Raw genomic sequence first — 57,671 nt, 5'->3', positions numbered from 1 at the left:
GTCCAGAACCTTTCGCTAGATTTGCCAGTTTCGCTGCGGACCAATGGAAGAAGCCGAAGCTTTCTAATATAACTGCCATAACAATAGTTGCTAATATTGTTATGGAAGCACCGCCAATTTTACTTATAATATCCATGATGTCTGGTTTTGATACAAGTCCAGTAATTATGATGATACCAGCTCCGATTGCTGCTGGCCATGCCTCATTTAAGCCGCGAGGTCGCCAAAAGATAACGATCATCGTTAAGAAAAATACAATAATAGTAATCCATATTTCAATGCTCATATTTTGCCTACCTTTCTATTTTCCCTTGAACAGATGTAGCTTGTCTCAAGTTTATATTGATAGTATATTCAGCAAAAAATAAGAAGAACTAGACGTATAACGAGATGAACCGAATATGTGTTTTTCATGCTAAAGGACAAGTGTCACGAATAGTGAAATAACTATTATGAGAGGAGTCTATAAATTATTGGGCAGTAAGATAGTAAATGAAATTTATATGGGCGATTATTGAGATATATTGGCGCAAGTTAAAATATATCAGCGATTATTGAGATATATCGGCGCAAGTTAAAATATATCAGCGATTATTGAAATATATCGGCGCAACTCAAAATATATCAGCGATTTTTAAAATATATCGACTTATCGACAAAACACGACAAAAGGAGTCTATCCCAAAATGCCTTTTGGAACAGACTCCAATGCTATATTATTTTTCCTTCAAAAAAGTACGATCCTTCAAGAATAAGTTCCAGAAGAAAATAAATCCTGGTAATAAAATTGCAATCCCAATCGCGTATAGAATGAGCAGTGCATAGAACGTTTCTTTCGTTGTAAAGCTTGTAAATACAGTTACGTCAGGATAAATAATATACGGTAAATGCGCGACCCCGTAAGCATAGCTTGCAAATGCATATTGAGCGACGACAGCTAAAACGGCAATGCGAGGGTATCCTAGTGTATTGTACTTTTTGTTTGTCCACCAAAGGGACGAGTATCCGATAACGAATAAAACAATAGAAACTGTAAACCACGGGAATTGCTTTATTAATCCTTGCATAACCCAATGTGTTTCTGGATCCATTACAACGAGGGCAATAATTGCCGTAACGAGCGTTGCAGGACCAAGGATGATAGCATTTCTTCTATAAATTCTATACGTATCTTCTGAACTTTGTTCTCTCGAAAAATCAGCAAGAAAGAGAGAGGAGAGAAATAGTTCAGAAGTTAGTCCGAAGAGCATATAACAGTAGATAACTGGGCTAGAAAGAAGTTTTCCATATAGGAGTACTTCCTTTCCTTCAGACATTGTAATATAGGCTCCCTCTGTAACGGGTAAAACGGTAATTAATAGTGCTGGAATTAATAGACCAGTAATACCTGAAATAACCCGAAGAAGGTATTGGTATTTTGGCAAGGAGTAAGCAAATACCATAAATGTACTACGTACTGCAATGAGCACTAAAATTAACATAACTGGTACGAACATTACTGTCGCAAGAGTAAAGGCCGCTTTCGGAAAGAAGCCGAGAAATGCGACAACGACGAAAACGAGAAACGTATTTGTTACTTCCCAAGTTGGTGATAAGTACCGATTCGCAAGTTTAGCAGCGAGCGTCGGATGTTTTGCGTATACCATGCCCCAAAAACCAGCGCCAAAATCAATGGACCCTAGTATACTGTATACGAAAATAAGGGCCCATAAGATGATGATTGCAATACTTTCCTCATACATGAGAATCGCCTCCTTGGTGTTGTAAATCATTCTTTAATGGATGTCTTCTAAAGAATGTCCGTAGAACAATGACTGTTAAAATAGCGAGTCCAATATACAAAATGATGAACAAAACAAATAAAGGACCGACGAAATCGGCGCGTGTAGATGCATCGACGGTACGTTGCATACCATAAATTGTCCATGGTTGACGACCGCTACAACTGAAAATCCATCCGAATTCAATACCGAGCATCATAATTGGTCCGCATGCGGCAGCCCCCCAAAGTAGCCACTTCGGTAGTTCTGTTCCTTTTTTTCGGTACACGAAATACCAATATAAGAGTGCAATTGTTGCAACAGCAAAGGTAAACGCAGCAGTTCCTACCATTAAGTTGAATAGTGTATGTGTATAAAATGGTGGCCATGTTTCTTGTGGGAATTCGTTTAGTCCTTTTACGACAGTGCTAGGGTCTAGTCCTACTAATAAGCTAAGCATGTTTGGAATTTCAAGTGCATAGTTTAGTTCAAGTGTATTAGGATCCACAACTCCGCCAATGGATAGCGGTGCGTGTGATGTCGTTTCAAATAAAGCTTCAGCAGATGCAAGTTTTTCAGGTGAGTGTTTATGTAAGGCAATCGCTGATTCATGTCCTGAAAGCCACATCGTAGCGCCTGTAATAAATGTAACGACAAGCCCTAATAGCAGCCCTTTTTTATGATAAGCAATTTCACGTGTACTTAAATTTTTCTTCAATAATTTAAATCCAGCAATAGAAGCAATGACAGCCGCACCAGTTGCATAAGCCGTAATAACGACATGAAATGCACTTGTGCCAAAACTTGGATTAAAGAAAGCTTTCCACGGATCAACGTTAAAAACAGATCCATCTGGATTCATTGAAAAGCCTGCTGGTGTATTCATCCATGTATTTGCTGATGTAATAAGCACGGCGGATGCCGTGGCACCAAGCATGACGAAAAATAGCGAGATTAATCTCATAAATGGAGGAAGTTTATCAGCTGCATATACGTAAATCGACATGAATAAAGCCTCCAAAAAGAAGGCGAAAATCTCAATTTGGAAGGGAACAGAAATAACTTGCCCAACAATTTTGGCGAAACCAGGCCAAAGAAGTGAGATTTGCACACCAACAATTGTTCCAGTTGGAATTGCTACACCGAGAAGAATAGCAAACGCCTTTGTCCATCTTTTCGCCATAATGGCATAGTCGGAGTCTTTCTTCCAGTGATAGAGTATTTCGCTTATAAAAATCATCAATGAAAGTCCGACGCCAAGTGTTGCAAAAATAATGTGGAATGCTAATGAAGAACCAAAAAATGCTCTTGCTAATGTTACCGTATCCATATGTAAACTCCTCTTCTTTTTTGCCATTATTTTCTGATTGAATTGGAAGATTTATTCAAAAAAACTACCAAAAATATATATGTATTTAAAAAGTGAATATGATAATATAATGTTGTAATATTTTGAATAGAAAGAAATAAATAGTTTCTCATGTTTTGTTTGTTTTTTTTACAGGAATCTTTTATAATCTTTTATGCGAACATAAGTTCTATTTTTAGAAAAGAAGAAGTTTATGTGAAATGGAGAGGGTGTTTTATGTATCCTGAAGTCATTAAAAAGATGGCATTTTCAAAAGAGCATAGAGATTTATTATTGAAGCTATATAATAAAGAGATTACACGTCGTGAATATGATCGGCTTGTACAATCGCTATATAAACCTTCTAAAGAGGTTTACGAGGGATAGAAATGGGGGAGACAATCTAGTGGATTGTCTTTTTTAAATTTATGTATGTTCTGATAAAATTAAGGTTAGCCTTACTAGGGAGGTGAAAAGATTGCGTAAACGTTTATATATAGGGATTGGAGTTATCTTCTTAATCGCTTTAGGTGGAATTGTATTTTGGTCAGCTTTACAAGGAAACCGTACAGAAAATTTTATTTTAAGACATATGGTGAATGACAATGGAACTCTTGCCACGTATCGTTTAGTAGATACTAAGGCAGGTACGGGTGAAGCCAAGGGACGTGAAGCTTTATCAGAATCAGCGGGATTATGGTTACAATATACACTTGATAAAGATGATCAGGCGTTATTTGATGAGCAAGTAAAGGTTATTCAAGATAATTTCGTATATAAGAATCATATCGTTTTATGGAAACTCTCTGAAAAGGGAGAGAGGCAGTCAGCTACAAATGCACTTATAGATGATCTTCGTATTATAGAACAATTATATCGTGCTTATGAAATGTATAAGGAAGAGCGTTATAAAAACCTTGCCGATCAATTAAGTGATGCTGTACTTCGTTATAATAAAAAAGATAATTATTATGTTGATTATTATGATGCAGATGCAGGGAAACAAAATAATTTTGTAACAACATCATACATAAATCCACGTGCATTCTCCTATATGAAGAAGTACGACAAAGTTTCTGCTCAGCAATATCAGGAAGTCGTTCAATTTTTAGCGGACTATCCAAGGCATGGCTGGGCATTCCCGAAAGAGTATAAAGAAGATGGTACATTTACGTACGATAAAGAAGTGAATCTTATTGACCAATCATACGTTGCATATCATCGAAGTTTAGGTGGTCTTTCATCAACTGCTTATTTGGAATTTATAAAGAAGAAATTCCAGGAGGATGGAAAGCTATACGGTCGTTACAATTTAGAAACGGGAAAACAAACTGTGAATTATGAATCGCCAGCCGCATACGGATTAACGATTTTGTACGTACTACAAACAGGTGATAAAAAGTTTGCGAAAGAATTGTATGATCATATGGCCACATTCCGAAATGATAACGTATTTAGTAGATATTATGGTGGATATGTAACAGGTGAAAATAATAATACGCATATTTTTGATAATGTACTACCACTTTTAGCTGAAATGGAATTAAAAAAGAGTGAACAATAAAAGTTGCCACCATATGAGGGTGGCAACTTTTATTTGTTGATATAATTTTACGTCCTAATGTTGGAGAAGTAATCAATCACGAATTCACGGAATTGCTGAGCTGTTTTTGATAAGTAGCGTTTTTTTGACCAACTTAATCCGATGGTTCGCTGACAATTGGGTTCAATAATACGCAACTTGCTTGATGCTAAAGTAGAGTTTTTTAATAAAGTTAAACTTGGAACAAAAGCGACGCCGAGACCTTGCTTAATGAGGTCGCTAATCACGGTCGGTTCATCTACTTCAAAAGCAATATGCGGAGTGAAACCAGCTTCTTTGCAAAATTCATCCGTTAAGTGTCGAAATCCATAGCCAGTGTTCATACTAATAAAAGGTTCGTTTTTTACTTCATGCAGGTGGATATTTTTTCGGCCTGATAAACGATGGCCTGAAGGGATGACTAAGAAAATTTCTTCTGTAATAAGTGGTTCCCAAACAATCTCCTCACCTTCAATTGGCACAGAGGAGATACAAAAGTCAATTTCTATATTATCTAGTTGTCGTTTCATAGAAGGAGTGGATGCAAGAAATTGTTGGAATCGAACGTTAGGATGTTCTAGTAAAAAAGAGCCAAGTAGTTCTGGTAATATTCTTGGAATAGAAACGGCCAGTGTAATAGAGCTTTGTTGTAATTCGGCTAAATCTTTAATTTCTCGTTGCCCTTCACTTAATTCATGAAAAATACGTTCTACTCGTTTTAAAAATACTTTTCCGAAAGAATTTAAAGTAATCTGTCGGCCTTGGCGATCAAATAAAGGGACTCCTAAATCCTTTTCGAGTCTAGCAATTGTTTTGCTGAGTGAAGGTTGCGCGATATGCAATTCTTCAGCTGCCTTTGTCATGTGTTCTAGTCGTGCAACTGTCTGAAAGTATTTTAACTGGAGCAGTTCCATTTCGAGTCTCCTTTCTATAGACCAAAAGGAATGAATTAATAATTAAAGATGTATTATACAGTATGTAAAGTGACGTGTATAGTAAATCTGTTAAACCATTCGAAGGGTGTTAAATTAGAAGAGGAGTATGTTTCATGAAGGGAATTAAACTTATATTTAAAGATTGGAAAGCGATGTGGCACCATAAACATGGACGTATCGCTTTAATTTTTTTATTAATCGTTCCGTTAATTTATTCAGGATTCTTTTTAGCTGGATATTGGGATCCGTACGGAAAATTAGATAAATTACCTGTTGCGGTTGTGAATTTAGATAAGGGTGCTGCGATGGATGAAAAAACAATTCATGCAGGAGACGATTTTGTTAAAAATTTAAAAGAGAATAAGGAATTGGCTTTTCATTTCGTATCAGAAAAAAGTGCGGATGAAGGGTTAAAAGAAGATAAATATTATATGGTTGTTACGATTCCGGAAGATTTCTCTAAAAAGGTAAGTACACTTATGGATGAGAAACCAGAGCCAGCAAAGTTGCATTACAAAGTAAATCCAGGTAAAAACTTTGTAGCGGCTCAAATTGGAACGACAGCTGTTGAAAATATGAAAACAAAAATCTCAAACAGTATTACGAAATCATATACAGAAGGTGTTTTTTCAAAGTTTCAAGATTTGGCACAAGGGTTGAGTGATGCAAGTAATGGTGCTGAGAAGTTACATGAAGGAACGACCGATGCAAAAAATGGAGCGAATCAGCTTGCGAATGGTATTGATCGTTTAAGTGACGGGACATCGAAATTGAAAGAAGGAAGTGACAAGCTTGCGTCTAGCCAATCTGCCTTAACGGGGGGAGCAAATGAGCTGAGTCAAGGAGCGACATCACTTCATAGTGGTATGGAGTTATTAGCACAAGGTGAAAAAACGTTACAATCAGGAGTTAGTGAATTAAGTGCTGGTACAAATGAATGGGTGAGCGGAAGTGAGAAGCTTGCTGAAGGGCAAGTAAAAGCGGATGGGGCGGCTAATAGTGTGAAACAACAATTAGAAGAGTACGTGAAAAATCATCCAGAAGTGCAGCAAGATCCCGCTTTTCAAAAAATTGTTGCTACGTCTAATGGACTAGCTAAAGCAACAAGTACTTTAAATAATAGCCAACAACAATTGACACAAGGTGCGAAGAAGCTAACTGATGGTCAACATAAGATTGAAGAAGGCATGAATACATTCGGATTTAAGTTAAATGAAGCTACTGCTGGAACGAAAAAGATAGCAGATGGTGCATCGAATTTGGCTGATGGATTTATGAAGTGGGGAAATGGATTTACATCCCTGCAAGAAGGTGTAAATCAGCTTGCGAGTGGTGGAACGGAGCTGAATAACGGTGCTAGTAAATTAACAAATGGACTTGTTAAACTTGATGATGGTGCGAAAGAACTTTCTACGAAATTAGGAGAGGGCGCAGAGAAGATAGCGGATGTTCGTAATGATGATGCACGCAATACGATGTTCTCAGAGCCAGTTCAGTTAGTGAAGTCAACAGTTTCTGACGTTCCTAACTACGGTTCAGGCATTGCACCATATTTCTTATCACTTGCATTTTATGTTGGCGGAATTATGGCATCGAATATTTTACCTCTTGGCCGCAGACAAAACATGAAGGTAAGCGGAACGGTACATTTTATTAATAAACTAGGATTGGTATATTTAATTGGACTTATTCAAGCTCTACTCGTAGATGTAGTTGTGCTAGGTGTTATGAAATTAGAAGTCGCAAGTGTGCCACTCTTTGTTTTATCAAGTATTGTTATTTCCTTTACGTTTATGACATTTATTCTTATGCTAGTAACAGTATTTGGTCTTGTTGGAAAGTTCTTAGCGGTAACGCTTCTTGTCCTGCAATTAGCGACGAGCGGAGGTACTTTCCCAGGAGAATTAAACATAGCTGTTCTTAGCAAAATTGGACAGTTTCTCCCAATGTCTCATTCTCTTAGAGGATTACAAGATGTTATTTCTTTAGGAGATTGGTCGCAATTACAAATGCAAATTTTAATATTGTTATGTTATCTCGTTGTTGCCGGTGGAATTGCTTGGGTCACGAGCCATATACAGCATAGAGAAACGAATGCAGAACAAGTTTCTTAAAATGAAATAAGCTATCCGATTTTTTCGGATAGCTTATTTTTTATTTGCGTTCCATTACTGCAAAGTAATTATTTTCATTATCAGCAAAGTTGAATGCTCTACCAGTAGGTAAATCTACAACCTGTCCAACTGTGACATTTTTCTCAGAAAGATCTTTATATAGACGGTCTAAGTCATTTGAGAAGAACATAAGTGAAGGCGTATTTAGGTTTAGTTCAGGTTGCATCTTCGCGATTAACGCTTTATCGTGAAGGACGATGCTTGTTCCTGCTTCTTTCGCCGGTGCAATTTCAATCCAGCGGAATCCGTTTCCGTTATTTTCTTCCGCAATGATTTGGAACCCTACTTTTTCTGTCCAAAATTGTACTGTTTCGTCTTGGTTATTTACATATAGCATAATTTGTCCAACTTGATTAATCATAGGTGTCTCTCGCTTTCTTTTTATATGCGTATTATTATATCAAATATATGGCTTGAATAGTTTTTTATGATTTTTTCGTAATACAACCTTCGTCCATTTCATCTTTGTTGTAGGAGAAGGCCCTGTAATCCAAGTATGAAATGGTATTGTGCTACAAATGACCATTGTTGAAATAGAGATAATGGCCGTTAACACAAATAGTAATAGGCTATATAATATAGTATTTTCTTGCAGTGTGAATAAGGAAAGAAGTTTTGTGCATAGTTGCAAGAAGAATAAATGAGCTAAATAAGCACCATACGTGTAATTACCAATGAAACGTAACGTTTTATATAAGAAACCACGACGCTGTACTATCATAATAGATAACACATACAGTATGATAATTTCGCATACGATATATAAAAACATAGATGGTTTTAAATAGGTAGAAACAGTTAAATGAATAGAGTTTGCTCCGTAAAAACTAAACAACTCATAATTGATGAATAAAAATAAGATGAAAAATAATATTGTTATAAGCGGGATATGTTTCATGACGAATAGACGCCAAGTTTTTAGTGCTACAGCGGCAATGCCGCCCATAACGAAATAGAATGAGTAGAATAGAAATGATCGATCTGTATAATGTAAAATTGTTGAACTTGTTAATTTTTCTCCATTAAAAATATAGTGAGAAGAGAACCACATTAATAGAAAATATAGGCAAGCGAAAAAGGTCATATATTTATATATGTCTTTTTTATTTTCTGTTCGTTTTTGAAACCAATAAAAAAGTGTGCATAGTAAAGGGAACAATAAGTGAATTTGGAACATCATAATAACGTACCAAAGATGGGGAGCGGCTGTTCCGAGTAATAAACTTTTTATTCCACTTTGTAACGTAATAAGATCATTTGTTGTTAATAAGTAAAGAATAGACCAAAAGAAATAAGGAATGAGTAAGTGTATCGCTTTTTCGGAAATATATTCTTTATATACTAATTGCTTTGTATAGTGACGAATTAAGTGAAATCCAACGATAAATATGAATGCTGGTGCTGAGAATTTTGCAAGATTAAATAGCATGCCCATAATGAGGGATTGCTCAAGTAAGACATTTCCTTGATTCATTGTATATAATAAAGAACTTTGCAAAACGACAGCGAGAAATGCAATGCTTTGCAAAACTTTAAATTCTGGTGCGCTTTGAGTCATTAGATCCATCTCCTTTTCCATACATGATTATAGTACGGAGAATGGATAAGAGGTGTGGAATATTTGTGAAGGTTTTAACAAATTTGTGGCGGAATGGATTAACAACAAAGAAAGAGGATGCTCAAAACGAGCATCCTCTTTCTATTTATTAAGCAAATTTGTTTTTAATCCAGTTCTTACCTTCTACAAGGCGAGCTGTCATTACGGCACAAGCGTTATCTGCTGTTACGTTTAACATCGTTGCAGGAGGATCAATGATTGTACTGATTGCTGCGATAATTGGCAATGCTTCTGGCGGGAAGCCATATAAAGAAACGATTAACATTTCACCAATCATACCGCCGCCTGGAATAGCGCCCATTACTGTCCCTACTAATAGAGAAACAACAAGTGCGATTGCTAATGTTTTCGGTCCTTCGAATTCCATGTTGAAAATACCGAATAAGAAAGCAATTTTTAATACGCCGCCTAAAACAGAGCCATCTTTATGAAGAGTAGAACCAAGAAGGACAACTGTTTCACGAACGTCTGAAGAAATACCCATTTTCTTTGTTGCTTCTAAGTTTGCTGGAATACTTGCGGCACTACTACAAGTTGCAAGTGATGTAACTGTAGGAGAGACCATGTTCTTCCAAAATACTTGTACACCTTGTTTGCGACCTGCAAGGTATGCATAGAATGTGAAGAATACAAAGAAATAAATGAGAGAAGCAGGATAGTATACCATTGCTGCTCGGAAGTAAGTTCCAAGAAGTTGTGGTCCGAATTCGCCAACTAATGCTGCGAAGTAAGCAGCAAGTCCGATTGGAGCGTAGTACATAATGAAAGATACAACCTTCATTGAAATCTCTGCACCAGCTTGTAGGAATGTAGCAAATGGCTTTCCTTTTTCGCCAACTGCTGAAGTTGCAATCCCCATTAAGATAGAGAAGAAAATAAGAGCTAACATATTTTCACGAGATAGTAACTTCGAGAAGTCAGATACTGTTAAAATACCGACGATTTGATCTGCAACACTAACAGCTTTGCCGGCTTTGTCAGGTTGTGTTAGTTCTAGTACAACACCTTGTGCTGGCGGGAATACTTTCACGACAATAATCATAAAAATAGCAGCTAAAATACTTGTAAATAAGAAAGTCCCAGCCATACTAGACATAATTTTACCGAAACGTTTTAATCCATCCATATTAGCAATAGACGATGCGATGCTAAAGAACACTAGAGGTACAACAATCGTAAACATTAAGTTTAAGAAAATGTCACCAAGCGGCTTTAAAGCAACTGCATCGGCACCCATGAAATAACCAATGAAACCACCAATTAGGATAGAAGATAATAAAATAAGTGGAAAGCGATATGCCTTCATAAATATATCCTCCTATCAATTAAAAAAATCATACTGAATCATTATAGCGAGTTAGGGGCCCCTTTACTAGGAGAATACGGATAAATGGAATAGCGTGAAAATCAAGAAATTTTTGTTTTTAAGCTCGGCATACAGCAGGAAATCTAGACATATATATTTGTAACCTAGTGGTGGCAAGGAGTGCACCATAACTTAGGTAGAGAAAAAGGGGGAGGGAAGCGGGATGAATATTTTACTTTGCTGTGCAGCGGGAATGTCTTCCAGTTTGATTGTTACAAAGATGGAGAAAGCAGCAGAGGCAAGAGGGATAGAAGTAACAATCTGGGCAGTATCAGGTTCTGAAGTGAATAGTCATATTGATAAAGCTGATGTCCTTTTACTTGGACCGCAAGTACGTTATTTATTACCGAAAATGAAAGAATTATGTAAGGAGAAAGGGATACCTGTTGATGTCATTCAATCTGTTCATTACGGACTTTGTAATGGAGAAGCTATCTTGCAAGCAGCTTTGTTAATGAAACCATGAGGAGAGTGGGATAGATGATACGGTTTTTAGAGAAGTATGTGATGCCGGTAGCAGGGAAGGTTGCAGAGCAGAGGCATTTACAAGCAATTCGAGATGGAATTATTTTAACGATGCCTTTCTTAATTATTGGATCGTTTTTCCTCATTATTAGTGCACTGCCGATACCGGGATATAACGATTTTATGGCAGGTTTGTTTGGGGAGAATTGGCAGCGAGCTTTAGGGTATCCAGTTAGTGCAACTTTTAATATAATGGCTTTAATAGCTGTTTTTGGAATCGCTTACAGACTTGGAGAGTATTATAAAGTAGATGCTTTAGCATCCGGGGCATTGTCGCTTGTGACGTTTTTACTTGCGACTCCATTTCAAGTTGCATATATTATACCAAGTACAAAAGAAAGTGTACTTGTAGAAGGCGCTATCCCAGCTGCATTAATGGGAAGCCAAGGGTTATTTGTAGCAATGATTATTGCACTTATATCTACTGAACTTTATCGGTTTATTGTACAAAAAAAGATAATTATAAAGATGCCAGAGACAGTTCCACCAGCTGTCACGCGTTCATTTGCAGCACTTGTTCCAGGATTTATTGTTGTCACAGTTATTTGGATTTTGCGCTTAATTATAGAAAATACTTCTTTTGGCAGTATCCATAATATTGTAGGACAAATTTTACAGGAACCGCTTAGTGTACTTGGTGCTAGTCTTTGGGGCGCAATCATAGCAGTTATTCTCGTTCATGTTCTTTGGTCTTGTGGAATTCATGGTGCTACTATTGTTGGTGGTGTAATGAGCCCCGTTTGGTTGTCGTTAATGGATCAAAACCGAGTTGCTTTTCAAGCTGGGCAAGATGTACCAAATACGATTACGGCACAGTTTTTTGATTTATGGATTTATATGGGCGGTTCTGGTGCAACGCTTGCTCTAGTTGTCGGAATGTTACTATTTGCACGAAGTCAACAATTAAAAAGTTTAGGGAGATTGTCAATTGCACCTGGTATATTTAATATTAATGAGATGGTAACTTTTGGTATGCCGATTGTGATGAACCCACTTTTACTAATTCCATTTATATTAGTTCCAGTCGTCCTAACGATTGTTTCTTACTTTGCAATGGAATGGGGATGGGTCGCACGTCCGAGTGGGGCCGCTGTACCTTGGACGACACCTATTCTTTTTAGTGGATATTTAGGATCGGGCGGGAAAATTTCAGGTGTTATTTTGCAACTTGTTAACTTTGCGCTAGCATTCTTCATTTATTTACCGTTCTTAAAAATATGGGATAAACAAAAACTGGCAGAAGAAAAGGGGGAGTAAAGAACTAAAATGGATACGATAGAGACGAAAGCTTTTCATTTAATCTTGCATGGGGGAAACGCGAGAAGTTGTTCAATGGAAGCAATTGATTGTGCGAAGCGTGGGGAGTTTACAGAGGCTGAAGCTAAATTACAAGAAGCACTAGATGAATTAAAAGAGGCGCACCGTGTACAAACGGAGCTTATCCAGAAAGAAGCTGGTGGTGAAAAGACCGAAGTTACTCTTTTAATGGTACACGCGCAAGACCATTTAATGAATGCAATTACGGTGAAAGAATTAGCGAGTGAGTTTGTAGAGTTATATAGGAAGATGTCGGTGGATGAATGAACCTTGCTTATGCAAGGTTTTTTTATTTCACTAAATAGTGGGTTAAAATAATGAATTATTTTTCATTGAAAAAGTTTTTTTAGTGTTTTTTCATATTAAACACAACTAGACGACTAAACACTAATCTATTTTCATACAGTTATGTGTTAAAAGCGTGTTGTTTTATAACACACTGTGTGTTTTTTGGACGACACACTAATTGAAAGCGTTAACACACAAAGAAAATGCTCGAAAAAGCACTGATTTTAGTGGTTTTAAAAAGTTGGCACGCTAATTGCATTAATAAATAGCGTAAAGAAAAATAAATAAACATAAATTTTTTATACTACACAAGGGGGATTTTCAAATGAATATTTTATTATGTTGTTCAGCAGGGATGTCTACAAGTTTACTAGTTACAAAAATGGAAGCGGCTGCAAAAGCTCGCGGTCTAGAAGGAAAGATTTGGGCTGTATCTGGGGATGCAGTAAAAAACAATATCGACCAAGCAGATGTGTTATTACTAGGACCACAGGTTCGTTACATGCTCTCTTCAATGAAAACGCTTGCTGACGAGAAAAATGTTGGAATCGACGTTATCAATCCAATGCACTACGGCATGATGAATGGAGAAGCAGTTTTAGATCACGCATTAACACTTAAAAAATAATTAGGGGGGAAGCGAAATGCAAAAGTTTATTGCATTTATGGAGAAATATTTAGTTCCAGTCGCAGGTAGAATTGGATCGCAGCGCCACTTAGTTGCAATCCGTGACGGATTTATCGCAGTTATGCCTCTTATTTTAGTTGGATCATTTGCAGTACTTATAAATAACTTACCAATTGATGCTTTCCAAAACTTTATGAAGGGCACATTTGGTGACGCTTGGAAAGATGTCGGTGGCGGTATGTGGACTGGTTCCTTTGCTATACTCGCCCTCATAGTCGCAGTTGGGATAAGTTACAATTTAGCGAAATCTTACGGCGTCGATGCGTTGTCAGCAGCAATCATTACATTCGGTGCATTAATTATTATTTCTCCGACAACGCCAAAAGAAGGCGGTATTGATTTAGCGTGGACAGGGGCACAAGGTCTATTCGTTTCCATTATAGTGGCTCTTCTTGTAACAGAAGTGTTTAGATTCTTTGTTCAAAGGGATATTACAATTAAAATGCCAGATGGTGTTCCACCGGCAGTAATGAAATCATTCGCAGCGTTAGTTCCAGCATTCGTTATTTTGATTGTAACAGCAGGTATTCAATTAGCTGTGAAACTTGCGGGAACAAGCATTCATAAAATGGTATTTGAAACAATTCAATTACCATTACAAGGTTTAGCGGGTACATTACCAAGTGCAATTATTATTGCTCTACTTATTCACGTATTATGGTTCTTCGGATTACATGGTCCAAATATTATTGGGGGGATTATTGACCCAATCTATTTACCAGCATTAGAGAAAAATATGAAATTATTTAATGATGGTATGTCTGCATATGACGTACCGCATATCTTCACAAAACCATTCTTTGATGTATACGTATATATCGGGGGATCGGGTGCAACGTTAGCATTCTTAGTGGCAGTAATGCTTGTAGCGAAAAGTGCGCAGCTTCGCGGTGTAGGCCGTGTATCTATCGGTCCTGGTTTCTTTAATATTAACGAACCAGTTATTTTCGGTACGCCAATTGTATTAAACCCAACGTTAATTATCCCGTTCGTACTTACACCAGTTGTATTAGTTATTACTTCTTATACAGCAATCACTTTAGGATGGGTACCAAAAACAGTTGCGTTAGTTCCATGGACAATGCCACCAATCTTTAGTGGTTATCTTGTATCGGGCGGAAGCATCGCTGGTGCAGCACTACAAGTGGTGAACTTTGCTATTGCGGTAGTAATTTACTATCCATTCGTATTAATGTGTGACCGTACTTATGTACAGGCTGCAAAAGCTGAAACAAAAGGAAGCGACAATTCAGTATCACTTTAAAAAATATTATTCTGGCGAGTTCCTATAGCTCGTCAGAATAATTACCTTTATATCATGTTCAAAAAGATGATACTCATCTACAAGAACACCAAACTATCATTCATAAAATAATAATTTAATAGACATGTTCAAACTGAAGGGGTATTTAAATCGGTTGAACCTTATAGAGAGGGCGGTAATTATGATGACTACAGCAGAACAAATTCCATTCCAATTGATTTTAAATAGTGGTAACGCACGAAGCTTTGCGATGGAGGCACTTCAATTTGCCAAACAGGGGAAAATGGTAGAAGCAGATGAAGCGATGGTAAAGGCGAAAGAAGCGATTAATGAAGCGCATCATTTTCAAACAGAGCTCATACAATCAGAAGCAAGAGGAGAAAAAACAGAGGTTAGTGTTCTTTTAATTCACGCACAAGATCATTTAATGAATGCGATTACAGTGAAAGAATTAGCAGCAGAGTTTATCGATCTTTATAAAAAGCTTGATGCGAAAGGGGAATAAAGCATGACTGGAATTAAAATTGCTACAATCGGCGGTGGATCTAGTTATACACCAGAGTTAATTGAAGGATTTATTAAGCGTTATGATGAGCTTCCTGTTCGTGAAATTTGGTTAGTAGATATTGAGGCAGGAAAAGAAAAGTTAGAAATCGTTGGTAACTTAGCGAAACGTATGGTGAAAAAATCAGGTTTACCAATCGAGGTACATTTAACACTTGATCGCCGTGAGGCATTAAAAGATGCTGACTTCGTAACAACACAACTTCGCGTTGGTTTATTAGAAGCACGTGCAAAAGATGAAGCAATCCCGCTAAAATATGATGTAATCGGTCAGGAAACAAATGGTCCTGGTGGTCTATTCAAAGCGTTGAGAACGATTCCTGTTATTTTAGATATTTGTAAAGATATGGAGGAGCTCTGTCCGAATGCATGGTTAATTAACTTTGCAAATCCAGCTGGTATGGTAACAGAGGCTGTCCTTCGTTATACAAATATTCAAAGAGTAGTTGGTCTATGTAACGTTCCAATCGGAATCCGCATGGGTCTTGCAAGATTACTTGAAGTAGATGCAAGTCGTGTCCACGTTGATTTCGCAGGTTTAAATCATATGGTATACGGACTAGATGTATACTTAGATGGCGTAAGTGTAATGGATCGTGTGTTAGAGCTTGTGACAGATCCAGAAAAGCAAATTACGATGGAAAATATCGCAGCGCTTAACTGGGAACCAGACTTTATTCGCGGCCTTCGTGCAATTCCATGTCCATACCATCGTTACTACTACAAAACACGTGAAATGTTAGAAGAAGAGAAAGAGGCTTCTGTTGAAAAAGGTACACGTGCAGAAGTAGTAAAACAATTAGAAAATGATTTATTTGAGTTATATAAAGACCCGAACTTAGATATTAAACCACCACAATTAGAAAAACGTGGCGGAGCTTATTATAGTGATGCAGCATGTAGCTTAATTACGTCTATTTACAATAATAAAGGTGATATCCAGCCTGTTAATACACGAAACAACGGAACAATTGCAAGCTTACCACATGATTCAGCTGTTGAAGTGAACTGTATTATTACGAAAGAAGGCCCAAAACCAATTGCAGTTGGAGATCTTCCAGTACCAGTTCGCGGTTTAGTACAACAAATTAAATCATTCGAGCGCACAACAATTGAAGCTGCTGTTACAGGGGATTATCATAAGGCGCTGCTTGCTATGACAATCAATCCACTTGTACCATCAGATAAAGTTGCAAAACAAATTTTAGATGAAATGTTGGAAGCACATAAAGAGTATCTTCCACAGTTCTTTAAAAAGGTAGAGAAGTAAAAGCGGCGCTATTTAGCCCGCTTTTTTTATTCTATTAGGAGGTATTATGATGATTAAGTTAATTGTAAATGCAGATGATTTCGGTCTTACAGAAGGTACAAATTACGGCATTATTGATGGGCATATAAATGGACTTGTAAATTCAACGACGATGATGATGAATATGCCAGGAACAGAGCATGCGGTACGCTTAGCGAAAGAGTATAACCTACTCGGAGTAGGCGTACATCTCGTATTAACAGCAGGGGAACCACTTCTTGGAAACGTACCATCACTTGTAGGTAGCGACGGATCGTTTCATAAACAAAGTGTTGTAAGGGAAGGGAATATAAATCCAGAAGAAGTTGAGAGAGAGTGGACTGCTCAAATTGAGAAATTCCTATCTTACGGATTAACACCAACTCATTTAGATAGTCATCATCATGTACACGGATTACCGATCTTACACGAGGTTCTTGAGAGATTAGCAGCTAAATATAATGTTCCAATTCGTCGTTGTGGGGAAGATAGAGCGGTGCATCCATTTTCTGATGTATTTTACAGTGACTTTTATGCGGATGGTGTGACGGAAGATTACTTTGTGAAGTTAAAAGAAAGAGTACAAGGTGAACAAACGGTAGAAATTATGGTTCATCCAGCTTATATTGATCCAGAGCTTGTGAAGCGTTCTTCTTACGTAATGGATCGTGTGAAGGAATTGCGTATTTTAACAGAGAGTGAGTTGCCTGAAGGGATAGAACTTGTGAAGTTTTAATAGAAAAACGACGGCTACATCATGCCGTCGTTTTTTATTTACAAAATGGATAGAATATATCCGCCAAAAGCTCCAAGTATAACGATAACCCAAGGCGGTGCTTTCCAAAAAGCTAGTAAGCAAAAAAGAAGCGAAGCGAAAACGAAATCTGAAGCATTTATAATTGTACTCGTCCAAATGGAATCGTAAAAAGCGGCAATTAAAATACCAACAACTGCGGCGTTAACACCAAGTAGTGCGCCTTGTATGAATGATATTTTTCTCACATTGTTCCAAAATGGTAAAACACCAATAACGAGTAAGAAAGCAGGGAGGAAAATCGCAATTGTTGCGATTATTGCCCCAAGCGTCCCGTTTAACACTGCTCCTATATAAGAGGCGAATGTAAATAGTGGTCCTGGTACTGCTTGTGTTAATCCGTATCCAGCTAGGAACTGTTCTTTCGTCATCATTCCGTTTTGTACGAACTCACCTTCAAGAAGGGGCAGCACGACGTGTCCTCCTCCAAATACAAGTGCGCCAGAGCGATAGAAACTGTCAAATAAAGCGATGTAATAAGAGAACGGTCTTAATATTGGTAGCAGTAGTAATAGTCCAAAGAATAAGACGAGGCAAGAAACTGCTATCTTTTTTGAAATAGGTAATCTTATATTTTGAGATTGGCTAATTGGTTGGTTGCGATATAAAAACCAACCGATAAAGCCACATATTATAATAAGGATGACTTGTGTCCAACTACTTGGCCATAATAAGGCGATTGCGGCAGTTACAATCGCAATCGTTGCACGATTTCGATCTGGAGTTAACTTTCGCGCCATTCCCCATATGGCATGAGCGACAATAGCGACTGCTACAAGTTTTAGTCCATGAATCCAGCCAGCACTTCCAAGATCGAACTGATTAAGGAATGAGGCGAAGAAAACTAAAACAAGCACAGACGGTAAAGTGAATCCAATCCATGAAATAATAGCTCCTAAAAGCCCGCCCCTTAATAATCCAACCCCCATACCGACTTGACTGCTGGCAGGACCAGGAAGGAATTGACATAGCGCTACTAAATCTCCATAGCTTCGTTCATCCATCCATTTTCTTTTTTGCACGTATTCGTGGTGGAAATAGCCGAGATGAGCGACAGGACCGCCGAATGAAGTAAGTCCTAATTTAAATGAGACGAGAAAAATCTCTAATAATGTATGAAAAGTGTATTTGTTAGTTTTCAATGGAACCTCCTATAATGTTTTTCTATGTGCATTATACAAGAGACTTTCAATCTACAGGAACAATCACAATGTAAAGATTTTGTGAATCTTTTCTTTGTAATTAAAATTGAAAAAGTCATAAATGATTATGTTTAAACCATAAAGTAGTAGAAGTAGTGCTGGGAAATTTATATAAGGAGAATGCCTTATGACAACACATTTCTTTGCCAGGTTAACAGGTAAGAGGGAAGTGCCTCCTGTAAATACAGAAGCTTTTGGGGTAGCAGAGTTTATTTTTAGTGATGATTTAACGAAATTGCATTACAGAGTAATACTAAAAAATATAGAAAAGGTTACATCTTGTCAAATTCATTTAGGGAAGTCTACTCAAATTGGTCCTGTTGTTTTATATTTGTATGGTCCACTGGAGCAAGGGATTAGCTTGAACGAGGGAAGTATTACTGGTGTAGTGAATGTAGAGGATTTTGAGGGACCTTTACAAGGGAAATCATTCGTACATTTACTTCAAGAAATTATTCAAGCAAATGTATATGTTAATGTCCATACGAAATCACAAAAAAGAGGAGAAATAAGAGGGCGAGTTAGAAAAGTAAAGAAATAGAGGCAAAGGCTGTCCATATGTTGGAACAGCCTTTTCTCATTATATAAGGTGCTAGTTTTAGCAATTATTGTCGGTAAATCGATATATTTTGAAAATCGCTGATATAATCTGAGTTACGCCGATATATTTTGAAAATCGCTGATATAATCTGAGTTGCGCCGATATATTTCAATAATCGCTGATATAACTCACGTTACGGTCGATATTTTTAAAAACGGCCTCGATTAATTTTTCACAGGCTGATTTTTAATAAAGAAGTCCATAACATAAAATACTTCGTCATCAGGTATTTGTATTTCAAATGTATTTTCAATTGGTTGCAACGCTTTTTTTACTTTCATATACATCCAGTACTCATCTTGTCTTCTTTTCTCTTTATCAGGGTGAGGAAGAAGGCTTTCTCCTTTTTGAAGACGGTCAACCATACAGCTCATATGCAGAATAACACCCATTAAGCTATCAGGAGTTAGCTGTAAGGAAATTAATTCCTGAATTGTATTTAATGCGTAACGAATTGTTTTGATAAGTAATGCTCCATCGTTACGCTGCATTTGTTGTTCAAGAATATCCGCCATTTTCGCATATGTTTCTTCATACGTAATTAATTCTTGAATTGGCTGAATCGCTGTGTAGTTTACGATGTCTTGGAAATGATATGTTAAGCATGGTACTTGCACATCGAAATTCGTGACGATACAAATGATGTTACGCTCTTTTTTTATGTTCTCAATCATTTTCGTTAAATCTTTTTCATGGACGATACTAATCGGAATAATTTCAATTAAGTCTTTATCAAATCGTAAATAGTTCTCTAACATTTTTTGAATAGCTAAAGCACTTCCTTCACCAGTTAAGCAAGCTGTTAAAATAACAGATTTCATTGGAGAGAGAGGTTTTTTCTTTTCTTCTTGTACGTTTAAGTAAAATGGTGTTAAATTTTTTACTGTTTCATACAGCGCATCTAATGAATAACCGAGCTGAGCTTTTCGAGCTGCTTCTAGTGCGTGTGGTGTGCTCGTCATCGAGAGAACACGTACAGGGATTTTGAACTCCGTTTCTAATATGTCACCGATATAAGCAAGTGACCCCATATCGACAAGTAAGAGAAGCCCATTTACATTTTGTAGTGTTTTCATATACACTTTCACACGTTCCAAGAAATCTTTCGGTGATTCGTGTAACGGCATATCAATACCGGTTACTTCCTCAATGCCGAGAAGTTCGTTTGCGACGTTTGCCATTTCAGTTGCGATGCCATTACCGTGTGCTAATATTAATACTTTTACTTCTGTTTGTGAGGCAGGAATTGGATCAACAACGAAGAACATTGTTAAAAAGCCAGCTTCATCAATAGGCATTGTTATTTGTAATTCTTCCTCCAGTAGTTGAATGCATTGCATAGCTACGGAAAAAGCTTCTTTATATTTCGTACGAATCTGATTTAATTGTGGGTGATGTATTTGTTTTCCGCTTTGTAAACGTTGTAGAGTTGTCTGTACATGTAAACTTAAAGCGAGAAATACTTTTTCATCAAACGTCTTAGATAAATGCTTTTCAGCAAGTTCCGCTATTTTTTCACATACGGAAACGATATTACGATCCACAATTTTAAAAACATTTTCATGGCTTGTTTTTTTTGATATTTGGTTAAAATATTGTACGAAAAAGCTTTGAACATCATTTTCTATTAGTAATTCTAATTCTTCCTCTTCAATACCACGTGCTTGAAGTTCTTCGTATTTATAATCAATATAATCGTAAATAGAGGAGCGTTTTTCATCTTCTGTTTTATGATTACTCCAACCTTCCTCACCTGTAAATACAAATGTTTCATTTGGTATTTGGTATAAGTGACGGCTCTTCCTTTCAATGAACAACCCTTCTTTCATATACCAAGGTAAATCTGTACTTGAAACATAGACAGAATCACGTTTCTTTGTGACCAAATCAGAATAGGCTTTCGCACAGGCAATTTGAACATCTGTTTTTAATTGACCAATGTTATTGGGACAATTGTAAAAGACGAAAGCACGCATTGCATTTGGGCTAACGTGAATGTCTTTTCGTAGACGAATTGCTTCATTTGTGAAAAATAGCTGTAGTAAAGCAAAGCGCTCTTTATGTGTACGCTCACGAAGTGGTGGCAGCGTAACAGTCATTGGTATACGTCTTGTAAATGTTTTTAATAAAAATGAATTTGGTTCTTCTGTTGTTGCAGTAATGATTAATACTTGTGCTTTACGTTCGTTCTCTGTTTCTCCAAGGCGGCGGTATACTCCGCGGTCAATAAAGGTGAAAAGCATTTCTTGTCCCTCTGGAGGCAGGCGATGTACTTCATCTAAGAAAAGAATTCCTTCATGTGCTTTTTCAATTAACCCTTTTTGATCACTTGCTCCTGTATAAGCTCCTTTTTTAATCCCAAATAATTGCCCGAGTAGTAGCTGTGGATTATTTGCGTAATCAGCACAGTTAAAGACGATAAATGGTGCATCTTTGGGAAGCTGTTCAACTTCAATTGCATATTCGTGCATTAAAGAAGCAAACATAGACTTTCCGACCCCTGTTTCTCCCAGTAGTAAAGTATGCATACCGTTTGGAGGATAGAGAATAGAAGCTTTCGCTTTTTCAATTGCAATTTTAAGGCTCGTATTTTCAATTGCAAATGTATCTAATGAAGTTATGTCTTTTGAATGCGTTTCCAACGAAGTGTTCGTTTCTATGTAAAAACGAACAGGTCGCGTATTTGTTTTTAATAAACGTTTATCTTTTACAAGTTTGTTTAAATCGCTACTTACATTGGCGCGATCTAGTTGCAGAAATGTAGCGAGTTCTGATGCGGTTACACCTTCTGTATAATTGCCTTTTTGTATTGCGTTAAAAATGAGATCTATTCGTTTCATTTCTATTCACCTCGAAACTTCATCACTATTTAAAATTTTACACAAAAATGGGAAGGGTGGGAAGAGAAAAATAAAACAGCTTTAGCACATAGGCACTAAAGCTGTTACAATCTTGTGTCTTTCCAAAAATTCACCTTGAGATGAGAAGAAGGATTATAGGGAAGAAGTTTGTATCCTTGTGACTGTAAATAATCAATTACTTTTGGCAGTATTTGTACGGTTACACTCGAATCATGCATTAAAATGACTTCGACTTGTTCATCACTTTGGTTACGTACTCTTTCGAGTATGGCAGAAGGATTGTCATAGCTTTTCCAGTCGTATGTATCGATCGTCCAATCCCACATTTTATACTGGGCCGATACAAGTGCGTCACGGTAATTCTTTTTTAAGTAAGGCATACTACCATATGGAACGCGAACGAGATGTGTATTTAATTTCGTAACTTGCTGGACAATGCTTTGTGTTTGCTCCATTTCTGCAATTAAAGTGGAAGGGTCACCAGTGTAAAGGCGTTTTACATCATGTGACATGCTGTGGAGCCCGATATAATGTCCTTCTTTAATTAATCGTTGCATCGTTTTTGTGTAATGTGGCACTTTTCCGCCAATAACAAAGAAAGTTGCTTTTCCGTTCTTTTCTTTTAAGATGTTTAAAATTTGTGTAGTATATTTGTTTGGCCCGTCATCAAATGTTAAGTACGCAATTTTTTGTGTAGGAGAAGTTGTTTCAGTATTTGGATGATATTCAGCAGGAATAACAGTTGTTGCTTCAGTATTAGATGATACGTACATAGTAATCGTTAAAAATAAAATAATACATTGAAATACTCGCTTGATCATAACATTCACCCTCAGTTTGACAATCAAGATGTAAAAAAGAAAACTTGATACTTTTCTTATTATGTATATCTTTCTCCAATAGAGGAACTCTCAAACAATCTATATTTTGGAAATATAAAATGAGAATAAAAAATAGCATCCTCTTATAAGAAAGAGGATGCTATTTGAATATTTCATAATTGAAAAGGCTATACTACAATTAGTCTTCGCGTTTTTTCACTTTTTTATAAAAGGAAATGATTGGTTTGTAGCGTTCATGTACAAGCCCGATTATTTCAGCGATGATTTCTGTGAAGAAAATCAAAGCGAAAAGAAGAATAATGGATAACCATAACGTTGCACTAGTGAAAATAATGGCATTTACACTAAAGAAAATACCGAATGCGTATATAATTAGTACCGTTTTGCGATGAGAGAATCCCATTGCAAGTAAGCGGTGATGTAAATGCGATTTATCTGGTGCTGAAATAGGTTTTTTATTTACGATACGACGGATGATTGCAAATATCGTATCAAATATAGGTACACCTAAAATGATAATTGGAACGATAAAACTGAATAACGTTACACTTTTGTATAATCCAAGTAACGATATAACAGAAATACAGTATCCTAAAAATAGTGCTCCTGTATCTCCCATGAAAATTTTTGCTGGATGGAAGTTGTAGAATAAAAATCCAATTGTACTTGCTAATATAATTAATGCAAGTGGCAAGATAATAGCTGTTCCAGTACCCCATGGGCTAGTGAAGGCCATATATGCTAGCGTTGCAAGTACGATAGATGAAATCCCAGCAGATAATCCATCTAAGCCGTCAATTAAGTTGATTGCATTCGTAATACCTACAAGCCAAAATACTGTAATTGGATAAGCAAGCCATCCAAGTTCAGTATCCCCAAGGAATGGGATATATAATACTTGCACTAATAATCCACTTTTTACAATCATAATGGCAACTAACAGTTGTCCACCGAATTTTACTCTCGCAGATAACTCGTACATATCATCTAAAATTCCGATGATTACAATGATAATCGCACCTAGCGTTATCGATAACATTCTTTGTTCATATAAGCCGCCGACAACAAATCCTACAGCTACACCAATAAATATTGCCAACCCGCCAAGACGTGGCATAATCTTTTGGTGCACTTTACGTGCGTTTGGCTTATCTGTCGCTCCTATTTTAAAAGCTAATTTAATAACTAAAGGAGTAACGACGAGTACAGTGATGAAAGATGCCAAAATGGCATAAATCACTTGTGAGTCCATTAATACCCCACCCTTTATAGTCTAACGTAATTTTTTTTTGAAAATATATTTATCTGAAAATTATGATGTTTATTTACAGGCTCATAACATATGGTATCACAAAAAGATTAGAATTCAATCTTTTTTTCTTTTTACGGTTAATGGAAGCGGATAGAATATATGACAATTGTATATAGAATGTTGAATCATATAAGAAGGTTAATCGTACTGGGCTTTGGAATGTAACATTTCCTCTTTTTCTTCAATAGTGAATACTTTTATTTCAGTATTATAAGTGTTGCACGTAGAAATGAGTAAGTTTCGTGTTAAAATGTGGGAATTTATCACGCGTGACCTGGCAGCCTGATTCTCACTGATTAAGTTTTACTTTATAGTGCATTTAATTTTACAAAAACTTTAAAAAAAGTAAGGGAAGTAATTCATATAATGAAGAAGGAAAAGGGTTTTCTCATTTTTAATATGAGAGGGGGAAGCGCAGGGAGAGTTCTATATTTCATATCTTTTCTATTGTAAATTCCTGTGCGAAAAGGAAATGAAAATTACGATAGTAGGTACTGGATATGTTGGATTGATTACAGGAGTAGGATTGGCAAAATTAGGGCATTCAGTTACATGTTTTGATATAGATGATGAAAAAATTGAACGGATAAAACAAGGGGATTTACCTATTTATGAGGCCAGATTACATGAATTAATAAATTATGCATATGAGAATAATGCTTTAACTTTTACATCAAATAAAGAAGAGGCATTTGATGATGTAGAGTTTATATTTATTGCAGTTGGAACACCACCGTTATTAGATGGGACGGCAGATTTAACGTATATTCAGAGTGCTTGTAACGATATTGGATTATATGCGACGAACGATATTATTGTTGTTACGAAAAGTACAGTTCCAGTAGGCACAAATGATGTAATGAAGGGATGGATTGAGGAGAAGTTAAAAGGGAGGCATACAGTACATATCGTATCGAATCCAGAGTTTTTGCGTGAGGGTTCAGGTATTTATGATTTCTTTCATGGAGATCGTATTGTAATTGGAGCGGATAGTAAGGAAGTAGCAAGAAGAGTAGAGAGTTTGTATAGTCAATTATGCTTAGAAACGTATGTTACAGATATTAAAAGTGCGGAGATGATTAAATACGCGTCGAACGCCTTTTTAGCTACAAAGATTAGTTTCATTAATGAAATTTCAAATATATGTGAGAAGGTAGGCGCGAATGTATTGGATGTTGCCAAAGGGATGGGAATGGATAAGAGAATCGGTGCATCTTTTTTAAATGCGGGCATTGGCTACGGAGGGTCGTGTTTTCCGAAAGATACGAAAGCACTGGTACAAATTGCGGGAAATGTTGCTCATGATTTTCGTTTGTTAAAAGCAGTTATTGAAGTAAATAATAAGCAACAGCTGCTATTGATTGAAAAAGCGAAAAAAGTTATGAACATGAATAAAAAGCGGATTGCAGTTCTTGGCGCATCCTTTAAACCGAATACGGATGATATTAGAGAGGCATCATCTCTTATTATAATAGAAGCATTAATTAATATAGGTGCAGATATTGTTCTTTATGACCCAAAAGCAATTCAATATGTAAAGAATATATTTGGAGATGCTATACAATATAGTAGATGTATAGATGAATCGATTAGAGATGCGAGTGCGGTTTTTATCGTAACAGAATGGGGAGATATTCAAACTTATCCGTTAGAAAAGTACGTACAACTTATGAGGGAGCCTATTTTATTTGATGGGAGAAATTGTTATACTGATGAAGATGTTAAGAAACAAAAGATAGATTATTACTCGGTGGGAAGAAAAAGTATTTGTAATAGAAAAGTTTCTGTTATGCGTTAAAAAGGGATGTACTCATGCATATTTTTATATGTCATAATAGAAGCTGTAATTAGTGAAAGAAAAGAGGCAATCACATGACTGAACGTTTAAAAGTAATGACAATTTTCGGGACACGTCCAGAAGCAATTAAAATGGCACCTCTTGTATTAGAGTTGCAAAAACACCCAGAAAAAATTGAATCGATTGTGACTGTAACAGCACAACATCGCCAAATGTTAGATCAAGTATTAAGTATCTTTGGAATTACGCCAGATTTCGATTTAAATATTATGAAAGACCGCCAAACTTTAATTGATGTTACAACGCGTGGTTTAGAAGGTTTGGATAAAGTAATGAAAGAAGCGAAGCCGGATATTGTACTTGTACATGGTGATACAACAACAACATTTATTGCAAGTTTAGCTGCTTTTTATAATCAAATTCCAGTAGGTCATGTTGAGGCGGGCCTTCGTACGTGGGATAAGTATTCTCCATACCCAGAAGAGATGAATCGTCAATTAACAGGTGTAATGGCGGATCTTCATTTCTCACCGACAGCAAAATCAGCAACGAACTTACAGAAGGAAAATAAAGATGAGTCACGTATTTTCATCACAGGAAATACAGCGATTGACGCGCTACAAACGACTGTAAAAGAAACATATAGTCATCCTGTACTAGAGAAACTTGGAAATGATCGTCTTGTACTTATGACAGCTCACCGCCGTGAAAACTTAGGTGAACCGATGCGTAATATGTTCCGTGCAATTAAGCGTCTTGTTGACAAACATGAAGATGTACAAGTTGTGTACCCTGTTCATATGAACCCTGTTGTTCGTGAAATAGCAAATGAAATTTTAGGTGAACATAACCGTATTCATTTAATTGAGCCGCTAGATGTAATTGATTTCCACAATGTTGCAGCTCGTTCATACTTAATGTTAACGGATTCTGGTGGTGTACAAGAAGAAGCTCCATCACTTGGTGTACCAGTTCTTGTTCTTCGTGATACAACAGAGCGCCCTGAAGGTATTGAAGCAGGTACGCTGAAATTAGCAGGAACAGACGAAGAGACAATCTTTGGTCTTGCTGATGAGCTGCTATCAGATAAAGAAGCTCATGATAAGATGGCGAAAGCATCTAACCCTTACGGTGATGGTCGTGCATCAGAGCGTATTGTAGAAGCAATTTTACAGCACTTTAATAAGTAAATAAAAAAGGCCCAATCGCATAGATTGGGCCTTTTTGTTACGGCTGATTGCGCATAATCCACTCTGCATGAGCATTTGTAGAAGGTGGCGGATCAGTTGGTGTTTTATTTTGGTTTGTTGCTTTTTTTGTTTGTTCGTTAGAATTAGAATTTGAATCAGGACTTGAGTTGTTTTTTGTAGTTGGTTTTTTTGCTTTTTCTCCTAATTCTTTTTCAATTTCGTTACGCACCGTTTCTACACTGATTGGATCTGGAAGGAAGTAATAAATACCGCCTATCTTTTTGTCTTCGCCTTCAAGCTTTAACGTTTGCATTGTAGAAGGATCAAATCCAGAAAGTTTATTGTAAAGAGCAAGTCCGTCTGAAATAGGAATGTCGGTTTTTATATATTTTCCAACGACAGCTGTTAAATCTTTAATTTTAAATACAGTAGAGGTGGAGTTTAGCTTTTGGGCAACAGCGGCCAGTAATTGTCTTTGTCTAGCAGCTCGACCATAATCGCCATTTGGATCTTGCTTTCGCATACGGACATAAGCAAGTGCTTCTTCACCGTTTAAGTTTTGCTGTCCTTGCTTAAACTGAATTTTTTTGTAGTAATCCACGTCAGAGCGCTCCCAGAAATCGAAGGGTACGTCAACGGTAACACCGCCAACAGCATCAACGATACCTTTAAAGCCTTGGAAATCAATTTTAATATAATGGTCTACAGGAACTTTTAGAAAACCTTCTACAGTTTTGATTGCCATTTCCTCTCCACCGTAAGCATGGGCGGCATTAATTTTGTCTTCTTTTCCCTTTCCGACAATCGGAACGCGGCTATCACGAGGAATGCTCATAAGCGAAATCTTTTTAGTTTTCGGATTGACTGTTGCAAACATTAATGAGTCTGTACGACCATTTTGACCATCTGTCGCATAATCTTCTATACCCATAATGAGAATTGTAAAAGGTTCCTTTGTAATTTCTACATCTTCGTTTCTTAAATCCGATTTTTCACGAGTAAAACCACTATACATCCCCATAAGAGAAGAGTAAGAATTTAACACATAAACTCCTATGCTGCCAAATAAAAATGCGAAAATAAGGAAGAAGAAAAGTTTCCTTCTTCGCTTCTTTTTTATTCTGCTATTTTGGAGATGATAATAACGTTCTTCCATATATAATCTCCTTAGTTCGTTAGTTCATTTGTAGGGAAGTAATTCACTACATTAATCTTTGAAGGTGATAAATGGGTTATGCTTAGATAACATCTTGTTCTAAGTACAACATATCTCCTTCTGTAATTGTACATTTCCCGTTTGTTAATTCAATCATCCAATCTGTAAATGCTTGTTTGCCGTCTTCTTCTACATACGTATCAAATGTGACATTTTCTAGATAATGAATATCTTTAATGGCATATTTTGAATTGCGTAATTCATTTTCCACTTTGCCAAGTAATGTGTAATCAATCTCGGTTTGCATCACACGCATTAGTTTTCGCTGGACAACACCGACATGATTAATGCCTTCGCTTGTACACTTTCCATATGCACGAATTAATCCACCTGCGCCAAGTTTAATGCCACCAAAATAGCGTGTTACGACGACGACGGTATCTTTTAGTCCGCGTTTTTTTAGTACCTCTAACATTGGTACGCCAGCTGTACCGCTAGGCTCACCGTCATCATTTGCCTTTTGAATATGATCTTGTTCGCCAATTAAATAAGCGGAACAATTATGTGTTGCATTCCAATGTTGTTTTTTTATTTTTTGTATAAATTCTTGAGCCTCTTCCTCAGTTGTTGCTCGGCTAATATAACAAATAAATCTTGATTTTTGAATGACGATTTCGTGTTCGCCGTAGTCTTTGATTGTAAAATATTGTAATAGCACTTGTGTACGCCCCTATCTATCAAAATGACTAGTACTTTCCATTTTAAAAGCGAGCCTTTTTATATTCAAACATTTTTTCTAAATATGCTGAAGTTTTTGGTGAGTATTTTATCTTTTTGTTGTAATTTGTCGAGATGGTAGGTATAATTTCAACCGGCATTTTCATGTATGGATGCACCATTTGTAGTTTTCGTGTAAAATTAGGAAATAAAACTTTTTATAAGGCAGGTACGAAAATGAAAATAGCTATTGTTACTGATAGTACGGCATATATACCGAAGCAAATTCGTGATGAACTCAATATATATATGATTCCATTAAACGTTGTGTTTGGAACAGAATCTTATCAAGAAGAAGCTGAAATTTCAGCAGATGATTTTTATGTGAAAGTACGTGAACAAGAGGAACTTCCAAAAACTTCTCAACCAGCAATCGGAAAGTTTGTTGAGCTATATGAAGAACTAGCTAAAGATTATGATGCAGTTATTAGTATTCACCTATCAAGTGGAATTAGTGGTACATATCAAACATCAACAACAGCTGGACAGATGGTAGAAGGTATTGATGTATACACGTATGACTCTGAAATTAGTTGTGAAGTACAAGGATTTTATGTGCGTGAAGGTGCAAAGTTAGCAAGTGAAGGAAAGAACCCAAAAGAAATTATCGCTCGTTTTGATGAAATGAAGAAAACGATGGACGCCTATTTTGTAGTTGATGATTTACATCATTTACAACGTGGTGGTCGATTAAATAGCGCGCAAGCTTTCATCGGCAGTCTGTTACAAGTGAAGCCAGTTTTATATTTTAGAGATAAAATCATTATTCCGTTTGAAAAGATTCGTACACGTAAAAAAGCATTAAAACGTATCATTGAAATTTTTGATGAGCAAGCAAGTAAAGGTGTACCTATGGAAGCAGTTATCATTCATGCACAACGTGAAGAAGAAGCGAATGAATGGAAGAAAGAATTAGAAGCAAAATATCCTCACGTCACAATTCGTACAGGTTATTTTGGAGCTGTAATTGGTACGCACTTAGGTGAAGGTGCATTAGGTCTTGGATGGTATACGAAGTAATAAAGATATAAAAAGCTCTCTTTTTAAGAGGGTTTTTTTACGGGTATGTTACGTTTAGTTGACAAGTTAATATTTGGAAATGGTAAAATGTACGTAAAATAAAATAATGAGGAAAGTTTTATAACTTACTTTTTACAAGAAACTATATTATAATGGAAGAGAGGTGAAACATATGGAGCATAATTCTTGTTTATGTCCAAAGTTTGAGTCAGCTTTTACTCTGCTTAGTAAGAAGTGGACTGGCTTAATTATTAAATCTTTGCTTGAAGAGTCGAAACGTTTTAGAGAAATCGCAGATATTATCCCAAATATGAGCGATCGTATGTTGTCAGAGCGTTTGAAGGAATTGGAAAGCGAGGGCATTGTAGTTCGTAATGTCTATCCAGAAGTACCAGTTCGAATCGAGTATGGCTTAACTGACAAGGGAAAAGCGTTAGAAAGTGTTATGGATGAGGTCCAAAATTGGGCTGAGAAATGGATGAAGTAGCATTTCATCTGTATTCGTATATTTAATAAAACGTAAGGAATTCCTTACGTTTTTTCTTTGTTTATAGAAGTGAGAAAAGTATATAAATTTCTACACATACATACAAAAATATACGCATTTTGCGCTAGAGCTACATATAATATTACATTTGTTTTACAAAAACGTAACATTAGCAAAAAAAATCCCGAATTATGGTATAAATTTTATAGGTTATATACGGAAAAAGAAAAAAGAAAGCGGTGTAAAAAATAAAATGAAAAAGCTAAAAATGGCATCTTGTGCATTAGTTGCAGGATTAATGTTTTCTGGGCTAACACCAAATGTATTTGCAGAAGATAAAATTTCTGACGTGAAATCACAAATTAACACACAAAATGACACTTTACATAAACAACAACAAGAACGTGATGAATTACAAAAGCAAATGAATGACTTAAACAAAACAATTCAAGGTTTAGATAAATCTGTTCAAGAGAATGCTGCAAAGCTTGATGAAACAATGAAAAAAGTTGCTGATACTGAGCAATTAATTGAAAAGAAAAATAAAGATATTGCAGAATTACAAACAAAGATTGCAAAACGTGAAGAGCTATTAAGAAAGCGTTTAGTCGCACTTCAAGAACAACCAAATACAAACGTTGTAACAGAAGTTCTTGTAAACTCTAAAAACGTTGCAGATTTAGTTGATCGTTTAACTTCTGTTTCTAAAATTCTTGAGTCTGATGAAGATATCATGAAAACACAACAAGAAGACCAAGCTAGTGTGAAAAAAGATGTTGCAACGGTAAAAGAAAAACAAAAAGAATTAAAAGAAGCACAAGCTCAAATTGAAACTGCTAAGAAAGAACTTGACGCTGAAAAAGAGAAAAAAGCAACAGCGGTAAACGATTTAAGCGGTAAAATGGATACAGTTGTAACTTCAATGACAAGTACGGAAGGTCAATTGAAAGAGCTTGAGAAACAAGCATTACAATTACAACGCATTGCCGAAGAAGAAGCACAAGCAAAAGCTGCACAAGAAGCTGCTGCTCAAAAACAAGCAGAGCAAGCTGCTAAAGCTGCGCAAGCTCAACCAGCACAAGCACCTGCAGAGCAAGCTGCACCAGCAAACAATGGTGGACAAGCTCAAAAAGAAGAACCTAAAAAAGAGGAACCAAAAAAAGAAGAGCCTAAGAAAGAAGCACCTAAACAAGAAGAGAAAAAGCCAGCTCCAACACCAGATTCAAATCCGACTCCGGGCGTAATTGGTAAGGCAAAGCAATACTTAGGTATGCCATATGTTTGGGGAAGTGCATCTCCATCAAACGGTGGTTTTGATTGTAGTGGATTCATTTCTTACATCTTTGGTGTAGGTCGTCAAGACGTTAATGGTTACTGGAATTCTGTTTCAAAAGTAAGTAGCCCACAACCAGGAGATTTAGTATTCTTCCAAGGTACTTATAAAGCAGGTCCATCTCACATCGGTATTTACGTTGGTAATGGCCAAATGATTCATGCTAGTGATAAAGGAATTGCGTACGGTGATATTAACAGTTCGTATAACCAAAAACATTTCTTAGGATACGGTCGATTCTAGGATTTATAAAAGAATAAAAAACGTGTATAAAGTCGATAGCTTACTATTTTATAAGTAGGTTATCGGCTTTTTTGAGTTTTTACGAGATGATGAGAAAGGTTTATAGTAGTGCTGGAGGTGATTGTTGATGCTAGCGGGGAAACAGTTGCTATTAGAAGAACTTTCTTCAGATTTACAGAGGGAATTAAACGATTTGAAAAAGAAGGGAGAGATCGTATGTGTACAAGGTGTAAAAAAGAAGAATTCTAAATATATGTGCCAACGCTGCGGAAATGTAGATCGGCGGCTATTTGCGTCGTTTTTATGTAAAAGGTGCAGTAAAGTGTGCGCATATTGCCGGAAGTGTATAACGATGGGGAGAGTAAGTGAATGTGCTGTACTTGTTCGCGGGATTGCTGAAAGAAAGAGAGAAAAGAATTCAAATTTGTTACAGTGGAACGGGACGTTGTCTACTGGCCAGAATTTGGCGGCGCAAGGAGTTATAGAGGCTATTAAGCAAAAAGAATCATTTTTTATTTGGGCTGTATGCGGGGCTGGGAAAACAGAGATGTTGTTTTACGGAATTAACGAAGCGCTTCAAAAAGGAGAAAGAGTTTGTATCGCAACGCCGAGAACGGATGTTGTTCTGGAATTAGCGCCGAGATTGCAAGAAGTATTTCCATATATAAAGGTAGCGGCTTTATATGGAGGGAGTGTGGATAAAGAAAAAGATGCAGTACTAGTCGTTGCGACTACGCATCAATTATTACGTTATTATAGGGCGTTTCATGTCATGGTTGTAGATGAGATAGATGCGTTTCCATATTGTGCAGATCAAATGTTACAGTACGCGGTAAAACAAGCGATGAAAGAAAAAGCGGCGCGTATTTATTTAACTGCGACTCCAGATGAAACGTGGAAGCGAAAACTTAAACAAGGTAAACAAAAAGGTGTTATTGTTTCTGGACGATATCATCGTCATCCTTTGCCAGTTCCTTTATTTTGTTGGTGCGGGAATTGGAAAAAAAACCTCATTCATAAAAGAATTCCTCGAGTTTTACTACAGTGGTTACAAACATACTTAAATAAAAAATTCCCTATTTTTTTATTCGTCCCCCATGTGCGATATATAGAAGAAATAAGCTTGTTGTTAAAACCATTAAACAATCGAATTGAAGGTGTACATGCAGAAGATCCAGGGAGAAAAGAAAAAGTAGCGGCTTTCAGAAAGGGAGAAATCCCATTATTAGTTACAACGACAATTTTAGAGCGAGGCGTAACGGTGAAAAATTTGCAAGTTGCAGTTTTAGGGGCGGAAGAAGAAATATTTTCAGAAAGTGCGCTCGTACAAATTGCGGGCCGAGCAGGGCGGAGCTTTGAAGCACCGTATGGAGAGGTCATTTATTTTCACTATGGCAAGACAGAGGCGATGGTGCGCGCGAAAAAACATATTCAAGGTATGAATAAAAATGCGAAAGAACAAGGATTGATCGATTAATGCATTGTTTACTTTGTGATGAGTGTTTTGTAGAAAAGATTAGTTGGTACACTTTTTTTGTAAAGTGTCATAGAAAATATATATGTGATAGATGTGAGCAGAAACTTTCCTATATTATAGGAAAAATTTGCATGGAGTGCGGGCGACCTTTAGAATTTGTTCCTGCCTCATTTCAAGAAGACGGTATTTGTATAGATTGTATAAGGTGGACGAAAGAGGAGAACTATCGTTCTTTTAAAAACCGTTCGTTATATATGTATGATGATGAGATGAAAGAAATAGTAGCACAGTTTAAGTTTCGGGGGGATGCGGAGTTAGTGCACATTTTTTATCGTCCTTTTCGAAGTTTATTTCAAAAGTATTTTGCCAATGTTTCAACCGTTATCGCTGTTCCGCTTAGTAAGGAAAGGGAAATTGAACGTGGTTTTAATCAAGCTGAGTTATTAGCAACTTGTTTGCCTGTCAAAATTTCTTATCCATCATTAAGAAGAAGGGAAACAGAAAAGCAAAGTAAGAAGACACGTAAAGAAAGGGTGTCAGGAAGCAATCCTTTTTATTTTCAGGGAGAAGAGATGTTTTCTGAGAAACATATTTTACTCGTTGATGACGTGTATACGACAGGGATTACAGTTAGGCAAATCGGAAGTTTGTTATATGAAAGAGGGGCAAGAGAAGTATCTAGTTTGACACTTTGTAGAAGTTAATATGGCAGTGTCGAAAGGGATAATAAAAAGGCGATAAGTCTTCTTTGACTTCATATGTTGTCATTCGTTATAGTCAAAATATGGGGCGAATGCCCTGATTTTTAGAGTGAAGGGAATGGAATGAACATGCAAGGAAGAGTGAAATGGTTCAATGCAGAAAAGGGATTTGGGTTTATTGAGCGTGAAGATGGTGACGATGTATTTGTCCATTTTTCTGCTATTCAACAAGATGGATATAAGTCATTAGAAGAAGGGCAACAAGTAGAGTTTGACATTGTAGATGGAGCACGTGGACCACAAGCAGCTAATGTTGTGAAACTGTAGGGTATATTGTTTTTGGAAGAGAAAGCTGCGTTTGTGGCAACGTTATATATATGTAGTAGAACCTCTTGTTTTTCGCAAGGGGTTTTTGTTATAGTGTAAGTTGTCAAAAAGTTGTTTCTTTTCTGTAACGAATTGTCCACAGTTATATTCGTTATTCACGATGTTAATAGGATAAAATAAAGATAGAAACGATGCATCTTTTCATTTCAACAAAAAACGATAAAAAAATCGCAATTCCACTAATTTTTTTAAAAAAGTTAGAAGGAGTTTTTAAGCCAATGTCGAAATTATAATACATAGGCTTGAAAGGAGGAATTCATCTATGAAATTCAACATTCGTGGTGAAAATATTGAAGTAACTCCAGCATTAAAGGAATATGTAGAGAAAAAACTAAGTAAGTTAGAGCGTTATTTTGATACATTCCCAGAGATTAAAGTTAATTTAAAAGTATACTCTGACAAGCAACGTGTCGAGGTAACAATACCATTTACTGATTTATTACTTCGTGCAGAAGAAACTAATAGCGATATGTACGCTGCTATCGATTTAGTAGTTGATAAAATTGAGCGACAAATTCGTAAACATAAAACAAAAGTAAATCGTAAGTTACGTGAGAAAGGTTCTATGAAAACGAACTTTATCCTTCCAGAAGCAGTAGCTGTTTTGGATGAGGTAGAAGAAGATGAATTAGAACTTGTACGTACAAAACGATTCGATTTAAAACCGATGGACGTTGAAGAGGCAATCCTACAAATGGATATGCTAGGACATAATTTCTTCGTCTTCACAAATGCTGATACAAACGAAACTAATGTTGTATATGGCCGTAAAGATGGGAAATACGGTTTAATCGAAACTAAATAATAATTCGAAAGCGCAGCCGAAATGGCTGCGCTTTTTTTGTATTTTTCGCAGCAAGGTTAAAAAAGTTTTATAAGTAGCCGATTTCATTAAGAAGTGATTTTTAGGCGGTATTTCCTCAAAACAGCAGGAGAAAATTCGAAACTTAGAGAGGTGAGTTACTCTTTATTATTTGGAACAGGCATAGGAATGTAGCTACCTTTACAAGTAATTCTTTGCTAGGGATATAGTATTGTTTTTAAAAATTTAACGAAATGTTCGCAAGTGTAAAAGTAATATTAAATATTCTGAAATCCATTGAAGGTGTGTTGAGGTGTTGTTACCATAATATTGTATTATATTGATTTTGTTCCTTCAGTGGAAAAATACAATCAATATAATGCTACAAATTATCGGAGGTGCTTTTAGTGGGCATTAAGAAAAAAAGTCGTTTTATGTTTGGATCTGTTTTATCGTTAGGTATTTTAGCTAGTACTTTCGCTCTAACCGAACCGGCTAAGGCTAGTACAAGGGATGACCATGTGAATTTTACCTTTAGACTTTGGAGTCCATATGATTATACTAATGCACGTCCTAAAGAGACGCCTACCTCTATGTATATGCGTGTGAAGAGCAGTGAGAAGGGCGGAGGTTCTTTCAATGTTTGGACAGAAGCAGATAAAAATAAAAATGCAGAAGATAGAAAATGGGTAAATGTTTCAGGTAAGCATGAAGGAACAGTGATACCAGGTAGAACATATCTTTTTCAAAATTATGCATATGAAAACCATGGGAAAAATGTGCCTGTGAGATTTGGTGGTTATTCTAGAGAAAATAATGCTTATCCTACTGCTTGGAGTCCTGATAGTGTAAGACCTAGTGGACCTTACATTGAATATTGATTTAGAAATTATAAATTGAAATTATTTATTTTATAGTGCTAGAAAAAGTCGTATAGTTTCAAATCCGGATTATACGACTTTTCCTGCTATTTCATTTTTAAAATAGGAGGAGCTGTAATGAGGTTTATTTCAAAATATATTTTAGTTTGTTTTTTTATATTGAGTATTAGTTTCTTAGTTTCTTGTCAAAAGAAAGTAGATGAACCTATTGTACATATTGAAGATACTTTAACGGAAAAAGATAATTTGAAAAGTATTGAATTAAAAGGAATTAACAAAAATACTATTTTTGAACAAGTGTTTTTGGACAGTGAAAATGGTGATGATTTCTTTCAAGGACAAATAGAAAAAAATGATAGTTTAATAGAGGATAAGCTTTCAAATAAAAAATTGAAATTAGGAGTTATACCAGAAAATTATTATGTTTTTTTGACGGGTGTTACGAATAAGAAAAAACCAACGTATCTCTTGGGACGGATTGAACAAACTGATGGAGAAATAATTCAGTGGAAACAAGAAGTTAAGAGTGTAAAAAGAAAAGGCGCAAATGATGTTTATCAGTATGAAGTTGAGTTTCCTAAATTTGAAGGAGAGAGAGCAAATGTTTCTTTTCGTTACATTTGGTTAAATAAAGAAAAGAAATGTTATGGTGTTGCGGATCAATTGTTCATATTAAAAAAGATTTAAATTTAATGGTTTATGGAGGAGCTATAGATGAGTTACTTTTTAGGAAGGATTTTAAAAGGTAGGATGTTTTGGTTGTCTTTATTTATTATGTTAGTAATTGTTATTGCTCAATATATTGCTATGTTTGTGACAACTAAAGGATTTAACGATGCTGGGATTATAAAGGTATCCCCATATTTATCTAATATTTTATATTTTAATAGATTATCGTTTTATAGTGAGTTTTATTTACTTATATTTCCTATGCTTTCCGCAATGGCTGTAGCAGGGATTTATAGAATTGATAAAAATTATGGATTTATTTATCCTGTTATTTCTAAGATGGGAACATGTTATTATTTTAAGCTGCTTTATTTTATTAATTTTATTGTATCTTTTTTTATTATAAGTGTCCCTTTACTATTTAATTTTTATTTATATGTGATGACTTATCCAACAGTTGCTCCGCATCCAATATTAAATTATATGGCTTCTACTGTTTCGCCAACAGCTCAATTTCATATAGTTTATTATAAGTACCCTACTTTATATTTTCTAATGTATGTATTTTTAAATGGTTTATACGGTGCGGTTTTTTCGAGTTTAGCTTTATCAGTTTCGTTTTTTATAAAACGAGTTTATTTTATTTATTTAGTTCCATTTATTTTACATATTTTTTGGCTTGGTATTGGAAAAGGGATTCTCAATCCTAAAGATTATTTAATTAAAGATTTTGGCTTTTTTGAATTACAAATTTTTCTTAGTGTACTGTTATGTATTTGCTTTTGTTCTGTAGTTCTTTATTTACGGGGGAGTAGGAAGCATGTTCTTTTATAATGTTATGAAAGAAACTATAAGGATGAAATATGTTTGGTTAAGTATTCTTTTTGTACTTAATGTTAGTATCATTGGTTGCTTGTTCAATTATTTTGAACCCGGAATTGTAAAAGAGAAAATGAACGAATTGGAAGCTTTGTATAAGGTTATGTCGTTGTATAATTTGTCCACTATATTTATTCCTTTAACAATTGTTTTTTCTGTATATTCTATGTCGAACTTTTTTAGTATTTATGTTGTTTACAGAGTGAATAATGCATTGAAATTAGTTTCTATATATTATTTAAAATTATTCGTTTTTGTTTACTTTTTTGCTGGGAGTATGATTTTACAGTTGTTTTTGATGTCAACTATGATGGCTGTAACTAGTGTTGATGTAAATTATCCATTATTATTTTGCATTCAATTATTTGCGAGTGTTTTTATATGTATGATAAGTGCTTTATTGCAATTATTTTTACCTAGTTTACTTGTAATAATATGTATGATTACTGCTGTTTTATTAGATAGATTTATATTACATGGATTTTTATTTACAAATGCTTTTTATATAAATGTCTTTGAAGATGCTACTGGTTTATTTATACGCTTATTTGGCTGTTTTTTTATCTTTTTTATAAGTGTATGGATTTTATCTAAAAAAAGTTATATTTCTATGAATGATGAGACAGAGGTGGTCTAGTTTACATTATGATCTTATATTATTTGTTAAAAAGAGATTTATATGTAAGGTTTCGAGATTCCATCAAGATAATGGTTTTTTTATTCTTAATTTACGCTATTATTGCAATTGCCTTTTTATACAATCAGCCTCTTAGTAATGGTAAAGAATCTGTATTAGTAGATGTTACCTTTTATCGATTTTTTCATGGAGTAGATTTTGTGGATTTATCTTATTTTTATAAGGAGGGGCGATTTTCTATCCCTTTTTATTGGATATTCTTTCAAATCACTCCTTTGTTGCTTGTAGGGAATTTTGCTTTTTCAGATATTCAACAGAATGGTGTTTATTTATTTCCTCGTGTTAAGAAGAAGCATTTTCTGTGGTTAACGAAAATATTATCTTTGTTTTTTTATATAATTATTATTTGGATTGGTATGTATTTTATTTGGTTTAGCGCTTACTATTTGCTTTCTTTAGGCGAGTATAATTTTTTAAATTTATATAGTCAATTTCCTTATAAGATATTAGGTACTATGCTAATTCAAATAATTATAAGCTTTTTATTAGCTTTGATTTTTGAGTTTTTAACTTTTTATATACCGATAACTATTGTTTTTGTACTAATGTTGTTGTACCTATTTTTGTCTATTTTCTTTCATAGTATTTATTTTTTAGGCTCTTTTGTTATGCCAAATCGTTGGTATTTTGTTGATCACAGTTCAATTCAATTGACTTTAGGTAATAATCAATCTATTCAATATAATGATTTACTTTTAATAGGAGTAGTAATTGTTGTTGTAATGATTTTATTAGGTAGTTTTTGTTTTAAAAAACTAGATGTGATAGGTGAATAATTTATGGACAATTATATTAAATGTGAATGTATGACGAAAAGATTAAAAGGAAATATTGTGTTAGATAATATTAGTTTGTCAGTAAAAAAAGGCGAATTTTTAGTTTTGAAGGGGCATAATGGCTCTGGTAAAACGATGATTTTACGCGCTATATCAGGGTTAATGCGCTTGAATTCTGGAGTTGTTTATATAGATAATGAAATAATTGGAAAACAAAAGCAATTTCCTGATTCTATGGGAATATTGATTGAATATCCAAGTTTTATTCCAGGGTATACTGGTTTTCAGAATTTGAAATTTTTATCATCGATTAACAATAAAATCTCCGATGAGGAGATTTATAATATTATTCAAAGGGTTGGACTTGATAAAACAGATAAGAGAAAGTATAAAAGATACTCTTTAGGTATGAAACAACGTTTAGGGATAGCGCAAGCTTTAATGGAACAACCAAAATTACTGTTATTAGACGAGCCAACTAATGCTTTAGATAGTGATGGGATAAAAGATGTTTTAGATATTTTGAAAGTAGAAAAAGCCAAGGGAACGACTATTGTTGTAGCCAGTCATGATGTGCATGTTCTAGATAATGAAATGGTAGATCGTATTGTACATGTTAATAATGGAAAGTTGGTAGATTAAGAGTGACGAGAAAACATATCTTAATAAGTATTGGATTGTGTCTGTTGCTATGTATATTTGCTAGTTTATTAAGATTTAAAACATTAAATCTTAATAATGAATCTTATAAAGTGGTAAAAGATGAGTTTTTATCTAATAGAACTTTTGAAGATGGGCAAGGAGTTACGTTTCATGCACTCAATCCTCTTGATCCTACAAAAGTTTATGATCCCTATGAAGACCGTGAAGTAGTGACGTATGTTTTACCTTTAGATATTACAAATACAACAAATCGAGATATTAACTTGCTTAGTAATAAGTCTATTTCCGATACAATGTTTTATTCTAAAATAGGTGAGTTTTATAATTTAATCCCTTATTCAATGGAATTACCTAAAAAATATCAGTTTAATCCTGTAATACCTGCTGGTAAAACAGTACGAGGGTATATAGGGACAAATTATTTTATAGGAGATGACCCTTATAAAAATTATAAAAACTTTTCAAATGAATCAACTAAAGTGAAATTCATTTCTTGTATAAAGGATAAGAAAGGGAAATATCATGAATTAGAAATACCGATAAATTAATAAAATTTATGATTGATACAGCTATATTTTAATGGTGTTTGTAGATCTTGCAACATAACAATATCTTTTAAAGTCGGAGTTTTTTTTTAGGTGTAAGTATCTATGGATGCTGCACCTGCAAAGTTTCCGGCTTTTTGTAATTGTCGATTTAGATTTTATTAAGGAATTTCTAGTAGTCATATTCTTTAAAAGGAAACTTGAAAGAATATGACTTAGATTTAATACGAAATTTGTAACGTGAAATTGAAATAGCGAGATAGAGAAAAGGAACGTAACAAATGAAATAAAAACTTTTTCTGAATATAAGGCCCGACATCTTGCCGATTGTTGTCATAGTTATGAGACAAGTGTTACAATTATCATTAGGTATATACATTTTAGTTTTTTTAATTAGGAGAAAAATTGGCATAACATACATTTGATTTTTATAACGACTGATTGTAATAGAGAAAAAGAAAACAATCGGAAGTTTTATTTTAATAAAAAGAGGAGCGTATTTCCTATGATCGGTATTTTAAAAAAGGTGTTTGATGTAAATCAACGCCAAATTAAACGTATGCAAAAGACAGTTGAGCAAATTGATGCATTAGAGTCATCTATTAAGCCACTAACTGATGAACAATTAAAAGGAAAGACGCTTGAATTTAAAGAACGTCTAACAAAAGGTGAAACAGTAGATGATCTACTACCTGAAGCTTTCGCGGTTGTTCGCGAAGCGGCAACTCGTGTTCTTGGAATGCGTCCATATGGCGTACAGTTAATGGGTGGTATTGCCTTACATGAAGGGAATATTTCTGAGATGAAAACGGGTGAAGGTAAAACGTTAACATCTACATTACCTGTATATTTAAATGCTTTAACAGGAAAAGGTGTTCATGTTGTTACAGTCAATGAATATTTAGCACAACGTGATGCGAGCGAAATGGGACAACTTCATGAGTTCCTTGGCTTAACGGTAGGAATTAACTTAAATAGTATGTCACGCGAAGAGAAACAAGAGGCTTATGCTGCTGATATTACGTATAGCACAAATAATGAGCTTGGATTCGATTACTTACGTGATAACATGGTTTTATATAAAGAGCAGTGCGTTCAACGTCCACTTCACTTTGCTATTATCGATGAAGTCGATTCTATTTTAGTCGATGAAGCACGTACGCCGCTTATTATTTCAGGACAAGCTCAAAAATCAACAGAGCTATACATGTTTGCAAATGCATTTGTTCGTACGTTAGAAAATGAAAAAGATTATTCATTTGATGTGAAAACGAAAAATGTAATGCTAACAGAAGATGGTATTACGAAAGCGGAGAAAGCTTTCCATATTGAAAACTTATTCGATTTAAAACATGTAGCACTTCTTCACCATATTAATCAGGGACTTCGTGCACACGTTGTTATGCACCGTGATACAGATTATGTTGTACAAGAAGGCGAAATCGTAATTGTAGACCAATTCACTGGTCGTCTTATGAAAGGTCGTCGCTATAGCGAAGGATTACACCAAGCGATTGAAGCAAAAGAAGGTGTAGAAATTCAAAATGAAAGCATGACGCTTGCAACAATTACATTCCAGAACTACTTCCGTATGTATGAAAAATTATCTGGTATGACTGGTACAGCGAAAACAGAGGAAGAGGAATTCCGTAACATTTACAATATGAACGTTATTGTAATTCCGACAAACAAACCGATTATTCGTGATGATCGTGCCGATTTAATCTTTAAATCAATGGAAGGTAAGTTCAATGCTGTTGTTGAGGATATTGTAAATCGTCATAAACAAGGGCAACCTGTTCTTGTAGGTACAGTTGCAATTGAAACTTCAGAGCTTATTTCAAAAATGTTAACGCGTAAAGGTGTACGTCATAACATCTTAAATGCGAAAAACCATGCTCGTGAAGCAGATATCATTGCAGAGGCTGGTATGAAAGGTGCTGTAACAATCGCGACGAACATGGCAGGTCGTGGTACAGATATTAAGCTTGGAGACGATGTGAAAAACGTTGGTTTAGCAGTTATCGGTACAGAGCGTCACGAAAGTCGTCGTATTGATAATCAGTTACGTGGTCGTGCTGGTCGTCAAGGGGACCCTGGTGTTACGCAGTTCTACTTATCGATGGAAGATGAATTAATGCGCCGATTTGGTTCAGATAATATGAAAGCAATGATGGACCGCCTTGGTATGGATGATTCTCAGCCGATTGAAAGTAAAATGGTTTCTCGTGCGGTAGAATCTGCACAAAAACGTGTTGAAGGAAATAACTATGATGCACGTAAGCAGTTACTGCAATATGATGATGTACTTCGTCAACAACGTGAAGTTATTTACAAACAGCGTCAAGAGGTAATGGAGTCTGACAACTTACGCGGCATTATTGAAGGTATGATGAAATCTACAGTAGAACGTGCTGTTGCCCTTCATACGCAAGAGGAAATTGAAGAAGATTGGAACATTAAAGGTCTTGTTGACTACTTAAATACAAACCTTCTTCAAGACGGAGATGTAAAAGAAGAAGAATTACGTCGCCTTGCTCCTGAGGAAATGAGCGAACCGATTATCGCGAAATTAATAGAGCGATACAATGAAAAAGAAAAGCTTATGCCAGAAGAGCAAATGCGTGAGTTTGAGAAGGTTGTTGTATTCCGCGTTGTAGATACGAAATGGACAGAGCATATTGATGCAATGGATCACCTTCGTGAAGGTATTCATTTACGTGCTTACGGTCAAATCGATCCACTTCGTGAGTACCAAATGGAAGGGTTCGCGATGTTCGAGTCAATGGTTGCTTCTATTGAAGAGGAAATTTCTCGTTACATTATGAAAGCTGAAATTGAACAAAACTTAGAACGTCAAGAAGTTGTTCAAGGTGAAGCTGTTCATCCTTCTAGCGATGGCGAAGAAGCAAAGAAAAAGCCAGTTGTAAAAGGTGACCAAGTGGGCCGCAACGATTTATGTAAATGTGGTAGCGGTAAAAAATATAAAAACTGCTGTGGTATCGTTCAGTAATATAGGACGGTAGCTTTGGCTGTTTTGCAAACTTTTATATCAAAAATGTATAATTAAGAAGGATTAAACTCTCTCCGTAATAAGTGGAGAGAGTTTCCCTTGTTTTCATACGAAAGTAACAGCAATTACATAGAGGTGAAGGAAATGGAATTAGTAGAAATTAGACAGGAATTAGAGAAAATGGCTAAGCGATTAGCGGCTTTTAGGGGGTCTCTTTGACCTCCCTACTAAGGAGAAACAAATTGCAGAATTAGAAGAAAAAATGATGGGCGCAGGATTTTGGGATGACCAACAAGGCGCACAAGCTGTAATTAATGAAGCGAATGCGTTAAAAGATATGGTTGGAAAGTTCCGTCAGTTAGATGAGACGTTTGAAAATTTAGAAATCACGCATGAGCTTTTAAAAGAAGAGTATGATGAAGATTTACATGAGGAATTAGAATCAGAAGTAAAAGGCTTAATTCAAGAAATGAATGAGTATGAGCTTCAGTTACTATTAAGTGATCCTTATGATAAAAATAATGCGATTTTAGAATTACATCCAGGTGCAGGTGGAACTGAGTCACAAGACTGGGGTTCTATGTTATTACGTATGTACACACGCTGGGCTGAAAAACGCGGATTCAAAGTAGAAACGGTTGATTATTTACCAGGTGATGAAGCTGGTATTAAGAGTGTAACTTTATTAATTAAAGGTCATAACGCTTACGGTTACTTAAAAGCAGAGAAAGGTGTACATCGTCTTGTACGTATTTCACCATTCGATTCTTCAGGGCGCCGTCATACATCGTTCGTATCTTGTGAAGTTGTACCAGAGTTCAATGATGAAGTTGAAATCGAAGTACGTACAGAAGATTTAAAAATTGATACGTACCGAGCAAGTGGAGCTGGTGGGCAGCACGTAAATACGACAGATTCAGCAGTTCGTATTACACATACACCGACAAATACGGTTGTAACATGTCAGTCGGAGCGTTCTCAAATTAAAAACCGTGAGCATGCGATGAAAATGTTAAAAGCGAAATTATATCAAAAGAAACTAGAAGAGCAACAAGCAGAATTAGATGAAATTCGCGGAGAGCAAAAAGAAATCGGATGGGGTAGCCAAATCCGTTCTTACGTATTCCACCCGTATTCTCTTGTAAAAGACCATCGTACAAATACGGAGGTTGGTAACGTACAAGCTGTTATGGATGGAGAGATTGATCCATTTATTGATGCTTACTTACGTTCTCGTATCTAATAAGCGAAAAAAAGCCAACGAAATTGTTGGCGCATGCTGAGGACAATAGAGGATATAAAGAATTTGATTCTATTTTTATAGATGAAGTAAAGAGGAAGAGAAGTTGGAAACGACAACTTCTCTTTTTGATGGGATTATATGTAGATTACAATGCTGTATATTGTTTTGTAAAAAGTAGAGAATAGTAAAATAGAGCGGTAATAGGGTAAAGATTTATATAGAACTTTTCTAATTTTCCTTTTAAAAAGGATACTTTATAGAAGTTTTTTAAGTTGTTCACAGAATTGAAACAACTTATGAAAGCTTTATTTTATCAAGGTTCTCACTGTATTTTAGAGGAATATGAAATACACCTTAGTTTTTCTATATAAAGATAATGCTTATAATGAAAATGAGTGTGTTAGGAATAAAAAGAATATCAACAATGGGGAGCGATAGAAGTGAAAAAGAAATTGTTGGCTATTGCGCTAGGGACATCGGTTGTTTTTGCTTTAGGAGCATGCGGAAATAAAGAAGAGAGTAAGTCTTCGAAACAGTCTGCAAGCACAGACAGCGCAGAACAAATTTTCCAAAGAAGTTGTGCGGGATGTCACGCAACAGATTTATCAGGGGCAACTGGACCTGATTTAAGAAAAGTAGGCGGTAAGTACGACGCTGCAGATATCGAAGAGATTATTAAAAAAGGCCGTGGTTCAATGTCACCAGGACTTATTCAAGGTGAAGATGCGAAAAAAGTATCTGAATGGTTAGCTGAACATAAATAAAAAGGTGAAATGGGCGAGTTGATAATATAGTCAGCTCGTTTTCCTTTTTTCTGGTATGTAACATAACTGTAACAAAAATGTATCCAAATTGGAAACCGTTTGATGTTACAATGGGGTTTGTAGAATTTTGCTGAAATATATTACATAGAGTGGTATTGCTTATGAGAAAGCATAAGCAAACTACCTTCAACAAGGATGACTAAATGAAAATGAAGGATGTCTTTTATTTTCAGATGTACAGAAAAGTATTTCGAAAAAAATCATTAAGTATTGGGTGATAAATAATGATAAAAATGACGAATGTTTATAAGGAGTACCCGAATGGTATGAAAGCCATTGCTGGTCTTACAGTTAACATTAAACAAGGTGAATTCGTATACGTAGTTGGACCGAGTGGAGCCGGGAAATCTACATTTATTAAAATGATGTATCGTGAAGAGAAACCATCTACAGGATCTATTAATGTAAATGGACTTACTATCGAAACATTGGCAGAAAGAGACGTTCCGTATTTTCGTCGTCAATTAGGCGTAATTTTCCAAGATTTTAAATTGCTACCTAAATTAACGGTATATGAGAATGTTTCGTTTGCTTTAGAAGTAATTGAAGAAGAACCGGATGCAATTCGTGAGCGTGTAACAGAAGTTCTAGGTCTTGTAGGCCTTGAAGATCGTGCAGACGCACTTCCAAGTGAGCTTTCAGGTGGGGAGCAACAACGTGTGGCTATTGCAAGAGCAATTGTAAATAGACCAAAGGTTGTAATTGCCGATGAGCCAACAGGTAACTTAGATATTGAAACAGCTCTTGATATTATGAATATTTTTACTCGCATTAATGAGCGCGGCACAACGATCGTTATGGCGACGCATAATGCAGATATCGTAAATACAATCCGTCATCGTGTAATCGCGATTGAAGGCGGAAAAATTGTTCGAGATGAGATTGAGGGAGGATACGGATATGAAGGCTAAGACCCTTAGTCGACATTTGCGAGAAGGTGTAAAGAATCTATCACGTAACGGATGGATGACATTTGCTTCTGTTAGTGCAGTAACAGTTACATTATTACTTGTAGGTGTCTTTTTAACAGCGATTATGAATATGAACCATTTTGCGACGAAAGTAGAGCAAGATGTAGAGATTCGTGTACACATTGATCCAGCTGCAAAAGAAGCGGATCAAAAGAAATTAGAAGAAGATATGAGTAAGATTGCAAAAGTAGATTCTATTAAATATTCTTCTAAAGAAGAAGAGTTAAAACGTTTAATTAAAAGCTTAGGTGATAGTGGAAAAACGTTTGAGTTATTTGAACAAGATAACCCACTTAAAAACGTATTCGTTGTAAAAGCAAAAGAACCAACCGATACAGCGACAATCGCGAAGAAGGTTGAAAAAATGCAGTTTGTTAGTAATGTTCAGTACGGAAAAGGACAAGTTGAACGATTATTTGATACTGTAAAAACTGGTCGTAACATTGGGATTGCGTTAATTGCTGGTCTTTTATTCACAGCGATGTTCTTAATCTCTAATACAATTAAAATTACAATTTATGCTCGTAGTACAGAAATTGAAATTATGAAACTTGTTGGTGCAACAAACTGGTTTATTCGTTGGCCATTCTTGCTAGAGGGATTATTCTTAGGAGTATTAGGATCAATTATTCCAATTGGCCTAATTCTAATTACGTATAATTCGTTGCAAGGTGTGTTTAATGAAAAACTTGGCGGAACAATTTTCGAGCTTCTACCATACAGTCCGTTCGTATTCCAATTAGCTGGTTTACTAGTGTTAATCGGTGCTTTAATCGGTATGTGGGGAAGTGTAATGTCAATTCGTCGCTTCTTAAAAGTATAAAAAGTTGCAAACATAATTCGTACAAGCTTATCATATAGTAGAAATAGGTAAAGGCATCACACACTGTGTGATGCCTTTTGCTACACCACCTGTGTGTTTTGGAAAGGGGAATTCCGCATTGAAACGTAGAGTTGCAATTATTGGAATGGTTGTTGCATTTTTAATTGGTGCTGGCGGAATGTTTGCAGGCATGTCTGTATTTGGGGTTAACCCATCAGAAGTAACGCAAACAATTTCGAGTGGGAATGCTAGCACTGCGCAAGGGAATTTGGCAAAAATTAATGAGGCGTATGCACTAATTGATTCACGTTATGTGGAAGACGTGAAAGATGAAAAGTTAGTTGAAGGTGCAATACAAGGTATGTTGTCTACGCTGAAGGACCCTTATTCCACGTATATGGATAAAGAAACAGCCAAACAGTTTAGTGAATCGCTTGATCCCGAATTAGAGGGGATTGGGGCTGAGGTGAACAAGACGGACGGTAAGCTTATTATCGTATCGCCAATTAAAGGTTCACCAGCAGAAAAGATAGGAATTAAACCGAATGACCAAATTTTATCTGTAGATGGAAACAGTGTGAAAGACTTATCACGTGAAGAAGCAGTATTAAAAATTCGTGGTAAAAAGGGAACGACTGTCGCAATTGAAATTAAACGTGCGGGAGTAACTGATCCGATCGTATTTAAAATTAAGCGTGAAAAGATTCCAATCTTTACAGTATTTAGTTCTGTGAAGCAAGAGAGTGGAAAAGATATCGGTTATATGCAAATCACTTCTTTTGCTGAAAATACAGCGAAAGAATTTAAGGATCAGTTAAAAGAGTTAGAGAAGAAAAATATAAAAGGCTTAGTTATTGACGTACGTGGTAATCCTGGTGGCTATTTAAATAGTGTAGAAGATATACTAGGGGAAATTATGACGAATAAAAAGCCGATGCTACAAGTAGAGCAGCGAAATGGTGAGAAGAAGAAATTCTCTACGGAACTGAAAGAGAGAAAACCATATCCAATTTCAGTATTAATTGATAATGGAAGTGCTTCTGCTTCAGAGATTTTAGCGGGTGCGCTAAAAGAAGGAGAAGGATACGATTTAATTGGTGAAAAGACATTTGGTAAAGGTACTGTCCAGCAAGCTGTTCCATTTAAAGACGGCAGCAACATTAAATTAACGATGTTTAAATGGTTAACACCGGATGGGAACTGGATTCATAAAAAAGGAATCGCGCCAACAGTAGAAGTGAAGCAACCAAATTATTATCATGCGACACCAATTCAAATTGAAAAAACACTTTCATACAATTCAAATGATGTACAAGTAAAACATGCTCAAGAAATGCTTAAGAGCTTAGGGTATGTACCAGGTCGTGAAGATGGATACTTTAGTAAAGAGACAGAATCGGCTCTGAAAGCATTCCAAAATGCAAATGAGATGGAAGCGACAGGACAGCTTGATAAAAAGACAGCTGAAGCGATTCAAACTAAAATTATCGAAAAAATTCGTTCTGGAGAAAATGATCTACAATTACAGTCAGCATTAAAATTAATGGCAAAATAAGAAGAAATACAGGCAGTTTGCTGCCTGTATTTTTTTGTGTTAAACAAACGTTTGTTTAGTTATGATAATATAAAAAGAAAGAATGATATAAATGGTGGTGAATGAGTTCATGGAGGCGTGGATTTTTGAAATAATGCGGGCAGTTGGACGTTTTTTCTTACACCCTGCTGTCTATATATTTGTAATAAGTAGTATCTTCGTTGGATACTTACGTATGTTAAGAGAACGAAAAGATTTTTCTTTTAAAGTTTATGATATTTGGTTTGAACTGCGAACCTCTCTATTTGCAGGGATTGGATACGGATTAGTAGTATCTATTGTTATGATTGGGCTTGGACTTGTTGTTTCTAAAGCAAGCTTATGGGCCATTTTAATTTGGACGTTACTATTTGGATTAACGGCTATGTATCGATATTTATCGGCAGCTTATACATTTAGCATTGCGATTGTATGTGTTCTATTATCTTCTAAGCTACCAGTTTCCTTTTTACAGCTTCGAGAAGGTGAAGAGAGTACCATTGTATCCCTTGTTATTTTACTAGGCGTTATGCTTATTGTAGAAGGCTTATTGATTTCTAAAAACGCAGTAGGATATTCGACGCCGAGGATTAGGAAGGGGAAGCGTGGATTAAAGATTGGTTTACACGAATCAAAGCGTTTATGGATCGTTCCTATTTTTATTCTTGTACCGGGTGATGCGGTAACTCAGTTTATTTCATGGTGGCCTGTCGTTTCAATAGGGTCAAATACATATTCTCTATTCCTCGTTCCATTTTTAATTGGATTTATGAGAAAGATTAAAAGTTATGAGCCGACGGAAGCTTTATTATTTACAGGAAGACGTGTTTATGGATTAGCAGGACTTGTGCTCGTTTTAGGAATCGCAAGTTATTGGTGGCACGTACTTGCAATTATCGCGATGGGAGTCGCAATGCTTGGGCGTTTCACAATCTCGATGCAAGAGAAAATTGCCGATGAAACAAGACCAGCATATTTTGCTGCACGCAATGATGGGCTCGTTGTACTAGATACAATTCCAAATACAATTGGAGCAGAGCTAAAATTACTGCCTGGAGAAATTATTACGAAAGTAAATGGAGTCATTCCAAAAAGCGCCGAGGAATTTTATGATGCGCTTCAAACGAAGACGACAGGAGCATTTTGTAAATTAGAAGTATTAGATACAAATGGTGAGCTTCGTCTTGCACAAACTGCATTATATGCTGGTGGGCATCACGAATTAGGTATTGTATTCGTTGAGCAGGAGCACGAGTGGGATTCGGAAGCGATGTAATAGAAGGAATGGTATCACCTTGTGGTGGTACCTTTTTTGTTTTTGGGGGAGGGGAGAGTAGTTAGTAAATGAAATTTATATCGGCGATTTTGCAAATATATCAGCGCAACTTGAAATATATCGGCGATTTTGCAAATATATCAGCGCAACTCGAAATATATCGGCGATTATTCGAATATATCGACTTTCCAGCAAAAAACGACAACTATCGCAAAGCTTATTTTCAGTTTCATAGACGGATAACTTGAATAATTATTTGATAATGGTTATCATTTAGGGAGTCTTTTTAATTTTGGAAAATGGAGGTAAGATATGCTGCGTAAATTTTTCTCGTACTATAAACCGTATAAAGGTTTATTTATACTCGACTTTTCTTGTGCGGTTGTCGCAGGATTATTAGAACTCGGCTTCCCGCTTATCGTAAATCAATTTATTGATAAGTTATTGCCAGGGCAAAACTGGACGCTTATTTTATGGGCTTGTTTCGGTTTACTCGCAGTTTATATGTTAAATGCAGGCTTACAATATGTCGTTACATATTGGGGACATATGCTTGGTGTTAACATTGAAACAGATATGAGGCAGAAATTATTTGATCATATTCAAAAGCTATCATTCAGATTTTTTGATAATAATAAAACTGGTCATTTAATTTCACGCCTTACAAACGATTTAATGGAAATTGGGGAAATTGCTCACCATGGACCAGAAGATCTATTTATCGCCGTAATGACTTTAGTTGGGGCATTCTCATTTATGATGATGATCAACTGGAAGTTAGCGTTATTAACGTTCTTCGTCATTCCATTCCTATTATGGTTAGCACTTTACTTTAATAAAAAAATGACAGGTACATTTAGACGTTTATTCTCAGACGTTGCTGATTTTAATGCATGCATTGAGAACAATGTTGGGGGAATTCGTGTTGTACAAGCATTCGGAAATGAAAAGTTTGAGAAAGAGCAATTTGCTGTCAACAACGCTCGTTTCCGTACAACGAAATTAATGGCGTATAAAATTATGGCGTTAAATTCATCGATTAGTTATATGCTCATGCGGCTCGTAACGCTCTTCGTCTTAATATGCGGTACATGGTTTGTTCTGCAAGGAGAATTAACGTACGGTGGATTTATCGGATTCGTTCTATTAACGAATATTTTCTTCCGCCCAATTGAAAAAATTAACGCGGTAATCGAAAGCTATCCGAAGGGAATCGCCGGTTTTAAAAGATATGTAGAGCTTCTTGAAACAGAGCCTGACATTGTAGACTCTAAAGATGCAATGGAAGTTAAACATGTACATGGTGATATTCAATATAACAACATTACGTTCGGATATGAAAATAAAGAACCAATTTTAAATGACATTAGTTTGAAAATACATGCAGGTGAAACGGTTGCGTTCGTTGGACCATCAGGAGCTGGGAAAACGACGTTATGTAGCCTATTACCACGTTTTTATGAGCAATCATCTGGATCAATTCAAATTGATGGGATTGATACGAAAGATATGACATTATCTTCACTTCGTAAGCAAATTGGAATTGTGCAGCAAGACGTGTTCTTATTTTCAGGAACAATTCGTGAAAATATCGCTTACGGAAATTTAAAGGCATCAGAGCCTGAAATTTGGCAGGCAGTAAAACGTGCGCAGTTAGAAGATTTAATTTACTCACAGCCGGAAGGTTTAGATACTGTTATCGGTGAGCGCGGCGTGAAACTTTCAGGTGGACAAAAGCAGCGTCTAGCTATTGCTCGTATGTTCTTGAAAAACCCGCCAATTTTAATATTGGATGAAGCAACTTCTGCACTAGATACAGAGACAGAACTTGCGATTCAAAAATCGCTTGCTGAATTAGCTGTCGGTCGCACAACGCTAGTTATCGCTCACAGACTTGCAACGATTAAAAATGCAGATCGCATCGTCGTTGTAAATAAAGATGGCATTGCAGAACAAGGTTCACATAATGAATTAATTGAGCAAGGCGGAGGATACAGTAGGTTATACGAAGCTCAGTTTAGTTCGTAAATATAATTTGTACTGAATTAGTGCACCATAAGTAGGTAAAAATCTCATATGGGAGGCTATAAAGTATGATTGTAACAACAACGTCTACAATTCAAGGAAAAGAAATTATTGAGTATATCGATATCGTCAATGGAGAAGCGATTATGGGTGCGAATATCGTTCGTGACCTTTTCGCTTCTGTTCGTGACGTTGTCGGTGGTCGTGCTGGCGCTTATGAAAGTAAATTAAAAGAAGCACGCGACATCGCAATGGAAGAGATGAAAACTTTCGCAAGACAAAAAAATGCAAATGCAATTGTTGGTATCGACGTGGATTACGAAGTAGTTCGCGAAGGTATGTTAATGGTTGCGGTGAGCGGGACTGCTGTCCGCATATAAAGTAAAAAGCCGTGCTGATGCACGGCTTTTTACTTTGTATGTCGAAGTTTCAATATTTCTTGGGAAATGTGGAAGGCCCCGTCGATATATAGGGAAGACATTAGAGCGCTTCTTTACATTTTTGAATTTGAGTTAATAATTTTGCGTATTCTTGTTCGAGAGATGTGATGTCATCGTGATGATTTGGAATGGAAATCCGGCCGATGACTTCTGTTAATTTTGTTTGTAATCGTAACAATTCTTGCTCAGTAACGTTTACAGAAGCTCCGGTGGTTCTTTTTGTGTATTGCTCATATTCTGCTTGTTTTTGTATTCGTTCACGTTCTTTTTGTTTTCGATAGTTTGAATAATTCCCTTTGTACTCTTGAATAGTACCGTCTTCAATTTCAATAATTTTGGTACATATATTATCTAGAAATTCACGATCATGCGATATTAAAACAAGTGCTCCTTTATAAGATGAAAGTGCCTTTTCTAATTGCTCTGTACCGACCATATCTAAGTGGCTTGTTGGTTCATCAGCGAATAAAATGCCTGCATTTTGTTCGAGAGCATGGGCGATCTTTAGCCGCATTCGTTCACCGCCGCTCATTGCGTCGGTAACGTTTGAAATACTCCATTTTCCTTTTGCAAGAGAAGAAGCAGTTTCCGGTAGTTCTTTGCTAAGCTGAGGAATGATGCTGATAGAACTATGATGAGTTACTATGCCTCTGTCAGCTTCTATTTCTTTACTTAATATTTGTAATAACGTAGATTTACCAGCTCCGTTGACTCCGACAATTCCTATGCGATCCTGTGCTTGAATTTCCAGTGATGGTAATGTAAATAGTGTGCGATCACCAAAGCTCTTTTCAATATTACTTGCGAATAAAATAGTCATAAAAAAACCTCCCTAGTTTCACTAGAGAGGATAAACGTCGCCCTTGTATGTAAAAAATCGTACATAAATAAACGATTTTTTACATGATCGTTTCGAAAGAAAGTATCGACAAATGGACAGACTAATCCCCTGCTAGTTTTCATCATTTTTGTTCACTATTTGTGATGGATGAAATAAATAAGAGAATTAGAACTTCATTGGTCAAAGTACCTTCCTTTCATAATATTACTTTTATTGTATGCGCATACAAAAGGGTTTGTCAAACTTATTTCTGTTCGCTATTTTTGAATGTATCATTATACAATTGTGCTTTTGCCAGCGCCTCAGCATCGTTTTTAATTTCATCCAGTCCATTCGCATTCCCAATAACATAACCTTCAAATGAAGAGCCAACAAAATCAAAGATATATTGGAATTGAGCAATAAGCGGTAATGCTTTTACCTTTGGGTTGTCCCCGCCAACGATGACAACATACATTTTTTTGCCTTTCATTTTTTCTTTGAAATGAAGGGATGTATCGCGCAAGCTTTGTGACCAGCGATCAACAAAATTTTTCATATGTCCACTCATTCCGTACCAATATAATGGTGTAGCAAAGATAATCGTGTCGTGTTCTAGCATGCGTTTCGTTAACTGCTCATAGTCATCATTTACGGATTGGAATCCTTCTGCATCATGACGTTGGTCTGTAATAGGATAGACGGTATGATCACGCAAATAAATTTGTTCTGTTTCAATGTCCTCTATCATCATATGTGTTAAAGCTTCTGTATTTCCGTTTTGTCTTGAACTGCCATGTATAACAAACATGTAATCATCCCTTTTCTTTTGCATGTTTTAGGAGTGAAACGTGTTTTTGCAAATTCGTTTGGATGTTGGAAAGCAATGAGATTTGCTTTGTTACTTCATTGAGTTTATCTTCGTAAAGCGTAAGGATACTGCTGCACGGATTGTCGTACAGGTGCGGTTCAATTTCAAGGCAGCGCAGCATCCTTGCCGTCTCTTCTAAATTTAAGCCAATTTGTAAGTACATTTGAATAAGCTCCACTTTTTCGATGGCACTTTCATCAAAATCACGGTAACCATTTGCGAGGCGTTTCGAAGGGAGTAACCCCTTTTCTTCATAATGTCTTAGAGATCTTTCGCTAATGCCAGTTTCTTTTGATAACTCTCCAATTCGCAATGTGTTTCACTCCTTTTACATGTATTGTAAACCTTCACACTAATGTGAAGGTCAATGCTGTTTTTTCGCAAAGGAATCTACATGATTTAAAAACACTTGAATAGCTTTAGACGGAATAAAATATTTGCCGCGCACGATGGAGAATGGACGGATGAGTTGTTCATTTGGAACTTCGACGTGGAATAGTTCTTTTGCTAGTAGCTCTTTCCGTACAGTCCAATCAGAAAGGATAGCGATGCCAAGCCCGGCACTAACAGCTTCCTTTACGCTTTGGATACTACTGAATGTAAAGAATCGTTTCATTTTTAAATGGTGTTGATGAATAAAGCGGTCACTATAAGCGCGTGTACCAGAACCACTTTCTCTTAATACCCATACTTGATCTTGGAGTGTACTTTCATTTATTTCATTTGTGCGGAGTAATGGATGATTTGGCGGGACGACGAGCTTCATTTCATCTTGCATAAATGTTTCAACATCTACGTCGGCGTATACGACTTGTCCTTCCACTAGGCCGATATCAATTTGATTAGAGCGAAGGCTTTGCAAAACGTCTTCTGTATTTGAGATGAAAGTATGAACTTCGACGTGTGGATTTTCATTCGCATAGTTAGCCAGTATTTTTGGAAGTAAGTATTCGCCAATTGTAAAACTAGCACCAATGCGCAGTGTTCCTGTTACAACGTTATGTAGTTCATTAATTTCTTGTTTAGCATCTTCGTAAAGAGAGAGCATTTGCTTTGCATGTATATATAATATGTTTCCAGCTTCAGTAACTTGGACGTGCTTCGGGGAGCGTTGAATAAGTGTAGTGCCAAATTCGTTTTCTAAGTTGCGTATATGCATACTTACTCCAGGCTGTGAAAGGTTTAATAATTCTGCTGCACGGGAGAAGTGTTTCTGTTCAACGACAGTAACAAAAATTTTTAAAATGTCTACGTTCATATAATGGGCTCCTTTCTTTTTCTATTATCTTATCATAAGTATTTCTAATGATAGAGATTTGGTATTGGTATTAAACTTATTATAGAAACTCTCTTATAATGTAAGTAGAAAGAACATGCATGTTCCAATACGATTATTGGAGTGGTTCAAAATGGAACAAACACTTGTTATACAAAAGAAGAAGCGTTTTGGATTTTCGCAAGGAATTGGGATTACATTATTAATCGCAATTGCCGCGAAATATTTAGCAGAGCTTCCATTTTTAAATATTATGGGACAATTAGTAATTGCTATTCTAATTGGGATGGTTTGGCGTGCGGCAATTGGAGTCCCTCAAGATGCGATTGCAGGGACGAACTTTGCGAGTAAGAAGTTGCTGCGCTTTGGAATCATCTTACTTGGAATGCGATTAAATCTTGTTGATATTGCGAAGGCAGGGCCGAAAGTATTGGTCATCGCAGCGGTTGTTATTACATTTACGATTTTCGTTGTATATGGACTAACGAAAGTATTTAAGGTAGAAAAGAAACTTGGGATTTTAACAGCATGTGGTACAGCAATTTGCGGGGCGGCAGCGGTCGTGGCAATTGCGCCGCAAGTGAAAGCAAAAGATGATGAAACGGCAGTTGGGGCTGCAATTATTGCTATTTTAGGTACGATATTTACGCTTATTTATACGTTATTATATCCAGTGCTTGGCCTATCTCCATATGGTTACGGTGTATTCTCAGGGGCCACGCTGCATGAAATTGCTCATGTTATCGCAGCCGCGGCGCCAGGAGGAAGTACGGCTATAGACATCGCAGTTATCGTGAAGCTAACGCGCGTTGCAATGCTCGTACCAGTAGCAATTTTAATTGGATTATGGTTTGGAAAGAGTGAAGGAAGCAAGGAAAAAAGATCGTGGCGCGACCTTCCAATTCCATGGTTCATTTTCGGATTTTTAGCGATGAGTGCCGTGCATTCGCTCGGGATTATTCCAGAAGTTGTTGCGGGATACATTGTTGTCATTGCTTATATGCTAATCGCAATGGCGATGGCAGGACTTGGTTTAAATGTAGAGTTTAAAACGTTCCGTAAGTTAGGAAGCAAAGCGTTCGTGGCGGGGCTGATTGGCTCGGTTTGCTTATCGGTTCTTGGATACGTTCTTGTATATGCGCTAGGATTTATGTAGTAGAGGAGAAAGCTGTTCCCGAAGGTATTTGGGGACAGCTTTTTCTTATGATTATAGTAGCGCTACGGATGTCGATATTTGTCGGTAAGTCGATATATTTGAAAAATCGCCGATATAAATGGAGTTGCGCTGATATAAATTGAATTACTCTTGTACTTCGTTAGAGTAGATGTTTAATGAAACATTTTTCTGAAATTTGTAAAGGTATCTTTACTTGCAACTGGAAAATATTTATAATTTAAGTAAAGATATCTTTACTTTTGAAGGTGGAGCCTATGGGTGTAAAAAATAAAATAAAAGAGTTAAGAAAGCAAAATCATATAACGCAAGTTGAAATGGCAAAGGCGATGCAGGTGACGCGGCAGACGATAGTGGCGATTGAAAACCATCATTACAATCCGAGTCTAGAGTTATCTTTAAAAATCGCCAAGTATTTTGGAGTGAAGGTGGAGGAAATATTTACGCTGGAGTAAGGAGAAAGAAAATAAATGATAAGCTTGAGAGATTTCAATTAGAGTAAACGTTTAAAT

At 36.1% G+C, this 57,671-nt stretch carries 55 protein-coding genes and 1 pseudogene (1 of these 56 running past the window's edge); 39 read left to right on the top strand and 17 right to left on the bottom strand.

Annotated elements, in window-relative coordinates; all coding sequences use genetic code 11:
- From AC22L0_RS22135 to cydA, 3 genes are all read right to left on the bottom strand, one after another.
- Window positions 1-286, bottom strand: partial view of an arsenic transporter gene (locus AC22L0_RS22135; RefSeq protein ID WP_000021120.1) — the start only. It extends 1,073 nt beyond the left edge of the window; the window shows 286 of its 1,359 coding nt (coding positions 1-286); the start codon lies at window positions 284-286; its stop codon lies off the left edge, out of view.
- A gap of 430 nt (window positions 287-716) precedes the next feature.
- Window positions 717-1,742, bottom strand: a complete 1,026-nt coding sequence (locus tag AC22L0_RS22130; protein WP_000272788.1) for a cytochrome d ubiquinol oxidase subunit II — start codon at window positions 1,740-1,742, stop codon at window positions 717-719.
- A complete protein-coding gene (gene cydA / locus AC22L0_RS22125; RefSeq protein WP_000381987.1) occupies window positions 1,735-3,090 on the bottom strand; it encodes a cytochrome ubiquinol oxidase subunit I in 1,356 nt (451 codons plus the stop codon). The genes AC22L0_RS22130 and cydA overlap by 8 nt, the downstream gene beginning before the upstream one ends.
- A 255-nt stretch (window positions 3,091-3,345) precedes the next feature.
- Here cydA and AC22L0_RS22120 point away from each other — a divergent pair, with 255 nt between their 5' ends.
- Both AC22L0_RS22120 and AC22L0_RS22115 read left to right on the top strand, forming a co-directional pair.
- Window positions 3,346-3,495, top strand: a complete 150-nt coding sequence (locus tag AC22L0_RS22120; protein ID WP_000283181.1) for a hypothetical protein — start codon at window positions 3,346-3,348, stop codon at window positions 3,493-3,495.
- A 91-nt stretch (window positions 3,496-3,586) separates the two neighbouring features.
- Complete coding sequence (locus tag AC22L0_RS22115; protein ID WP_048568618.1) at window positions 3,587-4,672, top strand: hypothetical protein; 1,086 nt, start codon at window positions 3,587-3,589, stop codon at window positions 4,670-4,672.
- Window positions 4,673-4,719: 47 nt separating this feature from the next.
- Here AC22L0_RS22115 and AC22L0_RS22110 read toward each other — a convergent pair whose 3' ends face one another.
- Window positions 4,720-5,604 carry a LysR family transcriptional regulator gene (locus AC22L0_RS22110; protein ID WP_087965200.1) on the bottom strand — a complete coding sequence of 295 codons (885 nt, stop codon included), beginning with the start codon at window positions 5,602-5,604 and terminating at the stop codon, window positions 4,720-4,722.
- A gap of 134 nt (window positions 5,605-5,738) precedes the next feature.
- On the opposite strand from AC22L0_RS22110, the gene AC22L0_RS22105 reads away from it, so the two are divergent.
- Window positions 5,739-7,739 (top strand): YhgE/Pip domain-containing protein, encoded by a 2,001-nt coding sequence (locus AC22L0_RS22105; protein WP_087965202.1) that lies wholly within the window; start codon window positions 5,739-5,741, stop codon window positions 7,737-7,739.
- Between the two features lie 40 nt (window positions 7,740-7,779).
- Here the strand turns inward: AC22L0_RS22105 and AC22L0_RS22100 are convergent, their stop codons facing one another.
- From AC22L0_RS22100 to AC22L0_RS22090, 3 genes are all read right to left on the bottom strand, one after another.
- The gene (locus AC22L0_RS22100) at window positions 7,780-8,160 is read right to left on the bottom strand and encodes a VOC family protein (RefSeq protein WP_000610162.1); all 381 of its coding nucleotides are present in this window, start codon (window positions 8,158-8,160) and stop codon (window positions 7,780-7,782) included.
- A gap of 39 nt (window positions 8,161-8,199) precedes the next feature.
- Complete coding sequence (locus AC22L0_RS22095) at window positions 8,200-9,357, bottom strand: acyltransferase (RefSeq protein ID WP_000194318.1); 1,158 nt, start codon at window positions 9,355-9,357, stop codon at window positions 8,200-8,202.
- 148 nt (window positions 9,358-9,505) lie between these two features.
- Window positions 9,506-10,723 (bottom strand): dicarboxylate/amino acid:cation symporter, encoded by a 1,218-nt coding sequence (locus tag AC22L0_RS22090; RefSeq protein WP_000649376.1) that lies wholly within the window; start codon window positions 10,721-10,723, stop codon window positions 9,506-9,508.
- A gap of 223 nt (window positions 10,724-10,946) precedes the next feature.
- Here AC22L0_RS22090 and AC22L0_RS22085 point away from each other — a divergent pair, with 223 nt between their 5' ends.
- From AC22L0_RS22085 to chbG, 8 genes are all read left to right on the top strand, one after another.
- Window positions 10,947-11,249, top strand: coding sequence for a PTS sugar transporter subunit IIB (locus AC22L0_RS22085; RefSeq protein WP_087965203.1), 303 nt, complete (start codon window positions 10,947-10,949; stop codon window positions 11,247-11,249).
- 14 nt (window positions 11,250-11,263) lie between these two features.
- Window positions 11,264-12,565: a PTS cellobiose transporter subunit IIC gene (gene celB / locus AC22L0_RS22080; protein WP_000617782.1), complete on the top strand. Its 1,302-nt coding sequence runs from the start codon at window positions 11,264-11,266 to the stop codon at window positions 12,563-12,565.
- Between the two features lie 9 nt (window positions 12,566-12,574).
- Window positions 12,575-12,892, top strand: coding sequence for a PTS sugar transporter subunit IIA (locus tag AC22L0_RS22075; RefSeq protein WP_000379632.1), 318 nt, complete (start codon window positions 12,575-12,577; stop codon window positions 12,890-12,892).
- A 346-nt stretch (window positions 12,893-13,238) separates the two neighbouring features.
- Window positions 13,239-13,541 carry a PTS sugar transporter subunit IIB gene (locus AC22L0_RS22070; protein ID WP_001023563.1) on the top strand — a complete coding sequence of 101 codons (303 nt, stop codon included), beginning with the start codon at window positions 13,239-13,241 and terminating at the stop codon, window positions 13,539-13,541.
- 16 nt (window positions 13,542-13,557) lie between these two features.
- Window positions 13,558-14,865 carry a PTS cellobiose transporter subunit IIC gene (celB, locus tag AC22L0_RS22065; RefSeq protein WP_001168848.1) on the top strand — a complete coding sequence of 436 codons (1,308 nt, stop codon included), beginning with the start codon at window positions 13,558-13,560 and terminating at the stop codon, window positions 14,863-14,865.
- A gap of 181 nt (window positions 14,866-15,046) precedes the next feature.
- Window positions 15,047-15,370: a PTS lactose/cellobiose transporter subunit IIA gene (locus AC22L0_RS22060; RefSeq protein ID WP_087965205.1), complete on the top strand. Its 324-nt coding sequence runs from the start codon at window positions 15,047-15,049 to the stop codon at window positions 15,368-15,370.
- A 3-nt stretch (window positions 15,371-15,373) separates the two neighbouring features.
- The gene (gene celF, locus AC22L0_RS22055; protein ID WP_000145762.1) at window positions 15,374-16,699 is read left to right on the top strand and encodes a 6-phospho-beta-glucosidase; all 1,326 of its coding nucleotides are present in this window, start codon (window positions 15,374-15,376) and stop codon (window positions 16,697-16,699) included.
- Between the two features lie 49 nt (window positions 16,700-16,748).
- On the top strand, window positions 16,749-17,453 hold the full coding sequence (chbG, locus tag AC22L0_RS22050; protein ID WP_044584987.1) for a chitin disaccharide deacetylase: 705 nt from the start codon (window positions 16,749-16,751) through the stop codon (window positions 17,451-17,453).
- Between the two features lie 38 nt (window positions 17,454-17,491).
- Here the strand turns inward: chbG and AC22L0_RS22045 are convergent, their stop codons facing one another.
- Window positions 17,492-18,673 (bottom strand): chromate transporter, encoded by a 1,182-nt coding sequence (locus tag AC22L0_RS22045; RefSeq protein WP_487272436.1) that lies wholly within the window; start codon window positions 18,671-18,673, stop codon window positions 17,492-17,494.
- Between the two features lie 187 nt (window positions 18,674-18,860).
- Here AC22L0_RS22045 and exsM point away from each other — a divergent pair, with 187 nt between their 5' ends.
- Complete coding sequence (exsM, locus tag AC22L0_RS22040; RefSeq protein ID WP_000207046.1) at window positions 18,861-19,274, top strand: exosporium regulatory protein ExsM; 414 nt, start codon at window positions 18,861-18,863, stop codon at window positions 19,272-19,274.
- A 224-nt stretch (window positions 19,275-19,498) separates the two neighbouring features.
- Here exsM and AC22L0_RS22035 read toward each other — a convergent pair whose 3' ends face one another.
- The 3 genes from AC22L0_RS22035 to tagO form a co-directional block, all read right to left on the bottom strand.
- Window positions 19,499-22,174, bottom strand: coding sequence for a sigma-54-dependent transcriptional regulator (locus tag AC22L0_RS22035; protein WP_000820967.1), 2,676 nt, complete (start codon window positions 22,172-22,174; stop codon window positions 19,499-19,501).
- A gap of 104 nt (window positions 22,175-22,278) precedes the next feature.
- Window positions 22,279-23,016, bottom strand: coding sequence for a polysaccharide deacetylase family protein (locus tag AC22L0_RS22030; RefSeq protein WP_000597152.1), 738 nt, complete (start codon window positions 23,014-23,016; stop codon window positions 22,279-22,281).
- Window positions 23,017-23,215: 199 nt separating this feature from the next.
- Window positions 23,216-24,289 carry a UDP-N-acetylglucosamine--undecaprenyl-phosphate N-acetylglucosaminephosphotransferase TagO gene (gene tagO, locus AC22L0_RS22025; protein ID WP_000378319.1) on the bottom strand — a complete coding sequence of 358 codons (1,074 nt, stop codon included), beginning with the start codon at window positions 24,287-24,289 and terminating at the stop codon, window positions 23,216-23,218.
- A 532-nt stretch (window positions 24,290-24,821) separates the two neighbouring features.
- On the opposite strand from tagO, the gene AC22L0_RS22020 reads away from it, so the two are divergent.
- Window positions 24,822-26,147: a UDP-glucose dehydrogenase family protein gene (locus AC22L0_RS22020; RefSeq protein WP_000704920.1), complete on the top strand. Its 1,326-nt coding sequence runs from the start codon at window positions 24,822-24,824 to the stop codon at window positions 26,145-26,147.
- A gap of 74 nt (window positions 26,148-26,221) precedes the next feature.
- Complete coding sequence (gene wecB, locus AC22L0_RS22015) at window positions 26,222-27,337, top strand: non-hydrolyzing UDP-N-acetylglucosamine 2-epimerase (protein ID WP_000140145.1); 1,116 nt, start codon at window positions 26,222-26,224, stop codon at window positions 27,335-27,337.
- 37 nt (window positions 27,338-27,374) lie between these two features.
- On the opposite strand, the gene AC22L0_RS22010 is transcribed toward wecB, so the two are convergent.
- On the bottom strand, window positions 27,375-28,493 hold the full coding sequence (locus AC22L0_RS22010) for an LCP family protein (protein ID WP_000392785.1): 1,119 nt from the start codon (window positions 28,491-28,493) through the stop codon (window positions 27,375-27,377).
- Window positions 28,494-28,575: 82 nt separating this feature from the next.
- A complete protein-coding gene (locus tag AC22L0_RS22005) occupies window positions 28,576-29,211 on the bottom strand; it encodes a YigZ family protein (RefSeq protein WP_000926665.1) in 636 nt (211 codons plus the stop codon).
- A 236-nt stretch (window positions 29,212-29,447) separates the two neighbouring features.
- Here AC22L0_RS22005 and AC22L0_RS22000 point away from each other — a divergent pair, with 236 nt between their 5' ends.
- The 23 genes from AC22L0_RS22000 to AC22L0_RS21890 all read left to right on the top strand — a co-directional run bounded on the left by AC22L0_RS22000 (window position 29,448) and on the right by AC22L0_RS21890 (window position 52,958).
- On the top strand, window positions 29,448-30,290 hold the full coding sequence (locus AC22L0_RS22000) for a DegV family protein (RefSeq protein WP_000684725.1): 843 nt from the start codon (window positions 29,448-29,450) through the stop codon (window positions 30,288-30,290).
- Between the two features lie 172 nt (window positions 30,291-30,462).
- Window positions 30,463-30,777 carry a winged helix-turn-helix transcriptional regulator gene (locus AC22L0_RS21995; protein WP_000400857.1) on the top strand — a complete coding sequence of 105 codons (315 nt, stop codon included), beginning with the start codon at window positions 30,463-30,465 and terminating at the stop codon, window positions 30,775-30,777.
- A 148-nt stretch (window positions 30,778-30,925) separates the two neighbouring features.
- Window positions 30,926-32,353: a C40 family peptidase gene (locus AC22L0_RS21990; protein WP_044584985.1), complete on the top strand. Its 1,428-nt coding sequence runs from the start codon at window positions 30,926-30,928 to the stop codon at window positions 32,351-32,353.
- A 127-nt stretch (window positions 32,354-32,480) separates the two neighbouring features.
- Complete coding sequence (gene comFA, locus AC22L0_RS21985) at window positions 32,481-33,830, top strand: ATP-dependent helicase ComFA (protein WP_000879428.1); 1,350 nt, start codon at window positions 32,481-32,483, stop codon at window positions 33,828-33,830.
- Window positions 33,830-34,534 (top strand): ComFC family protein, encoded by a 705-nt coding sequence (locus AC22L0_RS21980; RefSeq protein WP_087965213.1) that lies wholly within the window; start codon window positions 33,830-33,832, stop codon window positions 34,532-34,534. The genes comFA and AC22L0_RS21980 overlap by 1 nt, the downstream gene beginning before the upstream one ends.
- 126 nt (window positions 34,535-34,660) lie before the next feature.
- Window positions 34,661-34,858: a cold shock protein CspC gene (cspC, locus tag AC22L0_RS21975; RefSeq protein ID WP_001990088.1), complete on the top strand. Its 198-nt coding sequence runs from the start codon at window positions 34,661-34,663 to the stop codon at window positions 34,856-34,858.
- Window positions 34,859-35,180: 322 nt separating this feature from the next.
- A complete protein-coding gene (gene hpf, locus AC22L0_RS21970) occupies window positions 35,181-35,723 on the top strand; it encodes a ribosome hibernation-promoting factor, HPF/YfiA family (RefSeq protein WP_000671186.1) in 543 nt (180 codons plus the stop codon).
- Between the two features lie 404 nt (window positions 35,724-36,127).
- The gene (locus tag AC22L0_RS21965) at window positions 36,128-36,601 is read left to right on the top strand and encodes a DUF2712 domain-containing protein (RefSeq protein ID WP_000511548.1); all 474 of its coding nucleotides are present in this window, start codon (window positions 36,128-36,130) and stop codon (window positions 36,599-36,601) included.
- A gap of 117 nt (window positions 36,602-36,718) precedes the next feature.
- Window positions 36,719-37,288, top strand: a complete 570-nt coding sequence (locus AC22L0_RS21960; RefSeq protein ID WP_087965215.1) for a hypothetical protein — start codon at window positions 36,719-36,721, stop codon at window positions 37,286-37,288.
- Window positions 37,289-37,315: 27 nt separating this feature from the next.
- Complete coding sequence (locus tag AC22L0_RS21955) at window positions 37,316-38,104, top strand: hypothetical protein (protein WP_087965217.1); 789 nt, start codon at window positions 37,316-37,318, stop codon at window positions 38,102-38,104.
- On the top strand, window positions 38,091-38,786 hold the full coding sequence (locus AC22L0_RS21950; RefSeq protein ID WP_000466510.1) for a hypothetical protein: 696 nt from the start codon (window positions 38,091-38,093) through the stop codon (window positions 38,784-38,786). The genes AC22L0_RS21955 and AC22L0_RS21950 overlap by 14 nt, the downstream gene beginning before the upstream one ends.
- A gap of 71 nt (window positions 38,787-38,857) precedes the next feature.
- Window positions 38,858-39,622, top strand: coding sequence for a hypothetical protein (locus AC22L0_RS21945; protein ID WP_033667451.1), 765 nt, complete (start codon window positions 38,858-38,860; stop codon window positions 39,620-39,622).
- Window positions 39,623-39,625: 3 nt separating this feature from the next.
- The gene (locus AC22L0_RS21940) at window positions 39,626-40,264 is read left to right on the top strand and encodes an ATP-binding cassette domain-containing protein (RefSeq protein ID WP_000371027.1); all 639 of its coding nucleotides are present in this window, start codon (window positions 39,626-39,628) and stop codon (window positions 40,262-40,264) included.
- 41 nt (window positions 40,265-40,305) lie between these two features.
- On the top strand, window positions 40,306-40,833 hold the full coding sequence (locus tag AC22L0_RS21935; RefSeq protein WP_087965244.1) for a hypothetical protein: 528 nt from the start codon (window positions 40,306-40,308) through the stop codon (window positions 40,831-40,833).
- A 502-nt stretch (window positions 40,834-41,335) separates the two neighbouring features.
- Window positions 41,336-43,843 carry a preprotein translocase subunit SecA gene (gene secA, locus AC22L0_RS21930; RefSeq protein WP_000579388.1) on the top strand — a complete coding sequence of 836 codons (2,508 nt, stop codon included), beginning with the start codon at window positions 41,336-41,338 and terminating at the stop codon, window positions 43,841-43,843.
- A gap of 144 nt (window positions 43,844-43,987) precedes the next feature.
- Window positions 43,988-45,086 (top strand): peptide chain release factor 2 gene (gene prfB, locus AC22L0_RS21925; protein WP_096001716.1). Its coding sequence is split into 2 segments (ribosomal slippage): window positions 43,988-44,059 and window positions 44,061-45,086, totalling 1,098 coding nucleotides; the frame shifts between segments, so codons are not numbered across the junction.
- A 440-nt stretch (window positions 45,087-45,526) separates the two neighbouring features.
- A complete protein-coding gene (gene cccB / locus AC22L0_RS21920) occupies window positions 45,527-45,850 on the top strand; it encodes a cytochrome c551 (protein WP_000727971.1) in 324 nt (107 codons plus the stop codon).
- Window positions 45,851-46,134: 284 nt separating this feature from the next.
- Window positions 46,135-46,821 carry a cell division ATP-binding protein FtsE gene (gene ftsE / locus AC22L0_RS21915; protein WP_000594321.1) on the top strand — a complete coding sequence of 229 codons (687 nt, stop codon included), beginning with the start codon at window positions 46,135-46,137 and terminating at the stop codon, window positions 46,819-46,821.
- On the top strand, window positions 46,811-47,704 hold the full coding sequence (ftsX, locus tag AC22L0_RS21910; RefSeq protein ID WP_000645027.1) for a permease-like cell division protein FtsX: 894 nt from the start codon (window positions 46,811-46,813) through the stop codon (window positions 47,702-47,704). Before ftsE ends, ftsX begins: the two co-directional genes overlap by 11 nt.
- Window positions 47,705-47,822: 118 nt before the next feature.
- A complete protein-coding gene (locus tag AC22L0_RS21905) occupies window positions 47,823-49,259 on the top strand; it encodes a S41 family peptidase (protein WP_000830313.1) in 1,437 nt (478 codons plus the stop codon).
- A gap of 109 nt (window positions 49,260-49,368) precedes the next feature.
- The gene (locus tag AC22L0_RS21900) at window positions 49,369-50,553 is read left to right on the top strand and encodes a PDZ domain-containing protein (RefSeq protein WP_135238389.1); all 1,185 of its coding nucleotides are present in this window, start codon (window positions 49,369-49,371) and stop codon (window positions 50,551-50,553) included.
- Window positions 50,554-50,865: 312 nt separating this feature from the next.
- Window positions 50,866-52,581, top strand: coding sequence for an ABC transporter ATP-binding protein (locus AC22L0_RS21895; protein WP_000944624.1), 1,716 nt, complete (start codon window positions 50,866-50,868; stop codon window positions 52,579-52,581).
- Between the two features lie 65 nt (window positions 52,582-52,646).
- Window positions 52,647-52,958 carry a heavy metal-binding domain-containing protein gene (locus AC22L0_RS21890; protein WP_000637523.1) on the top strand — a complete coding sequence of 104 codons (312 nt, stop codon included), beginning with the start codon at window positions 52,647-52,649 and terminating at the stop codon, window positions 52,956-52,958.
- A gap of 279 nt (window positions 52,959-53,237) precedes the next feature.
- Here the strand turns inward: AC22L0_RS21890 and AC22L0_RS21885 are convergent.
- The 4 genes and pseudogenes from AC22L0_RS21885 to AC22L0_RS21870 form a co-directional block, all read right to left on the bottom strand.
- Window positions 53,238-53,838: pseudogene (locus AC22L0_RS21885) on the bottom strand (ATP-binding cassette domain-containing protein); the annotation flags it as partial.
- A 265-nt stretch (window positions 53,839-54,103) separates the two neighbouring features.
- Window positions 54,104-54,649 carry a flavodoxin family protein gene (locus tag AC22L0_RS21880; RefSeq protein WP_000497612.1) on the bottom strand — a complete coding sequence of 182 codons (546 nt, stop codon included), beginning with the start codon at window positions 54,647-54,649 and terminating at the stop codon, window positions 54,104-54,106.
- A gap of 4 nt (window positions 54,650-54,653) precedes the next feature.
- Window positions 54,654-55,022 carry a MerR family transcriptional regulator gene (locus AC22L0_RS21875; protein WP_001219181.1) on the bottom strand — a complete coding sequence of 123 codons (369 nt, stop codon included), beginning with the start codon at window positions 55,020-55,022 and terminating at the stop codon, window positions 54,654-54,656.
- A 51-nt stretch (window positions 55,023-55,073) separates the two neighbouring features.
- Window positions 55,074-55,967, bottom strand: a complete 894-nt coding sequence (locus AC22L0_RS21870; protein ID WP_001099986.1) for a LysR family transcriptional regulator — start codon at window positions 55,965-55,967, stop codon at window positions 55,074-55,076.
- A gap of 151 nt (window positions 55,968-56,118) precedes the next feature.
- Here AC22L0_RS21870 and AC22L0_RS21865 point away from each other — a divergent pair, with 151 nt between their 5' ends.
- Together AC22L0_RS21865 and AC22L0_RS21860 are read left to right on the top strand one after the other, a co-directional pair.
- Entirely contained in the window at window positions 56,119-57,141 is a 1,023-nt protein-coding gene (locus AC22L0_RS21865; protein WP_000438437.1) for a YeiH family protein, read from the top strand.
- A gap of 275 nt (window positions 57,142-57,416) precedes the next feature.
- Window positions 57,417-57,614, top strand: a complete 198-nt coding sequence (locus tag AC22L0_RS21860; protein ID WP_000538364.1) for a helix-turn-helix transcriptional regulator — start codon at window positions 57,417-57,419, stop codon at window positions 57,612-57,614.
- The last annotated feature ends 57 nt before the right edge of the window (window positions 57,615-57,671 follow it).

This window comes from Bacillus sp. LQ01 (genome assembly GCF_057624735.1).
The sequence above is the reverse complement of the archived record's forward strand: the minus strand, read 5'-3'. Positions and strand labels throughout refer to the sequence as shown.

Excerpts from the sequence above, each read along its gene's own strand:
- AC22L0_RS22085 (WP_087965203.1), top strand. The coding sequence starts at position 10,947 with ATGAATATTTTACTTTGCTGTGCAGCGGGAATGTCTTCCAGTTTGATT.
- ftsX (WP_000645027.1), top strand. The coding sequence starts at position 46,811 with ATGAAGGCTAAGACCCTTAGTCGACATTTGCGAGAAGGTGTAAAGAAT.
- AC22L0_RS21945 (WP_033667451.1), top strand. The coding sequence starts at position 38,858 with ATGGTTTTTTTATTCTTAATTTACGCTATTATTGCAATTGCCTTTTTA.
- AC22L0_RS21895 (WP_000944624.1), top strand. The coding sequence starts at position 50,866 with ATGCTGCGTAAATTTTTCTCGTACTATAAACCGTATAAAGGTTTATTT.
- AC22L0_RS21865 (WP_000438437.1), top strand. The coding sequence starts at position 56,119 with ATGGAACAAACACTTGTTATACAAAAGAAGAAGCGTTTTGGATTTTCG.
- AC22L0_RS22120 (WP_000283181.1), top strand. The coding sequence starts at position 3,346 with ATGTATCCTGAAGTCATTAAAAAGATGGCATTTTCAAAAGAGCATAGA.
- wecB (WP_000140145.1), top strand. The coding sequence starts at position 26,222 with ATGACTGAACGTTTAAAAGTAATGACAATTTTCGGGACACGTCCAGAA.
- secA (WP_000579388.1), top strand. The coding sequence starts at position 41,336 with ATGATCGGTATTTTAAAAAAGGTGTTTGATGTAAATCAACGCCAAATT.
- AC22L0_RS21880 (WP_000497612.1), bottom strand. The coding sequence starts at position 54,649 with ATGTTTGTTATACATGGCAGTTCAAGACAAAACGGAAATACAGAAGCT.
- AC22L0_RS22075 (WP_000379632.1), top strand. The coding sequence starts at position 12,575 with ATGGATACGATAGAGACGAAAGCTTTTCATTTAATCTTGCATGGGGGA.
- cspC (WP_001990088.1), top strand. The coding sequence starts at position 34,661 with ATGCAAGGAAGAGTGAAATGGTTCAATGCAGAAAAGGGATTTGGGTTT.
- AC22L0_RS21995 (WP_000400857.1), top strand. The coding sequence starts at position 30,463 with ATGGAGCATAATTCTTGTTTATGTCCAAAGTTTGAGTCAGCTTTTACT.
- AC22L0_RS22110 (WP_087965200.1), bottom strand. The coding sequence starts at position 5,604 with ATGGAACTGCTCCAGTTAAAATACTTTCAGACAGTTGCACGACTAGAA.
- celB (WP_001168848.1), top strand. The coding sequence starts at position 13,558 with ATGCAAAAGTTTATTGCATTTATGGAGAAATATTTAGTTCCAGTCGCA.
- AC22L0_RS22010 (WP_000392785.1), bottom strand. The coding sequence starts at position 28,493 with ATGGAAGAACGTTATTATCATCTCCAAAATAGCAGAATAAAAAAGAAG.
- ftsE (WP_000594321.1), top strand. The coding sequence starts at position 46,135 with ATGATAAAAATGACGAATGTTTATAAGGAGTACCCGAATGGTATGAAA.
- AC22L0_RS22000 (WP_000684725.1), top strand. The coding sequence starts at position 29,448 with ATGAAAATAGCTATTGTTACTGATAGTACGGCATATATACCGAAGCAA.
- hpf (WP_000671186.1), top strand. The coding sequence starts at position 35,181 with ATGAAATTCAACATTCGTGGTGAAAATATTGAAGTAACTCCAGCATTA.
- AC22L0_RS22105 (WP_087965202.1), top strand. The coding sequence starts at position 5,739 with ATGAAGGGAATTAAACTTATATTTAAAGATTGGAAAGCGATGTGGCAC.
- AC22L0_RS21900 (WP_135238389.1), top strand. The coding sequence starts at position 49,369 with ATGGAGGCGTGGATTTTTGAAATAATGCGGGCAGTTGGACGTTTTTTC.
- AC22L0_RS22100 (WP_000610162.1), bottom strand. The coding sequence starts at position 8,160 with ATGATTAATCAAGTTGGACAAATTATGCTATATGTAAATAACCAAGAC.
- AC22L0_RS21950 (WP_000466510.1), top strand. The coding sequence starts at position 38,091 with ATGTTCTTTTATAATGTTATGAAAGAAACTATAAGGATGAAATATGTT.
- AC22L0_RS22070 (WP_001023563.1), top strand. The coding sequence starts at position 13,239 with ATGAATATTTTATTATGTTGTTCAGCAGGGATGTCTACAAGTTTACTA.
- AC22L0_RS21980 (WP_087965213.1), top strand. The coding sequence starts at position 33,830 with ATGCATTGTTTACTTTGTGATGAGTGTTTTGTAGAAAAGATTAGTTGG.
- comFA (WP_000879428.1), top strand. The coding sequence starts at position 32,481 with ATGCTAGCGGGGAAACAGTTGCTATTAGAAGAACTTTCTTCAGATTTA.
- AC22L0_RS22060 (WP_087965205.1), top strand. The coding sequence starts at position 15,047 with ATGATGACTACAGCAGAACAAATTCCATTCCAATTGATTTTAAATAGT.
- AC22L0_RS22095 (WP_000194318.1), bottom strand. The coding sequence starts at position 9,357 with ATGACTCAAAGCGCACCAGAATTTAAAGTTTTGCAAAGCATTGCATTT.
- AC22L0_RS21940 (WP_000371027.1), top strand. The coding sequence starts at position 39,626 with ATGGACAATTATATTAAATGTGAATGTATGACGAAAAGATTAAAAGGA.
- AC22L0_RS21870 (WP_001099986.1), bottom strand. The coding sequence starts at position 55,967 with ATGAACGTAGACATTTTAAAAATTTTTGTTACTGTCGTTGAACAGAAA.
- AC22L0_RS22090 (WP_000649376.1), bottom strand. The coding sequence starts at position 10,723 with ATGAAGGCATATCGCTTTCCACTTATTTTATTATCTTCTATCCTAATT.
- AC22L0_RS22035 (WP_000820967.1), bottom strand. The coding sequence starts at position 22,174 with ATGAAACGAATAGATCTCATTTTTAACGCAATACAAAAAGGCAATTAT.
- exsM (WP_000207046.1), top strand. The coding sequence starts at position 18,861 with ATGACAACACATTTCTTTGCCAGGTTAACAGGTAAGAGGGAAGTGCCT.
- AC22L0_RS22020 (WP_000704920.1), top strand. The coding sequence starts at position 24,822 with ATGAAAATTACGATAGTAGGTACTGGATATGTTGGATTGATTACAGGA.
- tagO (WP_000378319.1), bottom strand. The coding sequence starts at position 24,289 with ATGGACTCACAAGTGATTTATGCCATTTTGGCATCTTTCATCACTGTA.
- AC22L0_RS21860 (WP_000538364.1), top strand. The coding sequence starts at position 57,417 with ATGGGTGTAAAAAATAAAATAAAAGAGTTAAGAAAGCAAAATCATATA.
- AC22L0_RS22030 (WP_000597152.1), bottom strand. The coding sequence starts at position 23,016 with ATGATCAAGCGAGTATTTCAATGTATTATTTTATTTTTAACGATTACT.
- AC22L0_RS22130 (WP_000272788.1), bottom strand. The coding sequence starts at position 1,742 with ATGTATGAGGAAAGTATTGCAATCATCATCTTATGGGCCCTTATTTTC.
- AC22L0_RS21960 (WP_087965215.1), top strand. The coding sequence starts at position 36,719 with ATGAGGTTTATTTCAAAATATATTTTAGTTTGTTTTTTTATATTGAGT.
- celB (WP_000617782.1), top strand. The coding sequence starts at position 11,264 with ATGATACGGTTTTTAGAGAAGTATGTGATGCCGGTAGCAGGGAAGGTT.
- AC22L0_RS21890 (WP_000637523.1), top strand. The coding sequence starts at position 52,647 with ATGATTGTAACAACAACGTCTACAATTCAAGGAAAAGAAATTATTGAG.
- chbG (WP_044584987.1), top strand. The coding sequence starts at position 16,749 with ATGATTAAGTTAATTGTAAATGCAGATGATTTCGGTCTTACAGAAGGT.
- celF (WP_000145762.1), top strand. The coding sequence starts at position 15,374 with ATGACTGGAATTAAAATTGCTACAATCGGCGGTGGATCTAGTTATACA.
- cydA (WP_000381987.1), bottom strand. The coding sequence starts at position 3,090 with ATGGATACGGTAACATTAGCAAGAGCATTTTTTGGTTCTTCATTAGCA.
- AC22L0_RS21955 (WP_087965217.1), top strand. The coding sequence starts at position 37,316 with ATGAGTTACTTTTTAGGAAGGATTTTAAAAGGTAGGATGTTTTGGTTG.